This is a genomic window from Levilactobacillus suantsaii (assembly GCF_004115745.1).
Taxonomy (GTDB): domain Bacteria; phylum Bacillota; class Bacilli; order Lactobacillales; family Lactobacillaceae; genus Levilactobacillus; species Levilactobacillus suantsaii.
Map to the genome: position 1 here is coordinate 1 of NZ_QXIL01000016.1, position 47,572 is coordinate 47,572.

At 50.5% G+C, this 47,572-nt stretch carries 36 protein-coding genes and 2 pseudogenes; 10 read left to right on the top strand and 28 right to left on the bottom strand.

Annotated features, from left to right (window positions below; translation table 11 throughout):
- Positions 1 to 84 precede the first annotated feature (84 nt).
- A complete protein-coding gene (locus tag DXH47_RS08065; protein WP_129032843.1) occupies positions 85 to 3,657 on the bottom strand; it encodes a KxYKxGKxW signal peptide domain-containing protein in 3,573 nt (1,190 codons plus the stop codon).
- A gap of 266 nt (positions 3,658 to 3,923) precedes the next feature.
- Positions 3,924 to 4,781 (bottom strand): NAD(P)H-binding protein, encoded by an 858-nt coding sequence (locus DXH47_RS08070; RefSeq protein WP_129032844.1) that lies wholly within the window; start codon positions 4,779 to 4,781, stop codon positions 3,924 to 3,926.
- Positions 4,782 to 5,019: 238 nt separating this feature from the next.
- On the opposite strand from DXH47_RS08070, the gene DXH47_RS08075 reads away from it, so the two are divergent.
- Positions 5,020 to 5,763 (top strand): SDR family NAD(P)-dependent oxidoreductase, encoded by a 744-nt coding sequence (locus DXH47_RS08075; RefSeq protein WP_129032845.1) that lies wholly within the window; start codon positions 5,020 to 5,022, stop codon positions 5,761 to 5,763.
- Positions 5,764 to 5,830: 67 nt separating this feature from the next.
- Here the strand turns inward: DXH47_RS08075 and DXH47_RS08080 are convergent, their stop codons facing one another.
- The 3 genes from DXH47_RS08080 to DXH47_RS08090 all read right to left on the bottom strand — a co-directional run bounded on the left by DXH47_RS08080 (position 5,831) and on the right by DXH47_RS08090 (position 11,215).
- Positions 5,831 to 6,547 carry an SDR family oxidoreductase gene (locus tag DXH47_RS08080; protein ID WP_129032846.1) on the bottom strand — a complete coding sequence of 239 codons (717 nt, stop codon included), beginning with the start codon at positions 6,545 to 6,547 and terminating at the stop codon, positions 5,831 to 5,833.
- Between the two features lie 158 nt (positions 6,548 to 6,705).
- Complete coding sequence (locus tag DXH47_RS08085) at positions 6,706 to 8,841, bottom strand: collagen-binding domain-containing protein (RefSeq protein ID WP_129032847.1); 2,136 nt, start codon at positions 8,839 to 8,841, stop codon at positions 6,706 to 6,708.
- A 229-nt stretch (positions 8,842 to 9,070) separates the two neighbouring features.
- On the bottom strand, positions 9,071 to 11,215 hold the full coding sequence (locus DXH47_RS08090) for a MucBP domain-containing protein (protein ID WP_129032872.1): 2,145 nt from the start codon (positions 11,213 to 11,215) through the stop codon (positions 9,071 to 9,073).
- Positions 11,216 to 11,710: 495 nt separating this feature from the next.
- Between DXH47_RS08090 and DXH47_RS08095 the strand changes: the two genes are divergently transcribed.
- The gene (locus tag DXH47_RS08095; RefSeq protein ID WP_129032848.1) at positions 11,711 to 12,442 is read left to right on the top strand and encodes a C40 family peptidase; all 732 of its coding nucleotides are present in this window, start codon (positions 11,711 to 11,713) and stop codon (positions 12,440 to 12,442) included.
- 76 nt (positions 12,443 to 12,518) lie between these two features.
- Here the strand turns inward: DXH47_RS08095 and DXH47_RS08100 are convergent, their stop codons facing one another.
- The 5 genes from DXH47_RS08100 to DXH47_RS08120 form a co-directional block, all read right to left on the bottom strand.
- Positions 12,519 to 12,947, bottom strand: a complete 429-nt coding sequence (locus DXH47_RS08100) for a Spx/MgsR family RNA polymerase-binding regulatory protein (protein ID WP_129032849.1) — start codon at positions 12,945 to 12,947, stop codon at positions 12,519 to 12,521.
- A 372-nt stretch (positions 12,948 to 13,319) separates the two neighbouring features.
- Positions 13,320 to 14,864, bottom strand: a complete 1,545-nt coding sequence (locus DXH47_RS08105; protein ID WP_129032873.1) for a MucBP domain-containing protein — start codon at positions 14,862 to 14,864, stop codon at positions 13,320 to 13,322.
- 92 nt (positions 14,865 to 14,956) lie between these two features.
- The gene (locus DXH47_RS08110; protein WP_129032850.1) at positions 14,957 to 15,322 is read right to left on the bottom strand and encodes a hypothetical protein; all 366 of its coding nucleotides are present in this window, start codon (positions 15,320 to 15,322) and stop codon (positions 14,957 to 14,959) included.
- Between the two features lie 436 nt (positions 15,323 to 15,758).
- On the bottom strand, positions 15,759 to 17,561 hold the full coding sequence (locus tag DXH47_RS08115) for a glycoside hydrolase family protein (protein ID WP_225423535.1): 1,803 nt from the start codon (positions 17,559 to 17,561) through the stop codon (positions 15,759 to 15,761).
- Between the two features lie 188 nt (positions 17,562 to 17,749).
- Complete coding sequence (locus tag DXH47_RS08120; protein ID WP_129032852.1) at positions 17,750 to 18,133, bottom strand: MarR family winged helix-turn-helix transcriptional regulator; 384 nt, start codon at positions 18,131 to 18,133, stop codon at positions 17,750 to 17,752.
- A gap of 256 nt (positions 18,134 to 18,389) precedes the next feature.
- Between DXH47_RS08120 and DXH47_RS08125 the strand changes: the two genes are divergently transcribed.
- Positions 18,390 to 19,208, top strand: a complete 819-nt coding sequence (locus DXH47_RS08125) for a Cof-type HAD-IIB family hydrolase (RefSeq protein ID WP_129032853.1) — start codon at positions 18,390 to 18,392, stop codon at positions 19,206 to 19,208.
- A 32-nt stretch (positions 19,209 to 19,240) separates the two neighbouring features.
- Here DXH47_RS08125 and DXH47_RS08130 read toward each other — a convergent pair whose 3' ends face one another.
- Positions 19,241 to 20,059, bottom strand: coding sequence for an alpha/beta hydrolase (locus tag DXH47_RS08130; protein ID WP_225423536.1), 819 nt, complete (start codon positions 20,057 to 20,059; stop codon positions 19,241 to 19,243).
- 288 nt (positions 20,060 to 20,347) lie between these two features.
- On the opposite strand from DXH47_RS08130, the gene DXH47_RS08135 reads away from it, so the two are divergent.
- The 3 genes from DXH47_RS08135 (at position 20,348) to DXH47_RS08145 (ending at position 22,502) form a co-directional block, all read left to right on the top strand.
- Entirely contained in the window at positions 20,348 to 21,379 is a 1,032-nt protein-coding gene (locus DXH47_RS08135; protein ID WP_129032854.1) for an aldose epimerase family protein, read from the top strand.
- A gap of 133 nt (positions 21,380 to 21,512) precedes the next feature.
- On the top strand, positions 21,513 to 21,782 hold the full coding sequence (gene rpsN / locus DXH47_RS08140; protein WP_129032855.1) for a 30S ribosomal protein S14: 270 nt from the start codon (positions 21,513 to 21,515) through the stop codon (positions 21,780 to 21,782).
- Between the two features lie 204 nt (positions 21,783 to 21,986).
- Complete coding sequence (locus tag DXH47_RS08145; protein WP_129032856.1) at positions 21,987 to 22,502, top strand: hypothetical protein; 516 nt, start codon at positions 21,987 to 21,989, stop codon at positions 22,500 to 22,502.
- A 95-nt stretch (positions 22,503 to 22,597) separates the two neighbouring features.
- On the opposite strand, the gene DXH47_RS08150 is transcribed toward DXH47_RS08145, so the two are convergent.
- From DXH47_RS08150 to DXH47_RS08175, 6 genes are all read right to left on the bottom strand, one after another.
- On the bottom strand, positions 22,598 to 24,874 hold the full coding sequence (locus tag DXH47_RS08150) for a glycoside hydrolase family 65 protein (protein WP_129032857.1): 2,277 nt from the start codon (positions 24,872 to 24,874) through the stop codon (positions 22,598 to 22,600).
- Between the two features lie 103 nt (positions 24,875 to 24,977).
- Positions 24,978 to 26,345 (bottom strand): SLC45 family MFS transporter, encoded by a 1,368-nt coding sequence (locus tag DXH47_RS08155; protein ID WP_129032858.1) that lies wholly within the window; start codon positions 26,343 to 26,345, stop codon positions 24,978 to 24,980.
- 300 nt (positions 26,346 to 26,645) lie between these two features.
- Complete coding sequence (locus DXH47_RS08160; RefSeq protein ID WP_129032859.1) at positions 26,646 to 27,611, bottom strand: LacI family DNA-binding transcriptional regulator; 966 nt, start codon at positions 27,609 to 27,611, stop codon at positions 26,646 to 26,648.
- Between the two features lie 814 nt (positions 27,612 to 28,425).
- Complete coding sequence (locus DXH47_RS08165; RefSeq protein WP_129032860.1) at positions 28,426 to 29,580, bottom strand: RNA-guided endonuclease TnpB family protein; 1,155 nt, start codon at positions 29,578 to 29,580, stop codon at positions 28,426 to 28,428.
- A gap of 654 nt (positions 29,581 to 30,234) precedes the next feature.
- A complete protein-coding gene (locus DXH47_RS08170) occupies positions 30,235 to 31,581 on the bottom strand; it encodes a sensor histidine kinase (protein WP_129032861.1) in 1,347 nt (448 codons plus the stop codon).
- Entirely contained in the window at positions 31,571 to 32,263 is a 693-nt protein-coding gene (locus tag DXH47_RS08175) for a response regulator transcription factor (protein ID WP_129032862.1), read from the bottom strand. Before DXH47_RS08175 ends, DXH47_RS08170 begins: the two co-directional genes overlap by 11 nt.
- A gap of 378 nt (positions 32,264 to 32,641) precedes the next feature.
- Between DXH47_RS08175 and DXH47_RS08180 the strand changes: the two genes are divergently transcribed.
- Positions 32,642 to 35,362, top strand: coding sequence for a YfhO family protein (locus DXH47_RS08180; RefSeq protein WP_129032863.1), 2,721 nt, complete (start codon positions 32,642 to 32,644; stop codon positions 35,360 to 35,362).
- Between the two features lie 58 nt (positions 35,363 to 35,420).
- On the opposite strand, the gene DXH47_RS08185 is transcribed toward DXH47_RS08180, so the two are convergent.
- The gene (locus DXH47_RS08185) at positions 35,421 to 35,600 is read right to left on the bottom strand and encodes a hypothetical protein (protein WP_129032864.1); all 180 of its coding nucleotides are present in this window, start codon (positions 35,598 to 35,600) and stop codon (positions 35,421 to 35,423) included.
- A gap of 180 nt (positions 35,601 to 35,780) precedes the next feature.
- Positions 35,781 to 36,969, bottom strand: a pseudogene (locus tag DXH47_RS08190) (cation:proton antiporter).
- 246 nt (positions 36,970 to 37,215) lie between these two features.
- Here DXH47_RS08190 and DXH47_RS08195 point away from each other — a divergent pair.
- Positions 37,216 to 37,416, top strand: coding sequence for a YjzD family protein (locus tag DXH47_RS08195; RefSeq protein ID WP_129032865.1), 201 nt, complete (start codon positions 37,216 to 37,218; stop codon positions 37,414 to 37,416).
- Between the two features lie 115 nt (positions 37,417 to 37,531).
- A complete protein-coding gene (locus tag DXH47_RS08200) occupies positions 37,532 to 38,443 on the top strand; it encodes an AEC family transporter (protein ID WP_129032866.1) in 912 nt (303 codons plus the stop codon).
- A 57-nt stretch (positions 38,444 to 38,500) separates the two neighbouring features.
- On the opposite strand, the gene DXH47_RS08205 is transcribed toward DXH47_RS08200, so the two are convergent.
- The gene (locus DXH47_RS08205; protein WP_129032867.1) at positions 38,501 to 39,196 is read right to left on the bottom strand and encodes a GTP pyrophosphokinase; all 696 of its coding nucleotides are present in this window, start codon (positions 39,194 to 39,196) and stop codon (positions 38,501 to 38,503) included.
- 458 nt (positions 39,197 to 39,654) lie between these two features.
- On the opposite strand from DXH47_RS08205, the gene DXH47_RS08210 reads away from it, so the two are divergent.
- Positions 39,655 to 42,249 carry an HAD-IC family P-type ATPase gene (locus DXH47_RS08210; RefSeq protein WP_225423541.1) on the top strand — a complete coding sequence of 865 codons (2,595 nt, stop codon included), beginning with the start codon at positions 39,655 to 39,657 and terminating at the stop codon, positions 42,247 to 42,249.
- A gap of 69 nt (positions 42,250 to 42,318) precedes the next feature.
- Here the strand turns inward: DXH47_RS08210 and DXH47_RS08215 are convergent, their stop codons facing one another.
- From DXH47_RS08215 to DXH47_RS11685, 8 genes and pseudogenes are all read right to left on the bottom strand, one after another.
- Complete coding sequence (locus DXH47_RS08215; protein WP_129032869.1) at positions 42,319 to 42,696, bottom strand: DUF1634 domain-containing protein; 378 nt, start codon at positions 42,694 to 42,696, stop codon at positions 42,319 to 42,321.
- Positions 42,696 to 43,541, bottom strand: a complete 846-nt coding sequence (locus DXH47_RS08220) for a sulfite exporter TauE/SafE family protein (protein WP_129032870.1) — start codon at positions 43,539 to 43,541, stop codon at positions 42,696 to 42,698. Before DXH47_RS08220 ends, DXH47_RS08215 begins: the two co-directional genes overlap by 1 nt.
- A gap of 361 nt (positions 43,542 to 43,902) precedes the next feature.
- On the bottom strand, positions 43,903 to 44,508 hold the full coding sequence (locus DXH47_RS08225) for a LysR family transcriptional regulator substrate-binding protein (protein ID WP_225423537.1): 606 nt from the start codon (positions 44,506 to 44,508) through the stop codon (positions 43,903 to 43,905).
- Positions 44,509 to 44,529: 21 nt separating this feature from the next.
- The gene (locus tag DXH47_RS11890; protein ID WP_225423538.1) at positions 44,530 to 44,760 is read right to left on the bottom strand and encodes a LysR family transcriptional regulator; all 231 of its coding nucleotides are present in this window, start codon (positions 44,758 to 44,760) and stop codon (positions 44,530 to 44,532) included.
- Between the two features lie 47 nt (positions 44,761 to 44,807).
- On the bottom strand, positions 44,808 to 45,713 hold the full coding sequence (locus tag DXH47_RS08230; RefSeq protein WP_129032871.1) for an alpha/beta hydrolase: 906 nt from the start codon (positions 45,711 to 45,713) through the stop codon (positions 44,808 to 44,810).
- Positions 45,703 to 46,509 carry a PTS transporter subunit EIIC gene (locus DXH47_RS11895; protein WP_225423539.1) on the bottom strand — a complete coding sequence of 269 codons (807 nt, stop codon included), beginning with the start codon at positions 46,507 to 46,509 and terminating at the stop codon, positions 45,703 to 45,705. Before DXH47_RS11895 ends, DXH47_RS08230 begins: the two co-directional genes overlap by 11 nt.
- Positions 46,431 to 46,976, bottom strand: coding sequence for a PTS transporter subunit EIIC (locus DXH47_RS11900; RefSeq protein ID WP_225423540.1), 546 nt, complete (start codon positions 46,974 to 46,976; stop codon positions 46,431 to 46,433). Before DXH47_RS11900 ends, DXH47_RS11895 begins: the two co-directional genes overlap by 79 nt.
- Positions 46,977 to 47,141: 165 nt before the next feature.
- A pseudogene (locus DXH47_RS11685) lies at positions 47,142 to 47,572 on the bottom strand (hypothetical protein); the annotation flags it as partial.

Consider the following 47,572-nt stretch of genomic DNA (forward strand, 5'->3'; position numbering starts at 1 on the left):
TCTTTGTTAAACTGATTCATAGGGGAAGACCTCCGTTGATTTGGTTTAGACGCTTATAATCATACGGGGAAGGTCTTCCCTTTTTCAATACTCATTTACACAAAATATTTTACACTCTCCTTCTGGTGATGTCACTTGACTACCGCCGGCCACATTTGTCGACGGTTGTTCATTTGGCTGACTCGGCGCGCCACCCGCTTCTGGTGATGTTGACTGGCCGCTGGCCACATTCGTCGCTAATTGATGCCCTGGCTGACTCGGTGCCGGTCCATTTGTTGCCGGTGATAACGGTTGACCGCTGCCCTCGGTTGACAACTGTTGATTACCTATCGTAATCGTCGTCCCCGAATTGTGATTCTGGTTGCTTATTGTTGGCGTCGTGTGAGTGGCTTCCTGATTCTTGTGTTTCATTATCGCTTGGCTAATTGTTAGTTGACCAGTACATTGTTGTAACTGATTAGCCCACTGCTGCAATTGTTCTTTCAAGGGGTGCGCAACATTTTTATCAGCTTCAAGTTGATCTAATACTTTATTCACTCCCGCTACCGATAAATGATATCGATAATTACCGATGTGCGTCCCGTCATCATCAACAGTCAAGTCGCTCGCTATAATTTTAATATCGGCCCCTTTTTTTCCATTTGACCAACTTGGCGTAAATTCAATATCTTGGAGTTGCTTGCTGACCGGCTGACCATCATAAACACCAGTTTGATTAATCCACGTTGGACGATTTAAAGTTACAGCTTGACGACAAGTAAACGTCACTGAAGCAGGATTTTTCGGATCAGAGCTTCCAATTACGTTTAGTTGCGGTTCAACGACCACCCAGCCTGGAGCAATTTCAGGAGTAGTAATAGTGGCTTCCTGTCCTTTTAAGGTATAACGAATTTCGGGTTGCTTGGCCATTGATGTTTTATCAAAAGCTCTTTGGCGTGCAGTATTAGCTGCTCGAATTTTTAAATTATCTCCATCCACTTTTAATATTTCAGATAATTTATTAGAAGTACGTTTTTTTAGATTGTCTGTTGCCGATTTAAACTTCAATATAATTTTGTCCAAAGCTAAATTATATCCCGCTACAAAAGGCCGCTCTACCTTAGAAGGGGCATCAGAAGAATCATCAAAATTTTGAAATTTTACCCCTGTCCCATCATCCATTGCGGACTGTCCAGCGTAACTTCCGGCTTCTTCAGGGCTTGGAATCAAACCAGGATTTATTGTTTTTGACAATGACTTTTGGTATCTATCATGTGCACAATCATACCCATTTTGATAAGCTCGCTGTGCTAAATCAATTTCTTGGTCAGCAGCTTCATCAAAGACTTCCGTCGCAATGGAGTTTAAATCCAAAGCCTTTATATATGCGTTGTTACCAAGAAGAAATTTCATATCCGATTCTGCCACTGCTAATCCGGCACTCTTTTTATTTTCATAATCATCTATGATAAATTTCCCATTTTCATTCTTGAAAGCACTACCACTATCTGCCCAAACCATTCCCGCATAAGCTGTATTCAGTGACATTAATTCAGAATACGTTCTTTGATAATCTCCTACCATGTACTTTTTCTCAGTTTTCAGATAATAATGATTTTGCTGTCTTTCTTGAATCCGATCCTGAATATCCTTGATATTTTTCGAACCTGAAAACATACCGTTCTTAAAGTCATTCAGATAATCAGTAGCTGCATCAAAAACGGCCTCATATTCAGCGTTATAAATTCCCAGAATGACTTTACGGGCACCAGAACTATCCCTTGTATATGGCATAATACCTTTGCCAAATTCATGTGGGACCGGTTTCTTATCTGGTTGTACCAATTGCTCTTCTTCCGTTGGAGATAACTCATATTCTTGAGTGCTATTACCAGCTGCCGTATCATTATTTTTCTCAGTAATGCTTGCAATAATTTTTTCAAACGATGGTTCTGCTTGTGAGTTCATAACTGCATGCAATGCATCTTTACTTGCTACAGACAAAATGTTCGCAATGACTTTGCGATACCATGAGTAACCGGCATCATGTGCAATTTTAGATAGTTTTTCTTTGCTTGGCTTGGAACCGTTCAATATACTTTCGGGGTGTATTACGTCATACTCGGTCGATTTTTGAATTTGATCTCCATGAAACATGCGGGTTAGCGCTTCATCAGCACCTTTTTCCCAATTAGTCTCAATAGCGTACTGTGCATTAGTACGAATCGCTGCGTAAACCTTTTGGATAATTAGTTTAGACACTACATCCGCCAAGCCCCATCTTTGAAGCGCTTTACCAAGATTTCCATTCAATTTAACGGCATCCGACAAGTTCTGAGGAGCATAATCATTTTTACCATCATCGGTAATACTACCGCCAATCGAACGAATATCGGACAATGCCTGGTGGGCAATCCCGTTAATAATTACCGGGGCCACTTCTGAAATATAAAAATTAATCGCATTGACTGTTTGCTGGACATCAGCGCGAACCGTACCATCCTTAGTCACTGGGGTATACCCTAAACCGGCATGCTCGGTATACTTCTGACCGATGCCAAATTCATTCTTTATCCATTTTTTAGTAAAATCACCATTCATATAAAATCCACCCGGGACACTAGCTCCTGCTAACTGTGTTGGATCATAACTAGCTGCATCGATTAACTGATTCGTGTTTTTTACAGTCTTCGACTTGTCCGTAATTCCATTGACCCATCCTGCTAGTTCTTTAGTGAATTCTTCCAGATAATGGGCGTAACCATTATTATAATCAAGATTCTTTACACGATTAAACTTTGAACCGTTCCAACTTGGTGTCTTGTAGGCGTCGTTTTGTTGGAAGGACCCGTTATTATAGTAAATATCCATTAGCTCAGACATACTCTTGATATTATCCGAAATACTGGAATCCAGTTGATTAATCGTAACGTTGACAGCACCAACTAATCCTGTGGCATCAAATCTTCCAACAATCCTACTAATATCAGTCTTAGCCGCACCCTCGCCTTTTGCAAATTGTTCACTCTCTGCTGGTTTTTGAGCCGCTATCGACGTCTTGATGGGTAACGTCCGTAACTGCTTACCCACCGTTTTTCTAGTAGTCGCTTTGACCGTCACTGTTGATTGTGACACCACCCGCAATGGCTGACTAGCCGCTACTGGTAGCGCTGTTGCCATTGGGCTTTCCGTTTTAGCCGCTGAACTCAAAGTTGTCGCACTCTGACTAGCCACGGGGGCTGTAGGTGATTGAACCGCTTGATTCTCCTGCTCTACCGCTTGGCTCTGGGGTGCTTTCGTCTGGTCATTTTCCTGACTGTTCGTCTGGCTCTCACTAGTGACGTCCGTTTGACTAGTCACCTGACTCTCGTCGCTAACGCTAGTTTCACTGGTCGATTGCTCACTTGTCGATGTCTCGGTAGCACTTTGCGACGACACCGGAATGGTGGCACTTTGCTGCGTCGCGGTCACCTCATCGGGCGCGACCGTTTTGCTGGCCCCTTTGGTGATGGTCTGGGCCTTGGCCACCGTCGTCATGGCGGTGCCGCCACCTAACAACCCACTAACGATTGAGATCCCCGCCACTAGCCAACGTCTACCTGCTTTATACAGTTTAAAATGCGTCTTCGTTTGTCCCTGCAACAACTCAGTTTGCTTCTTTTGGCTTAATCCTTTCATGGTGTGTGCCCCTTTTCCTCACCTATTTCCCCCTGATAATACCACGTTTTAAACGAAATGGTTAATACTATTAATTATAATTATTTTTATAAGCCGCACTATAAAATAATTAATGATTCCAGGGCTGTTGTTGATGGAGAACACACGTGATAATTAGTGATGCCACAATCAGTTCGTCAATAATCGACCAAATTCCGGGACCCTGTGTCCCTAAAAATAAGTCCCGCTGACTACCACGTTCTAGCAGTCAACGGGACTTATTTTCGTTATTTCGCTAAGGCCGCCGTCAAAAAGTCCGGCAAACTCCGGGCAGGATGACCCATGATTTGGCGGTAATCATCGGTCACCGTCGCCAGTAAGCCCTGCGCCCCACCGGCGTACATCGAGGCCAACATGGCGCCCTCGTTGCCCTGGTTGTACATCTCAGCAAATTCGCTTAGCGTGACCGGGGCGTAACCAATCGCATGCCCACTGACTTGGCTCAAGACTTGGGCCAACGCCGGCATGGTGTACGACCGCGTTTGTGTCAAGGTGTAAGTCGCTTGGGTCCACAGGCTCGGTGTGACCGCTACTTTGGCGAAGGCCGCGGCACTATCTTCCAGGCTGATGAAGCTCAATGACGCGTCCCCCATGGGATAGATGACGTTTTGCCGGTCAATCAATTCTGGTAAGTACGGTACCAGCGGATCGGCGTACAGGGCGTTGCGAATCAGCGTAAACGGAATCTGCGTCTGCGCCAACCGTCGCGGCACGTAGCCGTAAAAAGCCGACAACGTGAAGGGGTTGGTCGCCTGGTCGGCAATGAAGCCCATCACGATCAACTGCTTTAAATTGGCCTGCTCAGCGGCAGTCACCACGCGTTCAAACTCTTCGACCCGGCTCAAACTGGTGTGGCTCTTGCTGGGGATATAGATGACCACGTCAGCAGCGTTGAATGCCGTCGTCAAGGTCTGTGGGTCCTGGTATTCCAGTGGGTAGTTCACCATCCCCGCCGCGACCAAATCAGCCGCCTTGGCCGGTGTGTGCACGCCCACCGCGATGTCCTTCGGGGCCACCAGTTGGGCCAATTGGTGCGCCACTGCTCGGCCTAAGTGGCCCGTGGCGCCCGTAATCAGATATTGCATCCACAAAACTTCCTTTCGATTTATGTCCTTCCTTATAGTGTCCCATTTTTTCTCACCACTGCCAATTCTTTAGTCCCCTGTCTAGGCCAATTAGTGGGCTAACCATTCCCCCGCTGGACTAGTCAGCCGCTTCCTGGCGCTTTCTCATGGCTCTCTTAGGACGGTTTAACGGTTTGCTTAGACCTTTCTTACATCACCGTGTTTAAATAAAGATGAATTCAATAAGGGAGTGATTTATATGGGTCAACAATTAGCGAACCAAGTTATGTTAGTCACGGGTGCTGGGTCCAAAATAGGCCGCCAATCCGCCACGTTACTGGCGCAATCCGGCGCTAAAATCGTTGCCGCCGACCTCAAAAGTGACGCGCTCACCCGCACGGTGACGACACTCAAAGCGGCGGGCTACGATGCCATCGCGGTGCCTACCAACACGCTCGTGGCCAATGACGTCAACTATCTGGTCACCACGGCCAAGCAACACTTTGGTCGGTTGGACGGGCTGATCACTCATGCTGGGTTACCCGACCACCTAATTGCCCCAGAGACCTTCGGCGACAAGCTGTGGGATCAAGTCACCGCCATCAACACGGCGAGTGTTCGCTTGATCACCCAAGCCGTCACCCCCCTCTTTTCCGACCAACAGCACGGCATCATCGTCAACGTGGCCACGGTCGGTCCCGTGACCGATGACCAAGCCCAAACGGCCTACACCGCTACGAAACGAGCCGTCACGACCCTCACCAAGCGCTTGGCTCACCAAACGGCCAAGCAAGGCCTACGGGTCAACGCCATCACGCCGGGCGATATCCAAGCCGATATCGTGGAACCATTACGGGTGCATGAAGCTCAAGTAGCCGGCGACCTCAAAGTCGTCACTAAGACCAGTGACGCGGTCGCCCAAGCAGTCCTGTTTTTGGCCTCAGAACGGTCTCACGACGTCAACGGCATGGTCATGGCCGTTGACCGTGGCTGGACCCACTAATCTCAAAACTTTAATCAATCACATAAGGCCCCGACAACGTTCTTGTCGGGGCCTTTTCACTGTCATTTTACAAGTCTATCCCGCCATCGACCGCCAAGACCTGGCCGGTCACGAAGCCGTTTTGTAATAAGTAGAGGTAGGCCGCGGCCACTTCTTCGACCGTACCGGTGCGCTTCAACGGAATCGACGCACTCATAGCCTGTTGTTGGGCCTTGATTTGTTCGGGCGTCAGTTTTCGCCACAAGCCCGTGGGCGTCCAGGTCGGGGCCACCGCGTTGACCCGGTAATTGGGCGCCAGTTCGACGGCCAACCCCGCTACCAAAGTATTGATGGCCTGGTTACCAATAATCGCCCCGGAGGCGTCGTAAGGGTGACCACCAGCCCCCGAGGTCAGCGTCAGGCTCCCGTGGTCGTTCAGGTGTTTGACCGCAATCTGGGCCAGCTGGAGGTTGGCGAAGAACTTATCCTCGATGGCTTGACGAATTGCGGCGACCGAGTTGTCCAAAAAACCGCCACCCATCGCACCACCGAGAAACGAGATGATGTGGTCAAAGGCCGGTGCCGTGGCAAAAAAGTCACGCAACGCCTGCGGGTCCTGCGCATCCAACGCCGCCGTGGTCACGGCCGAACCAGCCGCTAAGCGGTCTTGAGCGTGCTGCAAGCGTTCGGCGTTGTGGCCAATCAAATAAACGTCCGCTCCCGCGGCCACCACGCGCTGAGCCACCGCGTAACCGAAACCGGAACTCCCGCCCACGATAAGAATGGTTTGCTGATCTAGTGTCATCCAATGACCTCCTTTAGTCTTAAGCTCATTGTAGTCCAATTGCCGTTAAATCACCTGGTTAAAAGTTTTCTGAAATTCAAGCGCGTCGGGTTTCTCCCCAATATACGGGTAAACAAAACGGTCGCCGCCTCTTAGCGTCGACCGTTTTTCGTTCGAGTTTAATCTTGTTGGTGCTTCTTACGCCGGAACCAACCGCCAGCTAACCCACTGGCTAAAGCTAAGCCCAGTAGTTGCGCCCAGTTGTTCGGAGCTTCGCCCGTTTGTGGCAAACCGGTACCAACGCCAGTGCCATTGCCGGTTCCCGTACCGCGACCTAACGCAGCCAAGAACTTCTGTTCAAGCGCCTCTAGCTTGGCAGCCAGTGCGGTATCACCTTCGGCTTTTGCCTTAGCAATAGCTGTTTGCAAGTCATTCAACGTCTCTTTTTCTTGTGCCACAGACTCATCGGCGGCCCACTCTTCTTCGAAGTCCTCAACGATATCGTCATCGTCTTCGTGCTGGTGCTCGTAAGTTAACTCCTCTTCTTCATCGGGTGCTTCAGTCCCGGGTTCTTCAGTACTTGGCATCTCCACGTCAATTCCTGGTAACGGCACGGCAATTTGCGGATCATCCTCATCTTCGTCCGTGTCGTCCTCACCTTCGTTATTATCTTCGTCCCCGGTATTGTCTTCGTCGTTGTCATCTTCATCGTTGTCGTCTTCGTCATCGGTCTCCGAAGTTTGGTTATCTTGGAGGTCCCACCGATGCGTTTCGGCGTTGACGATGACTTTATCGGCGATGATATTACCGTCAATATTCTGGTTAGTTTCAATCGTTGCGGACGGTGCTAACATGCTACCTTGGAACGGCCGGTCCACGTGAATCGTGCCGGTGTATTGTAAGTCATCGGCTGTCCGGTCGACAAAGTTCCACAAGAGGTGGTTGTCCCCAAAGTCTTCGGTTTCCTTGTTGTCCCGTTCGGTGCCGTCACTGTAAATAACTTTGATTTGCGAGGTGATGGTGTAATCGTCTTCACCACCGGTATCGACGTTGATGATGATGGTATCCCCATCGGCATCGGGTGACACGCCTTTGATGGTTAGCGGCGTGCCACTTTGTAAGACTTCCGGCGATAGATTGATGACGATGCGACCATTCTCGTCGGGCGTCATATCGCTTACGTCAATGACCCGGTTGTTTTGATCCGAGAAATCTGCTGAGGTGTAATCCTTCACGCTTGGTAGTTCCGCAAAGGCCTTATTCTTTTCGCGTAATTTAGCGAATTCCGCGTCGAAATCTATGTAGGTTTGTCCGTTTTGATCTTGGAAAATTTCCGATGCGAGCAGATGGTCAATTGAAACCCCGTTGACCGTAGGCCGGTTGGGGTCACTGATATCAATCGTGACGTTTTGACCAAAAATAACCTTGTTATACCGTGTATCCCCACTCGATACAAAGGAACTATTGGCGATATTATTGATATTTTGAATGTAAGAAATGTCTTTGTCCAGGAGTTCTTCGATGATGTTGGTGCCGAAGTTGACGTTCCCCGTCAAGTATTGCACGGCCAAATTGCCGTTCGTGTGGGCGTTTAATTCCGCTTCTCGGGCAAAGATGTGAAAGACCGAGGAAATCCCCAGTAAGTTGTCATCATCGATGTTGGGAAAATCGTCATAAACGCTGCCACCGGATTGGATGTCACTATCAGCTTCCGGTTCCACTGCCGCGGTAGTTGCAGCAGTTGCCGCCGTTGATGCAGCTGTCGCTTCCGTTGATGAATCCGTCGACGAATCTGTCGCGCTATCGTCACTGGTCGAATCCTCATCAGTCACGTCCAATGAAGCCTTCGCAATTCCGGCATGGTCATCAGTGGTGGTTGTCGTCGCGTCACTATCAGACGTTGTCGTCGCTTGGTTAGTGGTAGTGTCAGCGCTATCATCGGTGTCCGTCGTGTTCGCTGTTGACGTCTCGGTCGTTTGCGCTGCCGAAGTACTCTTGGTCGCATTCGACTCGTTAGTCGCATCGGTTTTGCTTGAGCTTTCAGTAGAACTCTGTTGGTCGGTGCTAGAGCTGTTACGACTACTGTCACTGCTGCTGTCAGCGCTACTACTATTACTATCAGAGCTACTGCTACTACTACTGCTGTTCTCACTACTACTCGATGACGAAATGACTGCCGATTGAGTCGCCGTACTCGATGAACTATCCGCATGCACAACGGTCGCGGGTACACCTACGGCCAACATCACCGCGCAGGCAAAGACCCACCGACGACCACTTTTATACATCTTAAAATGCGTTCGTTTAGTTTCCATACTAAGTACTCCCTACCTTTCTCAAACGATTACATCTCTATTTTGGGCCTAGTTTGGTCAACATTCAACATGATATCGAAAAATATTTTATTTTTAAATAGATAATCTAGTTATCCATTTTTAGATATTACGGTTTACTGGACTAGCGACACGCAAAAACGGGAGCCATAAGACCAGCCGCACAATTTTCATCGCATGGCTGATACGGTGGTTCCCGTCTGTTTAAAATTTAGTCGTTGTCCGTATAACGCTGGTTAACCCAAATCAGGCCACCCGCCAAAAGACCAGCGGCGCCCAACCAGGCCATTAACTGTCCTGAAGTTGCATTAGTCTGTGGCAACTTTCCGGTCGCAGGCCCCTGAGACGTGAAGATAATTGAGGTCGGCACTAACGTGGGGATCGGCATCTCGGTTGCTGTCGTCCCGGCTGGCTGAAACGGTGTCGGTTGCTGGTGCAAAAGCGGCAGCAAAGGCGGTTGTTGGTTATCCCAGATGCCTAGCGGGGGCGTCTCTGATTCCTGAATGGTACTCGAGCCATTCGTCATACTACTTGTGCTGCTGGAACTACTGGTACTGGAATTGCTGGTACTCAAGTTACTAGTTGCATTTGGATTACTAGCGCCAGAGCTACCAGGCAAATTAATCGTCTCTTGCGAATTATCGGGATTGGGGTCATCAGTCACATTGACTGTATTAGTCGCATTTGAATCATCGGTATCAGAACCATCTGGCGTATTAGTCGTGTTACCCGTAGTCGAATCATCGGGATTGGAGTCATCTGGCGTATCACCTGTGTTATCCGTAGTCGAATCATCAGGATTAGAACCATCTGGCGTATTGGTCGTATTATCCGTGTTCGAATCATCGGGATCAGAACCATCCGGCGCATTAATCGTGTTATCCGTGTTCGAATCATCGGGGTCGGAACCATCCGGTGTATTGCCCGTGTTATCCGTAGTCGAACCATCAGGATCAGAACCATCCGGCGCATTAATCGTGTTATCCGTGTTCGAATCATCGGGGTCGGAACCATCCGGTGTATTGCCCGTGTTATCCGTAGTCGAACCATCAGGATTAGAGCCATCTGGCGTATTGGTCGTATTATCTGTAGTCGAATTATCGGGGTCGGAACTATCCGGCACATTACCGTCCGTATCCCCACTAGGGGCGTCCGGCTGGGGAACAATCACCGGTGCATCCCTGGCATAGACGTAGGTAACAGTCTGCGGCTTATCGGTGAAGGTTCCTGTTGTTTGCCCGGAAATTTTCTTTAAATAGTACCCCGTAAATTTTTTCGATTTCGTGGCGTAGGTTTTTCCCACCAATCCTTGAATCACTTCTGGCTCTTCCAAGTCCTGTCCCACCATATCTTGATAGTGCACCGTGACTGGTCCGGCGGCTAATGCATAGGGTTGAATAACCGTAAAAATCTGATCCTTACTCTGACCCATCAGATAATAATAATCTGGTAACGGCCGTAAATTGGGTCCAGTAATTCCGGGTTTTTGATCCAAAATAATATTAATATCAAGCCCACCGTGGCCATCCGGTACTGCGTGGCCGCCAAAAAAATAGGATGACTTAATTACCCCTTCCGTCCCAGTTGCAACTGGCGCGTGGTAATAATGGATTTGCGTCAAGGGGTCAAGTTGGTCCCCCGGTAAGTGAAAATTGCCTTCCATGTGGGCAGTCCGAGCTTTTTGATTAATTGTTGTACGCGGTCTGAAAATTAACTGGTTGGTCATCTCCAACGTTGCGTATTGTCCCTGTGACAATTTAGAAAAATCTTCAATCTGGTTGTCCCTTAAATCCAGACTTGTCACGTTTTTTAATTCTTTCAGCGGCGTCACGTCCTTGATCCGGTTGTTTTTTAAGTCGATGCGCCATAAGAATTGTAAATTCTTTAACGGCGATACATCGACCACGTCGCCGAACCAGTGCTCTGTCGGACCTTGAAACCCCATCCCAATGTTGATTGTCTTTAAATTGGTCGCGTATTGCAGACCTTCCAATGAGTACTCGCTGGTCCCGTCAATGTAGGCGGTTTGGCGATCCACAACGTCATTCAACTTCTCAAGGCTCTCCTTCGTAAGGCCCGAAACATCATCTTCCGGAGCTTTCCCCACCTTTTGAAGACCTGCTAAAACGGCTTTTTGCAAGCGCTTGTTTGGCATCCAACTGTCCACCGATTCCGGCTCAGACGTTGGTTGTGTGCGCGCAGTGACCTGTGACGTCATCATCGTTGCGGTCTTAATCGCCGCATCAGCCGTTACGCCCGTTAGGCTACTCCAACACCCAACGGTCAGGCTCAGGGCAATCACATAGCGTGACCACCGGTAACGGCATAATTGGCTTAATGTGGCGGTAATGTTCATAGTCGGCTCCCCCTCCGAGTCTTTAGCTGTAAAATTAAGCAATTAAATTGCAAAATACAGCTAATAACTTACCAGCTCCCCTCAATTGCGTCTATCGTTTTCGTAGATTCGCATTCAGGTATTCCCATTTAAGCCATGATCTTTACTACGAAAAACGTGGGCTAAACACTGATATATCGGCTATTTGCCTTCTTAATTCAACTCCATTTCACCCACACATGACATCCCAAAATAACGGCATTTATGACCGAATTGCTTTTTAAAATTGCTTATCTCCCTACCTCATAAACTACTAACCCGCTTAACTCAGCCCGTCCCGTAACCTTAACGTTAACTTAAAATGTGACAACAATGCCACTAAGTATGACAAGTCAAACTCAAAGCGTCATCACATTGATATTTATCTGCAATTCTCCTGTAAAACCAATGGTCTATCTTAGATAGTATACACAAGCGAGGATTATCAGACTTACATAATTAAGGGATGGCTTATTAATGAAGATCAAACAACTTAGTTTAACAATCGCGGCAGCCGCAGCCTTTTTACCCATCTGGGGATTAACGACCACGGCTTCTGCCAATAGCACCAACGTGATTAACAGTACCAGTAAGATGACTGATACTAAATACGTGCGGAAGAGCGCTACGGGTTGGACTTACAACCTAAGCGGCACTAAGAAGAACATGAAGTTCGGTAAAAAGACTCACTACTTAAAGAATTACCCGCACACCACTTGGCATGCCACCAAGAAGCGCTACATCACCAAGAAGAACGGTGTGAAGTACTTGTACTACTACGTCACCAATGGTCGTAAGACCGCTTCTGGTTGGATCTGGCACGGTTACTTGAAGAAGTCTAAGACTTACGCCTCCATCAAGAAGGTCGCTACGGCGCAATTGGGTAAACCCTACGTTTACGGTGCCAACGGCCCAAGTTCCTTTGACTGCTCTGGGTTCACCAAGTACGTCTTCAAAAAGGCGATTGGGAAAACAATTCCCCGGACGGCACAATCCCAATACAATTCTTACAAACACGTGAGCGCCAAGAACGCTAAAGCCGGCGACCTAATCTTCTTCGGAACCAGCAAGAAAAACATCACCCACGTGGGGATTTACAAGGGAAGCCACAAGATGATCGATGCGCAATTGCGTGGGGTCGTCAACGAAGCCACCAACGTTTCCTGGTGGAACACGGTCGGCTACTCTCGCCCAGCTTCCTTAGACTAAGACAAGTTTCATCATAATAAGCCAAAAAAGCGTGCGACTCGACAATTCGTCAAGTCACACGCTTTTTTCATCTATTCTATGCTGGTGTCACGTTCAAGGACTTCTTGGTCCCGTTTAAAATCTTAAAGAAGCTCGCCAGTTCCTTCTTCCGGTAAGAGGCCGGCACGAATTCCCGAATGGTTTCGAGGTCGAACCCAGTGGCCAATTTATTGCGATCGACCACAATGGGGTTCTTTAGAATTCCTGGATTGGTCTGGAGTAACTCGACCAGGTCATTCATCCCCATATCCTGAACGGATGTCGGGAGTGCCTTGTAGGCTTTGGACCGCGTGGAAATTAAATCGTCGGTCCCGTCGACCGTCAAGGATAACATGTATAGGATTTCGTCTCGAGTCAACGGCTGTTTTTTAATATCGCGTGCCGTGAAGATTGCGTCGTGATTTGCTAGCCACTTCATTGCTTTCGTGACAGCGGTTGTTTTAGCATGAAAATACATTTTAATCATAGAATCGCCCTCCAATGATGTGCTTGTCGATGAGGTACCTGAGATTTTAGCACTCTTTTGTTTGAGTGCTAATTTATGTTAATAATTGTACACCACAATCGGCGATGATGAAACCCATTAGGCTTAACTAAGTAAGGTTTAACCTTTTCGCAAAAAAATTTGGCGCCAATTTTGGCTTTCTCAGTAGTCTAACTCAACTTTAGCAGGCAAATCGGAGAACTTCGTGCTGGAAACATGAAGATTTCTTGAAGATGTGGTGGGAAACGTTTTGGGATGCGTGGAATTGGCTTGAGATCAGCCACTAATCTACACCTCACGACTAAAAATGAGTCAGTAGAAAATGCACTACTGGCTCACTAAAATCTAAACTTTTTAATTGCGATGCCGCCAGAACACCCAGCTAACACTACTAAGTAATGCGGCTCCTAGAATCTGTAGCCAACTCGTCTCTTGCCCATTAGTCTGTGGCAACTTCGGTTGAAGTGTCGCTACTGATAGCTTTACCACTTGTCCATTTCGCTGGTGAGAGGTCAAGCGATAGAGAGTCCTATGTGTCGGTGTGATACCAGATCGATGTGCCGGCGTTGCTGGCCCGGTCGTTTGTGGTCGCGGTTTTGGCTGTTTGGGCTTTTGCGGTCGCTGGCCACTATCACCGTTTCCCTTGGGGATTTTCTTAGTAGACGTAGTAGGCTCAATAGGCTGATACGTATAGATGACCGTTTGTGGCATTGGCGTAAAATACCCTTGTTCATTTTGTGGTTCACGTAGTAGTTGATACCGACTTAAAGTCAATTCAGGAGCTAAATAGGTATCACCAACTAGCCCCGTCAAGACTTTATCCGGGGCGATAATTTGGCCCATATTATCTAGATACTGAACTGTCACTTGGCCAGATTCTTCTGATATTGTATTTTCTTGTACCGTAGAAGTCGATATCGGTACAGTATGGCCTATAATTTGGGGGATAAACGTTGGATTTTCTATGGGGAATGGTACAACAGTGTATGGAATATAAAAATAAAAATCGTCTTCATTTTTAGCTCTAAGCCACACCCTAAAATAACTTTTTATTCCTGGTTTTTTATCATGGTTAGTAATGTTAAGCTTCATTTCACCTCCATCCCTTTCAATTGTCACGTCATTATCATCGATATTAGGACGTTCATCATCACTCATAACAGAACTATTCACATATGTATTAGTATTACTATCAATTTCATTTTTATCATCTACATTCACTATTTTCGGAAGTGCAATGCTTACTTTTTCTCCTACATGAATAACTATAGGATTCATTTCAACATATGATGACCCTTCTACGTTAAACAAACTCACAGAATTATTCCGAATGCATTTAAATTCAGAAAAATCTAAGATACTGTTTCTCTGAAAAAATAAATTTACTGTGTTTTTGGCGTCTTCCCAAGCCCACTTGATTGGTAAAAGACTGGTAATACTTTGTCCTTGAAGACTAATTGTTCCTTCACCTAAATTCTTCAAATTTGCTAATGGTTTAACACTAGTAATTAATCCATATTGTGCATAATAATTACGCTTTAATCTCATAATTTCAGTCTGTATCCACGGATTAGTAGACTGTGCATTACGATTACACCAATCTTTAAGTAGCGTATTACTAATATTTATATCCAACCGCTCCAAACTAGTAGCTTTTTCAAGCCCTTCTAAGCTTTTAATTTGTAAAATGTTGGTGATATAATCTGGATTTTTATCAAGAGTATCATATTCTTCCAAAACTACTAACCTACTTAAAACAGCCGGTGTAATATCACTCACTTTAGTGATACCGGGAAATTCACCTGCATTGTTTTTACTATCTTGAACGCTAGTATATCCTCCTTTGTTTTCCGCCATAATTGCACTCAACACAAACTTCTGTAAATGTTTATCCGGCATCCATTGATCTATTGAAGGCTGCTTGGAATCAACCTTCCCCCCTGGTGAGGTTACCGGTGGTTGCGGCTGATTCCCTATTTTTTTAATGACCTCTAACGACCGTACCTTAGGTTCTGGAGTTGGCTCTTTGGGGTTTTCAATGTCTTCTTTTTTGCTGGCATCGCTGGCATATCAGTCAGTGGTTGTTTCGTTGATTGGTCGGGTACCGTTGTTTCTGATGACGTAGCCACAGTGGTGGAATCCACTCCCACTAGGTCCTTATCATCTGTCGTTACCGGTTTATCTGGCACCGTTGCTGGTGTCTTCGCTGGTTCGACTTTCTCCGTTGTGGTCGGTGCCGTTTCCGTAGTGACGTCAGTTGCCGACTGCTGTTCCAGCGGCGCATCGGTTGCTTTAGCGGGGGTTGGTGCTGGCGTCACAACTGCCGCTTCTTGTGGTACCGTTGCGGCGTGTCCCACTACGCTACTCCCCCCTGCTAAGACTAACCCAATTGTCACTAAACTAGCCGATGCCCACATCCTTGGATCACTATTTGTTCGCTGTGTCTCCCGCCTAACTCCCATTCCTGATTGCCTCCGTCTCTCGTTGAAACAGCTCTGCTTAAGTTACTTCAACTATAGCGAGTTTATGCAAACTAACAAGTGACAACATTTTAGAAAACTAATTCCATTTCAGCTAAGAAAAAGCCGATACAACAGCATTTATAATCGATGCACACGAGAGTGGCTGTGACCTTCTCACCCGAAATACCAATTATTTTATACAATTGTCGTATACTTCAAATCGTAACTATCCCCCTGCTATCTACGAAAACAAGTCTCACCCCACCCCCGAAAAAGCCGAAAAAAATAGCATCCCGCTATCCGCGAGATGCTATTTTCAGTTCAGTCTAGGTTACGAATCCAAATCAAACGCTCCGGCCCGGGTCCACAACCCGTTCTTCATTTGGTAATAAACGGTCTGGTGACCATTGGAGTCCGTCCGGTAAGCCCGGTGGGTAATCGTAACCCGCCGTTCTGAGATGTTAGCCGTGGTGCCCTTTTGCTTGGCTAAAAGAGAATCATCGAAGACCCGGTTGTAGACGGGGTAAATCTTCATCAGGTTTAATTCCCGGTCGTACTCTTCAGTTTCAATCTTGTCGAACTGTAAAGCCCCTTTCCGGATCCAGTACTTCGTGGTCGAGTTCTTAGAGAAACGAATTCGGTACCATTTGCCCGTATCGGCGTTGGCCCGCATATCCAAGTAGACCCGCTTGTTCTTGAGCTTCTTCCAGTTGAAGGTCACGATGTTCCAGTTCTTGTGCCCCCGGACATGATTGTACAGCGAGTATTTCTTGAAGTTGCTCTTCAACTGAGCGTGTTGCGTGTTCAGCCCACCATAGTACTTTTCTTCCTTGTTGGTCTGCTTACGCTTCTTTAACTTCTGGGTCGGCTTCTTTTTATCTGGTTTCATGGTCGTTTCGGTGATTGGCTTTTGGGCCGTGACCGTCGTCGTGATAGGGTCCACGACCTTGACGTCGTTATCCGTGATCTTGATGCCCGCACTCGTCAACGGGAAGTTCCCTTGAACGAACGGAATCCCCTTCGTCTGCGTGTTGATGTCGTTATGGCTGATGTTCACGTTCGTCATCGGATTAGTCGTATCCTTGCTGTCCAAGTAAACGTACTGCTTGGTCGGGTTGACGTTGGTGAACGTGTTGTCGGTAATGTTCAAGTTCGTCATGTCATAATCCGCCTGTGAATTGTACAAGTAGATGTAGTTTCCGGATCCCAAAACGTGCTGGTTGATAAACTTGTTGCCCGTGATGTACAGGTCCGAGACACACTTGAAGTGAATCGTAGCGACCCCGTCACCGAGAAACGGCTTCGGATCGACCACCGTGTTGTTGGTAAAGTACACGTTATGGATGATGCCGGCTTGGCCTTTCTTATAGACCGCGTGCTCCCCAATCGGGTTCGGCGCATAAGATTGGACCTGGCCGGACTCCCGGGAGACCGGTAAGAACTGGTTATTGTCGACCGTGACATCGTACGACGGTAAATTATCGTACTTGTCACCGGCCAGCTTGTGCGACATGGCTTTCTTGTTCGAGTAATCGACCTGGATGGCTTCCTTGAAGTCCATCGAACCGTTGAATCCAGTAAAAACAGAATTCTTGACGGTCACGTTATGGCTCCCGTCAATATCAATGTAGTGTCCGGTCGGCGACTCGGCATTGTCAAAGACACAATTGTTGAATTTGACGTTTTGCGCATGGTGAATGCTTTGGACAAAGACACTCTGACCCGCGGCGGTGTTGTCCCCCTGGAAAGTCGCCCCGTTCCAGGTAATGTCGTTGATTCCACCGTTATAACCGGCTTTCGGACTCGGGTACGCGATGTTTAGGCGTTGGCCATCGGTGATCCGGAACACGGCGCCCTTATCAAACTTAAATTTTAAATTCGAATGCAGCTTGATGGTCCCCGAATTGAACACGTAAGTCCCCTTTGGCACGTGGACCGTCACTCCATCGCTGTTGGTCCACTTATTGATCATAGCCTGAAATGCCGCGTTGTTAATGGTCTTCGCATTTCCGCTCATCCCCTGGTGAACTGCATTAACTGTTGTCGATGCGTGAGCAGTCATGGGTGCGGCGAAACCGCTCCCAAAAATGGCCAGACTAAGTGCCGTCATCCCCATGGTAACGGCGGTTAGCAAATATTTTTTGCCCCTCATGATATCAAAAACCCCTCCATTCATAAAAATCTTTCCACGCTTTCATTATAGCGAAGACACGAAACCGTTGGGTCCTCGTAACCCAATTGTCACATGATTGAAAGATTTTAGCGATGAAGAGGTTCTCAGCTAACTCTGGTCTATTATTAAGTGAACTATTTAGTTTAAAATTACATCATTTGGGCGATATCGCCATGCAGTTGGTTCAATTGGTCGACGACTTGGCCACGAACTTGCGTGTAAACCTTGACTCCGTCTGGCGTCAGCTTCAGGTTGTGTTGGCGCCGGTCGACCTTAGAGGCGATACTTTCGATCAGCCCTGCCCGCAATAACCGGGAAATCTGCCCGGAAATCATGGATTTGGAAACGCCAATCTGGTTGGCAAATTTAGTGGATGTAAAGTCGTCCCGTTGATCAGTGATGGCGTGTAACAAGTTAAATTGTTCCAAAGAAATCGTAATGTCCTCGGTTTTGATAGTCGTTACCGGCCGCATGATCTTCTGTAATTGGGAAAACCACTCTAAAGATTGACTCAGCTCGTTCGTTTGCGTCATAGATTACTACTCTTCCTTTCAATTATGCGATTGTGGTTCTTGGAGATGTTACTATTATGACCCACTAACCTTTTATTATAACCGTTATTTTCAGCATTTATGTTACTGTTTGATTAACAGTTTATAGCATTGCGAATGAAAACACTAGCCATCTGTCTCAATTTAACCTGGATTTAACGTATTTTGCATCGTTGCAATCTTTTTGTAAACTTTGTATGATGACCCTAAGTATTTACCCTGAATCGAGGAGGACCCTATGCCAACTATCAAACTGATTGCAACTGATGTCGACGGCACCTTTTTGACCACCAAGCGAACTTACGATCACGCACGTTTTGCGCGGCAACTGCAACGCCTGCAAGCCGCTAACATTCGTTTTGTGGTGGCTAGTGGCAACCACTTAGGCCACTTACAACACGTGTTTGCTCCCACGCCGGCCGTGCAGACTTTCATCGCCGAAAACGGCGCCCTAATCGTCGACCACGACCAAACGTTGTTCGCCGATCCGATTCCGTTGCCCATCGTGCGCGACGTGGTGCGAGCCATCTTAACAGACCCCACCCTTCGCCCGCAAATCTTCCGGCTGTCCGGGGCACACGGGACCTACATTGCCAAAAACGACCACACTGACGCCCAAGCGTCACAGGACTATTACGTCAACAATCCCGTCTTGGTCGATGACCTTCTGACCGTTGATGATACGATTTATAAGCTCAACGGTGAATGGCCCGACCAGGACAGTAAGGCCCAAGCAGCGACCCTCAACGCTCGCTTTCCCCACCAGATTCACGCCGTGGCCAGTGGCTTTGGCAGCATCGATATCATCGCCCCGCACATCAACAAGGCCGTGGGACTCACCAAGTTGGCACAGGCCTGGGGCATCGCGCCCAGTGAAATCGCTGCTTTTGGGGACAACGATAACGACCTCGAAATGGTCCGTCACGTAGGCTTAGGCGTCGCCATGCGCAACGGTACGGCGACCATCAAAGAAGCCGCCAACCTCATCACCCCGACGGATAACGACCATGACGGCGTGCTCAATGTGATTGACGCTATTCTAAATCAACAAGTTTAACCAAACCTAAACGGCGGCTAGGACTAAAAGTCCTAGTCGTTTTGTTTGGGTGCCCATAATAAACGGGCAATCAGTTGTCGGGCAATCCGAGCGGAGTGCAGGCGGCTGTGGCCCAACCCAGCCAGGGGGTACTCGGCGTAGCGCAACGGGCTCCCCGCCACGACTGGACGTAAGGCCCGCGCCTGGCGCACCGGAACTTCCCCGTCAGTTTTCCGCCCGGCTAGGAAGCCGTAGACGTTATGGATCTCGGCGCCGGCATTGGCCCAGAGGTTTCCCCGCCACCGCCAGAGTCGCCGGTAAGCCGGGTCCGGGACGTGCAGGTCCCCACTCTCATCGACCGGCGTCCCTAATAGGACCAGCCGGTTCAACCGGAGCAACTGCGGGTCCGCCCCGTCGCGTAATAGGCTTTGGACCATCGCACTGCCGCCCCACGAGTGGGCCACCGCGTTATAGGTCGTGATGCCGTAATGCTGGCGCAGCGCCCGCAAGATCTGTGTGATCCAGCGAATCTGGTGCTGATAACCTTGCGTAAGATTGCGGTCGAACAAGACCTGAATCGTCGGGTTCTCCGCGGCTCCCGTCCAGGTGCCGGTAAAGTGCAAGCGACCGCGATAATCCACGCGCACCGTCAGAACCTTGCTGGCATACCCGTGCCGGGCGAACCACCGGAGCATCCCGTTATAGGTCCACGCGTTGCCGCCCCATCCCGGAATAAACAGGGTCGGAACGGCCGACGCCACCTGAAGACCGCGTGATGACCGGTGTAACGGCCGAATCGCGCGGCGACTGAACCAATGATAACTGAACCAGCCGCCCAAAAGTACGGGTAGCCAACGTCTTATCCTTATCATCCGGCACCCTCCTAAACTCATCCATTATGCCAGTTTTTTAAATTGTACACAAGCTAAGCTTTTCGGCTTGGTGGCCATTTTCCCGCTTAAACGTCATTTATAAAATTCATCTGGATAAATTTATTTTCGGTCAAATGGCTAAAATCACTGAAATAAGGGCCCCTTCAAGACCGGTTCACCCCCGGCAGCCGCCCGAAAAGCGTTTGACAATTATACGGACAAAAAATAGAATAGATATAATTATGAAACCGCTTTAACAATTTAAACTTACAGAATCGAGGAACGTTTATGCAAACAACTACCAGTCAATGGGATACGTATCAGGGCCAAGCCGTCACGCAATACGAAATTGAAAACGCTAACGGCGTTAAGTTAGCCGTCCTCAGTTGGGGCGCGACCCTGCACAAGTTATTGGTCCCCAGTGCCAAGGGGGAGCATAATTTGGTGTTATCCTACCATAAAATGGCCCACTACCTAGATAATCCCTTTTACGTTTGCATGGGGATTGGCCGAACCGGTGGCCGAATCACCCGCGGGACGGCCAAGATTGGCGATCAGACCTACCATCTCGACCCTAACGAAGGCCAAAACACCCTCCATGGAGGCCCCCACGGCTTCAACACAGTCAATTGGGACGGCACCATCGATGACAGTGACCCGGACCTGGCCAAGATCAGCCTGACCCACACTTTCAAGAGCACCGACGATTCCTACCCCGGTGATTTGACTGCTAAGATTGTTTGGACACTGGACCAGCACGACCAGATTACGTTGACCTTTAGTGGGACCGCCACGGCAACGACCCTGTTCAACCCAACGGCCCACTTGTACTTCAATCTCAGTGACGACCCGTTGGTCACCGGTCAGACGCTGCAAGTCAACAGTCACGAACACCTAGAGCTCAACAGCGAGAAGTTGCCGACCGGGAAGTTCTTGCCTGTGGCCGATACGCCGTACGATTTCAGCGATGGCCAAAACTTAGGCCAGGCGATCCGCGGTCTCCAGGACATCCCCGAAAAGGGCTTTGACGATGTTTACCACGTGGTTCCGAGTTCCAACGATACCATCGCCAAGTTGACGGACCCGACCAGCAAGCGCACCGTCACCATCAAGTCGCCGCGCAACGGGCTCGTGGTCTTCACTGCTAACTCGTTTGATGCCAACTTGAAACTGGCCACTGGTTCCGGCCAGCCTTACATGGGGGTCGCCCTAGAACCCCAGACGTTACCGGATACCATGAACCACCCCGACTTTGGCGACGTGACGCTGCCTGCCGGTCAGACCCAAAGCTATCAAATCACTTATGATTTAACTTACTAAACCACGCGAAAACGCCCTCCCCAATCCTCAGTTGCGGGGGCGTTTTTGGCTGGGGACCCGGGTTGACACTAAATACCCCCTATGGTACATTGTAAAACGTAACGATTACTATTTTGAGGAAAGGAGCCTTACTATGGCAAAGAAGTCTAAGATTGCAAAGGAAAAGAAGATTGAAGCGACCGTCGAAAAGTACGCGACTAAGCGCGCCGAACTCAAGGCAGCGGGCGATTACGCCGGCTTAGCCAAGCTTCCCCGCAACGCCTCGCCGGTCCGCATTCATCATCGTGACCACCTCGACGGGCGGCCACACGCCTACATGCGTAAGTTCGGGTTATCCCGGTTGAACTTCCGCGAATTGGCCCACAAGGGTCAGATCCCAGGCGTCAGAAAGGCGAGCTGGTAGACCAGCCGTTCCCGTGACCGACGGGGGGATTGCCCCGTCGGTGTTGTGACCTTACCCAACGGTGTTGCTGAGGTCACACTTAACCCCAAATAACCTTTAAGGCAGAGACCGCGGTCCCTGCCTTTTTTCTGGGCATTTGACAGCCCCCTATCCCTTTTATAGACTAAGATTAAATCTGATTTTTTAAAGGAGTTCTCTAAACTCATGCAAGTTGAATCCATTGGTTGGGCCTTCGACGTCTTACAGGCCGACGCCTTAGACGACAGCTACCCGCGCATCGAGGCCCTCTTCGTGGGGCGAACGCCGGCGGTGGCCTACGACGCCCAGAACCAACCCAAGTTTAACCGGACCATCGAACGCCGGCTCAAGGCCTTAGAACGCGATTTACGACACAAGCATCAAGCCGATTTATCCACCCTGGGCAGTGCCGACTTGGCCCAAAATGCGCTGATCATCCAGCGCTTAGTCACCGATTACAGCAACCAGCTCAGAGCCCAGATCCTGGTCCCGGCTCAGCTCGACCTCGAAAGTTTGACGCTGGCCGGCGAGTGGCCGCTGTTCTGGAACGAACGGGCTCCGTTGGTGCGGCAAAAGGCCCAGAGCCAAACACCGATGCCGCTGAACCCGACGCCCCAAACTAGCCAACCGACTACGCCCCAACCGGCTGACCATCACCATCCGGATACCCCCAATGGGGGTGCCACCTATACGCCGGTCTAATGACTGGACACTAAAATGGACTGCTTGCGGCATCAATTGTCGTAAGCAGTCCATTTTTAGTAACTCATTTTTTAGCGCACTCCTCCAAGGTCGCCTTACCCTTCGGCCACCACGTCCGTGGTGAGGGTCACGTTCTTCCCCGCGACATCAATAGTCAAGGGGTCCCCACTCAAGAGCTTGAAGTGGTTGCCAGATTTGTCGACCGTGACTTCGACCAAGCGACCGCGGAAGACCTGCCGGAACGAGAAACTCTGCCAAGTTTTTGGCAAGAACGGCGCGTAGTGCAGTTGACCGTTACGGACCCGCATGCCCGCAAAGCCTTGAACCACCGCAATCCAGCCCCCGGTCATGGCCGTGATGTGCAGGCCATCCGTGGTGTCATTGTTGTAGTTGTCCAGATCCAACCGCGCCGTGCGTTCGTAAAGTTCCACGGCCTTGTCTTCGTAGTGTAAGTCGGACGCCAAGACGGAGTGGATAGCCGGCGATAGACTCGATTCATGGACCGTCAAAGGTTCGTAGAAGTCGAAGTTGGCCTTCTTCTGTTCTGGGGTGTAGTCGTCGATGAAGTCCCAGATACCTTGCAGAACGTCGCCTTGCTTGATGTACGGCGACCGCAGGATCTTATCCCAAGACCAGTGCTGGTTGATAGGCCGTTGGTCTTCGGGAATCGAACTGGCTGGTTCGATGTCCTTGTCCAAGAAGCCATCGTGTTGGACGAAGATGTTCAAATCCTTGTCATATGGCAGATACATTCGGTTGACGATGTCTTGCCACTGGGCCTTTTCGTCTGCTGAAACGGCCAGGTCTTTGGCCACATCGGCGTCGACTTGGTCCAAGATTTCCAGCGTGTACTTCAACGTCCACTGGGCCAACATGTTGGTGTACCAGTTGTTGTCGACGTTGTTTTCGTACTCGTCGGGTCCCGTGACCCCGTGGATCATGTACTGGTTATGGCGCTTGCTGAAGTGGACCCGGTCCTCCCAGAAGCGTGACATCTCGGTCAAGACCTTGGCACCTTGGTGTAAGACGTAGGAGGTGTCGCCAGTGTAACGGGTGTAGTTGTAAATCGCAAAGGCAATGTCGCCGTTACGGTGGATTTCTTCAAACGTGATTTCCCATTCGTTGTGGCATTCGATACCATCGAAGGTGACCATCGGGAACAAGGCCCCCTTCAGTCCCTGTTCCTTGGCGTTGACGTAGGCCCCTGGCAGTTGATTGTACCGGTACATCAACAGGTTGCGAGTGACTTTCGGGTCGGTGATGCCCAGGTAGACGGGGAAGGCAAAGGCTTCGGTGTCCCAATAAGTCGCACCGCCGTATTTCTCACCGGTAAAACCCTTGGGCCCGATGTTCAGCCGCGAATCTTCGCCGTAGTAGGTCGAGAACAATTGGAAAAGGTTGAAGCGAATCCCCTGTTGTGATTCATCGTCACCGGTGATTTCCACGTCGGACTTTTCCCAACGTTGCGCCCAGATCTTGGTGTGGGCACTCAATAAATCGGCATAACTGATTTTAGCGACCTGGTCACTCAATTGATCCATCGCCTGGGTCAACTCAGCTTGACTGCCGTAATCCCGCGACGTAACCACGATGACTCGCTTTTCAAGACTGGTGCTGGTCTCAGGCGCCAAAGTGCCTTGATAGGCCATGGCGACTTCTTTGTCGTTCGGTTGGTCCACGGCCACGTTGGCCAAATCGGTCACGACCCGCATCTCCATGCCGGAAGTGAACTGAGGCGTGCCAAACGGGTTCGGCGTGGTCTTAGCCACGACGCTGCCCCGGTCGGCCTGCTGGTCAGTGGCCAGCACGTCCCAGAAGCGTTCGTCGTAGTTGGCCTCTTCGTTCTTGACGTCGGCATCGATGGCCGGTAAGAGCTTAACCGTGATGTCCTGAGCACCTAGGTTTTTAATCGTAACCTTTTGGACGGACAGCTCCTTTTGGGCGACACTCAAGAAGCGCTCGAAGGTCAAAGCGACCTTGGTGGCCCCACGGTCAAGGGTGAACGACCGGGTCAAGACGGCCCGGTGCATGTCCAGGTCTAAGTTGAAATCACTGATCTTGTCTTGCGCCAAATCGACCCGTTGCCCATCGATTTCAATGGGTAACTTGATGAAGTTGACCGCGTTGACGACCTTGCCGAAGTACTTGGGGTAGCCGTTCTTCCACCAGCCAACCCGCGTCTTGTCCGGATACCAGACACCGCCCAAATAGATACCTTGGAGTGAATCGCCGCTGTACTCTTCTTCGAAGTCGCCACGCATGCCCATGTAGCCGTTCCCCAGACTAGTCATCGACTCTTGCAGTCGTTTGTCTTGAGGGTCGAAGGTGTGCGTGCTGACGTTCCAGGGTTGCACCTCAAAAATCCGTTTCATGGTAAAAAACTCCCTTTCGTAAAATCATGTTAGCGTCAAAAGTCAAATTGAACACAGAATCCACAACGTTGAAGGACCTCGCGTTGTGGATTGTGGTCGGCGTTTAGGCCTTGTAAGTTTCTTTAATGGAGAAGACGGAGAGTGCCCCGATCACCATCACGATGCCCCCGAGCAGGAACATGTTAGATTGTGAGCTCCCTAACAGTGGGAACAGTGCGAAGCTGGCAACAGACGCGATGATTTGTGGCAAGCAAATCGAGCCGTTGAACAAGCCTAAGTAAGTCCCCATGTGGGCCCCAGACAAGGCGTTGGTAACCATAGTCAGTGGGTAAGTGTTCATCGCGGCCCAAGCAATCCCGACCAGAACGAACGACCCAATCAGGGTGTACTGGTTGTGAATGAAGAACACGGAGATGAATCCGATGGCCCCTAAGCACAGACTACCCGCGTAGCCTAACTTGTGGACCCGGTTCGGTAACTTGGCCAAAACGTAAGACCAAACCACAGCGGCGATGGACTGAACGGCGGCCAAGACCCCGTACCAGTTCCCAGCGGCTTGATAGCCCGCGGACGTTGCGTTAGTGGTGTGCCAAACGTTGTCGGCAATGGCCCCAGCGGAGTAAGTCCAGAGATACTGGAAAGCAAACCAGCAGAAGAACTGAACTAAGGTGACGGTCCAGAAGACCTTTGGCGCGGACTTCAGTAACGTCCACCAGTTCCCACCAGTGGAATTGGCTTCCTTAGTGATGCCGTGGTACATGGCGTAAGTATCTGGATCGTATTCATGGACCCGGAAAATGGTAAACAAGCTGGTAACCACCAGCAAGATGGCCCCGATGTAAAAGGCAGCCTTGACCGTATCAGGAACGACCCCTTTAGCGGCCACGTTCTTCAACCCAAAGTAGGCAAGCAGAAATGGGAGAACGGCGGCCAAAACGGCCCCGGTGTTGGACAGAAAACTTTGAATCCCGTAAGCATAACTCTTCTGATCATCGTTGACCATGTCCCCAACCATCATCTTGAATGGTTGCATCGCCACGTTAGAGGACAAGTCCAGAAACGCCACGGTGATGGCCCCGAATAATAGCGCCGCAAACGACGCGTAGCCGAAGCCCAAGCTCCCGGAGTTCGGGAGCAGACACATGACGATGACCGCGACGATCGCCCCTAATAACAGGTACGGTAACCGCCGTCCCCCGAGCTTAGGCGCCCAGGTCCGGTCGGAATAGTACCCCACGATCGGTTGAACAATGATGCCGGCTAGTGGTGGTAAAATGAAAAACCACCCCAAGTTGTTCGGGTCGGCCCCAATGGTCTGGAAGATCCGACTCATCTGTGAACTTTGCAGGGTAAACGCTGTTTGGACCCCGAGAAAGCCAAAGTTGATCATCCAAATCGTGCTGGCCGACAACTTCGGTAGTCCCGTCTTGGGATTATCGACTGTCGTGGTATCTTTTGTGACATCTGCCATGATGTAAAACCTCCTTAAACCAACTCATGAAAAAATAATAGCTAAGACGTTGCGTTAAATACTGCGCAACCGATTACATAAGTCATTATGACACCGCTTTCATTATAACGCAACCGTTTGCACAAAACTTTTTCCTCGTTTCGGTGGCCCGGTCCAATTCTCGATTGGGCCGCCTGACAATTAAAAACACCACTCTGCCGGGCGATAACCCGTGACAAAATGGTGTCAAAACCGAATTTAACGGTCAAAACTAATTTATTTTTTTCGCGAAGACCGTGCAACAATGGCCCACACCAATCGTTAACCGATGGCGTACGGAATCCGAATCTGCCCCGGTGTTGGGGTGGCTAAGGGCTCGCGGTCGCTAAATAGCAACACGGTCGCCGCATTCCCCATCTTTTCGGGAAACAGGTCCACCGAATGCAGGTCCGCATCGGTCAACCCCGCTGGTAAGGAGCGGTTGAAGCTCACAATGGGAAAGTGGTTCACAGCAACCGTCTCACGCAGTAAGCGGTAAAACTCGATACCGTTAAAGTCATCCGTTGCCATGATACCGTCGATTTCGGGATGGCGCTTGATAAACGCTCGCACCCGGTTCAACTCCCCTAGCTTACAGGTTAGCGGGTTGACGTTGAAGCGTGCGGCAACGCGGGCGTACCCTTCGCGGCGCTGGTGTTCGTAGGCCCAATCGTGGTCGGACTCGACGAAGACTGGGTGCTTCACGTGGAGCTGATCCAACAAAAAGGTCGCCCCGCCGATACCAGCCTGGAGGTTGTCGTTATCCACGAACAGGTCGTTGTGTTGTTGGTCCGGTTGACCAATCGTGACGAACCGGAGATGTTGCTGGCGTAAGTAATCAGCGATGGGATCGTCTTCATGGGCGTAAAACAAGATGAAGCGCTTAATCTTACCTTGAGCGACCATCGATTGCACGTTCTTGAGTAGCTCGTCGGCGGTCGCACTGATGGCGACTGACAAGACGTAGTGGCGCTGGACCAATTGAGCGTTGATTCCCCGTAAGAGGTCGATATAAAACGGATTTTCGGGAACGGTGTGGGCCGTCGTCGGGAACACGACCCCGACGGCATTGGCCTCCCCCGCCGTTAAATTTTTGGCGTTATAGTTGGGCAAATAGCCCTCCGCGGCGGCTAATTTCTGGATACGTTCGCGCGTCGCTTGACTGATACGTGGATTATTATTAAGCGCGCGTGAAGCGGTGGAAACGGAGACCCCAGCTTTAGCGGCGATATCACGGATAGTTAACATAAGAAAGCTCCTTAGACCTGTACCAATTTCGATTTAACTTGATCAACAAAGCTTACCATATTAAAAAAATTCTGCAAACCGTTGCACAAGGGCTAAGGCGCAGAATTATGTAGATTTAAAGGCGCATTTTAGGCAGTACAGCGGATTATCCCACATACGTGGGGAATACATTAAACAAATCACGCCAGACCGGCATTCTAAAAATCGGAAATCATTGTTTTTGATTAACTTGTCATTTTCAAATCCTGTTCCAAATGTAAAAAACAGTATACTCCTACTTCAATTCTTCAATCGGAACCCTCATCCATCAAAAAAAGGTCAACCCTGGCGTCCTAGTTTGTCACCAGCATGCCATATTGATCAACCTGACAGTTACTTAGTCTTAATTGTACTATTCTTTTTACATGTTTCACTTATGGCTTCATCAACCTTTAGCCACGGTCAGGTATCCTGAACTTAGGTTCCTTATAGGTGTCATTTGATGACTTCATCAACCCGGCAACGTGATCGGTTTTTGCGTGAAGGTGTTCCTTATAAGTGTCATTTGATGACTTCATCAACCACGGATGCAGAATTCGACCGCGCCTAACGGGTTCCTTATAGGTGTCATTTGATGACTTCATCAACCTGACAGGCCGTTTTCATCTGCGTATTGCAGGTTCCTTATAGGTGTCATTTGATGACTTCATCAACCTATTAAACATCTACACTTCCTGCCAGCAACAACGCTTGTAAACCGCTCACCAGCAGTATATAGAGGCGTCAGTTTCATAAACAGGCTATCCCCGCCAGGACAGACGGTTAAAATGTATAATTAGATTTTTTCTAATCCCTTTTTTAGAATATTTTTAGCTGCATTTATATCTCGATCATGAATTGTGCCACATTTAGGACACTGCCATTCACGAACGGCTAAGTTCTTCGTCTCTTTATTTTGATAGCCACACACACAACAGATTTGAGAAGAGGGATAGAAACGATCAATTTCAATTACTTTCCGTCCATAGAATTCTGATTTATAAACAAGCTCTCGCTTAAACTCATTAAATCCCTCTTCTTCGATACTTTTTGCGAGTTTATGGTTAGAAACCATTCCCTTTACATTCAGGTTTTCAATAGCAATAACATAATTATTTTTTATTAAGTCGGTCGAAGTTTGCTGTACAAAAGCGCGTCGTTGCCTTGCAATTCTTGCGTGTAATTTTCGTAATTTCATATTGGCCTTACGATAATTATTACTTCCTCTCTGCATACGATCACGCTTCCGCTGTAGCTTAATTAGTTTCTGCTCCTGATTTTTTAAAAAATGCTTATTTTTTATTTTTATTCCGTTACTCAACGTAGCAAAATACTTAATTCCAACGTCTACCCCGACACGGTTAGCCGACCTCTCCTTTAAATTAAGAAAATAACCATCCGGCAGTTCTACTGATATAGATATATAATATCTATCAATGCGATCAGCACTAATAATTCCAGATTTTATCTTCCCACTTTTTGGAATTGGCCTATGATTAATAACTTTTACCCACCCAATTTTTGGTAATTTCACTAACCCTTTTTTCTCATTTAAAGCCAAATTTCCTTCTTCTATTGGCGAGTTCTTGTAACTAGAAGCTCTATAAGTCGTATACGTTAGGGCACTATGCGCTAAGCTTTTAAATTTAGGGTAACCTATCTTTCGATGTTTTTTCAATCCCCTAAAGAAATTTTTGAAAGCCTGATCTAAATGCCTTTTACTATAAGCAAGAGCATTTGCATCGCACCCTTTTAAAAAAGCATACTTAGGATCATCCTTAATTTGTTTTACTGTCAACGTCGATGATTTTTTGTACTCTTTATAAATCCTATTATTGTCCTCGAGTAAGAGATTATATACTAACCTAGCACCATTAATATTTTGCCAAATTAGTTTTTCTTGCTCCTTATTTGGTTTTAATCTGAATTTAAACGCTACTATAAAGGCCACGTTATGCCTCCTTTAAGTAATCATCAAGCATATTACCATGTGCTTTATCACAGTTAACTTCAATTTTTATTCTCAATAATTACAACATCTTTCGTTTCCCTCTTTAATTTAAGGTATAGTTCCTTTTGATTCATTTATCAAAAAAAACGTCTTTAATTCCACTACTTTATGGTTGAAGCCACTATTCACAACTTCTAGTACCGCCACACCAGATCACTTTTAACAAAGCAATTACAAGTGTTTGTTAAGTTGATTTTATGTACCAGTCCCTTGTGCATCAAACTTACATACACGGGAAGAATACCCCACACCTGTGGGGACTACCTTGATGAGCATTTCAGTTGCCCGGTCCATCAAGAATCACCCTCACATACGTGGGGACTACTTGCTGGAACTATTGAGGCTGCGCAGCCTGCGAGAATCACCCTCACATACGTGGGGACTACACTAAACAAATCCCGTCAGACCGGCATTCTAAAAATCGGAAATCGCCGTTTTTGATTAACTCGTTATTTTTAAACGGTGATTTCAAATGTTAAAAACAGTATACTCCTAACAACTTCTATTCTTCAATCAGAACCCTTACCCCATCAAAAAAGGCCAACCCCGGCATCCTAGTCTGTTCCTAGAATCCCGTACTGATCAGCCTGAGTCTTATTTAGTTTTAGTGGTCTTCGACTTTCCGTGATGACCACCACTAGGCGGTGTTAACGGAAGCGTGGTAATAAATCGAGTTCCTTTAGGGTGGTTATCCCGCACCGCAATCGAGCCGTGGTGCAAATCGACGATCCAGTGGGCAATCGACAACCCTAAGCCGTTGCCCCCAGTTTGGCGGGCCCGGGAGGTGTCAATTCGGTAAAAGCGGTCAAAGATACGCTGACGGTCCTTACCCTGAATACCGATACCTTGGTCAGCCACCACCAGTTGCCACCGCCGCGGCGTGATTTTATGTGCCGAAATCGTGATGGTACTGCCCTTAGGCGAGTACTTCAAGGCGTTATCAATCATAATATTCATCAATTGATGAATCAGGGCCTGGTCCAAAACTGCCTTGAACGGCATCACGGTCGCCAAGCGCAAGGTCTTCCCCTGGCTAGCCGCAATTTCCGTGTAGGGTTCCACCGTTGCGGCCAAGAACGCGGCGACCTTGGTGGGTTCAAAGTTCGTTTGGATACTATTGGAGTCCGAGCGGGCCAACGCCAGCAAGTCGTGGGTCAATTTTTGCAGGCGCTGACTTTCACTGTTGGCAATCGCGATGTTAGCTGCCTGGTCGATAATTTTATCGTTGGGCCGCGTCAACAGAAACTCCAACTTGTTTTGAATAATAGTCAACGGCGTTCGCAACTCGTGGGCGGCGTTGCCCACGAACTCAGTCTGCCGGCCCCAGGACCGCAGAATCGGTCGCATGGTCAGTCGTGACATCCAGACACTCATCGCGATTGACAGGACCCAGAAGACCCCCATGGTGATTAACATGACCTGGGTGAAGTTGCTCATCGCGGCCTTTTGGGGGTCGATATTTTCCATGATCAAGAGATACTTGCCGGCCACGGTCTTATCGGCGACCTTCTTCGGCGCCTTGACCAGTAGCGTACGGAAGTTATATTTCCCCGCTACCTGAATGGTCCGCAACTCGTTGACTTGTGAAGGATGGAGGGTAATATTTTTTAACGTGTCATAGCGCGAGCCCAGTTGCCCCTTGTTCGCCACTTTCCCGTTTTGATTATAGACCAGCGTGGTGGTCATAAAGGGGTGCTGCTGGGCGTTATGCTTGTACTGCGTTTTTTGGTTTACTTGATTTTTTTTGACCGGCATTTGGCGGGGTGGTCCCTGGAGTTGAGCCGTTTTTTCAACTTGTAGTGCCTGGCCGGTACTGGTCAGCATGGCGCGGCTGAACAGGATGAACACTATCACACCCAATAAGATGAAAATGATCGAAAACCCAATCAGACTGCTCCAAAACAGCTGCCACTGTTGGGAACGATTGACTTTATTGCTCATCGGGGGCCTCCACGATATACCCGGCGTTGCGAATCGTGCGAACGGACAAATCACTGCCCGCGCGTTTCAATTCCTTGCGCAGGTTACTCATGTAGACTTCCACCACGGACAGGCTGGTCTCAGAATCAAAGCCCCACAGCCGGTTGAAAATCTGTTCTTTGGTGATGATGGTCCCCGGATTGGCCGCAAGATACGCCAATAAGTCGAACTCGCGCCCCTTTAAAGTCAGGGGGTCACCATTATAGGTTGCGAGGTGCTTACTAGTGTTGATAGCCAGTTGCCCCAATTGGATCACGTCACTGTTATTCAAGTGACCCGTGCGTTTCAACAAGGCTTTCATCCGGGCAAGCAATTCTTCTCTGTGGAAGGGCTTGGTCACGTAATCGTCGGCCCCGTCATTGAAGCCGCGCAGCTTATCGGCAATCGTGTCCTTAGCTGTCAAAATCAACACCGGGGTGGCAATCCCCTGGTTGCGAATATGCAACAACAGGTCCAACCCACTTTCGCCGGGAAGCATTAGGTCCAAAATGATGGCGTCAAAGACGTCCTGATTGGCTAAAAATTCCCCCTGTTCCCCATCGTAAGCCGTCGTCGGTTCACAAATCGGTTTGATCAATTCCACGATGTCCGCGGCTAATTCACGTTCATCTTCCACAACTAATACTTTGGCAGTTGCACTCAACGGGCATTCCTCCTTATGATTACTGGCCCCGTGTTCTCATCGTTTCGAGGCCTTTTTGATTGATGGTTGGGACTGTTTTGTCCAGCCAACTTCCCCTGACCGGCTCTAATCCGTTAGTTTACCGGTTAAAGGATAACGGCACCTTAAGCCACTTTTTACTGCCCCGTGGTTTGCGGCTAATGCCGATTGATACGACTTGTTTAAAATTTGACCGAATCAGCCAGGGGCGCTTTGTCCCGGCTAGCCAGCGTGTTATGCTAAATAGTATCGAAGACTAGCTACCGCCCGTTGCCCCCGACTGCTTGCCTACTTCGCAGTACCGTCAAGAGCTTGCCGCAACGGGCCCGCTTTTTGAAAAATTATACGGAGGAGTTTGTCATGAAACAACATCGGGATACCCTCGCGGCTCTGAGAGTCAGTCGCTGGGTATATGGGGGCGCTTTTTTAGTCCCGTTCATTATTTTAGTGGTCACTTTCTGGGCCCTAAAAATCACCCCATTTGGGAACCAGAACTTTCTATTCAGCGATATGGGCGCACAGTACATCCCCATTTTGGAATACCTGCGCACCACCATCCTGCACGGTCAGTTCCACCTCTTTTCCCTTTCATTGGGCACCGGTAGTGGGCTACTACCACTGTTAGCCTACTACGTGATCAGCCCGTTCAATTTATTGATTTTCCTGTTTCCGGCGACCAATATGACCACGGCTTTAACTTGGATCATCATCTTAAAGATTAGCACGATTGGCCTGACGATGGCGATTTTTTTGCGCCACGCTTTTTTAAAAACTGGCTGGTCATTACTGCTGTTCTCCACCGCCTTTAGTCTCTGTGGCTTCGTTACCATGTACTTTTACGACATGATGTGGCTGGACGCCTTGATCCTCTTGCCGCTGGTCGCGTTAGGGCTCCACCGGTTGGTTAAGCACCACCACTTTGGGCTCTACACCATTAGTTTAGCCCTAACCATCTTTTCTAACTACTATATGGGCTACATGACTTGCCTGTTCTCGGTATTGTACTTTAGTTACCTGCTGGAGGAACATCAGGCTTCGGTCACCTCACTGACGACGGTCTGGCGCTTGCACCGGCCGGTCATTCGGCAGTTTTTGATTGGCTCCCTCTTAGCCGGGGGCATGACCATGATTGTCTTGATTCCCACGGGGTTAGGGATGCTGTTGACCGGTAAAAGCAACTTCTTTATCAAGAACTACTTGCCAACGCCCCAGTTCGGTCCCGAGATCTTAGCCCAGTTCGGCCCGGCCGGCAGTAACTACGCCAGTCACCTTTACCACACGCCGTCACTGTTCATGGGCACCTTGATGTTCCTGTTGCTCATCGTTTACTTCGTGTCGCCCCGGATTCTAGCCGTGGAAAAGAAGCGGACCATGTGGTTGCTGATTCTCATGGGACTGGGACTCTTTATCACTCTATTCAATACCATCTGGCACATGTTCCAGCAACCGGCCGGCTTTCCCTTTAGAAACGTCTACTTCTTCACGTTCTTCGCCATCGTGACGGCCTACCGCGCCTGGCAGACTCACCCGGCGCAGACCATGAACGACCCACAAAAGGTCCTGGCGTTGGTCTGGGGTGCGGGACTGCTGACCATCGGCTTCATCGCCGCGCGCACCTTACCGCAACTCTACTACCAGTTCGACCCATCGTTGAACAACCACCTCTACTTACAGAGTCAACCGGCTTTCAAGTTGTTATGGTTAGCGTTGGGCCTCCTGTTGCTCAATACCATGCTTCTGTTCATCAGTGAGTGGCGCCCGGTCCGCATCGGCCTCATGGGCGTCATCATCGCTTGTGAGCTCGGTGGGAGCTTCTTGGTCGGAACCCACGGCATCGATTTCGGGTCCCAGACCCAATTTGCCAAGGACTACCGCGCGAACCGTGCTCTGCTCAAACAGGTCGGTGCTAAAACCAACAGCTTACACCGCATCGACTATTTGCACTCGACCATTGGTAAGGCTTATCTGGGTGCCTACAACCACTACAACGACCCCCTGCTCCTGAACTATGCTGGCATTAGCGCGTATTCCTCCACGCTCAACGAGCAGTCACGGGTCTTCCAACACGACCTGGGTTACTTCAGCCCCAACGTCCGGCGTATCAGTGCCCAAGGCTACACCCACGTTACCGATACTTTGCTGGGGGTCAAGTACCGTTTGAACGCCTTTAAGACACCGCCAATCAACACCTTATCGACTTACGCCGGGATTGGCTTTGCCGTGCCCGCACAGGTCGCAGACCTCCAACTCGATGACCAAAACGCGTTAAACAACCAGCAACACGTCCTGGCCGCCATGGGGGCCCAGCCCAACACGCTGTCCCCCGCGGGCGTCATCAGTATGACGCAACACCGCGCCACGGCCAAGGACCTGGCACCGATTCCGGATAAAACCATGACCCACTCCCACCATGCAGGCCCAATGTACTATCAGACCGTCACGCTGCGCGTCACCGCAACGGGCCTCCTGCACGGATACTCGCCAGAAAACGGTGTCATCTACTCCAGTCTGCGAGTCAACGGACGAAAGGTCAAGCCGATGATCAACGCCGATGGTTTCCGTTACGTCTTCAGTCTGGGCCAACACCGCAAGGGCAGTACCGTCAAGGTCAGTTACGTGACCCGCAAGCCGGACGCCGGTTACCATAACCAGTTTGTCTCCTTGAACCAGAAGGCCTACCACCGTTTCACCAAACACCTGGCCAAACACCGCTTGAAGTTATCTGCTAAGAGTGGCGTGTCCTGGATCTCAGGGACCGTGACCGGTACAGCACAGCGTAACCTGCTGTACGTCGCCATTCCGAAGACGCCGGGATGGTCCGCAACGGTCAACGGTAAACCCGTGGCCATCAAATCGGCGATGCACGCCCAATCGGTCATCCCCGTGGTCAAAAACTATCCGGGCATGATCGGAGTGCCCATCAAGCCCGGCACCAACCACGTCACTTTGGTCTACAAGACCCCAGGACTCAAGTTAGGCGCCGTCATCAGTCTCGTGTCCCTATTGCTCTTTGGTGCGCTGTGGTTTTTAGCGGAGGGGCAACGTCCATTAAAAGCCCACCACGCAGCAAAGCGTCATTAATTGAATCTAGGCCTAAGCAAAAAGACAGCTAACGTCAAAATACGTTAGCTGTCTTTTTTCAATCTGACCCTATCGGCAATAACACCCCAATAACCAGCCAGACAATCCCAATCATGACCCCAAGTGGGTCGCTGGTGAAAATTCCTGCGATTCGCAATCCCCAATCGCCTAGCAGGAAAATCACGCCCACCCAAAAGGGCCAGTTTCGGTAAAACTTCGGGTTAAAACTCAGTCGCATCGCAATTCCCCCTGCTCCTCTGAGCCAAAACGCCCCACCGTTTTGTTCATGACCTAATTTCCCCTGAATCTGTTAACAGACTTATTTTACCACGTTAATCAATTTTACCAACACTTAAACTCGACGTTCATCCGCAAAAAAGGCGCACCGCTAGGCCCGCCTTGATTTGCTATAATTTATTTAATCGTGACTCATGGGCCGGACCTTCGAGCGATCCTTTTGGTTGCGGGTCACGTGATTCATGGTCCAGCGTAACAGGAATGGTGCGACCAACGTGGCCAGGATAATCGCCGCCACGACCGCCGAGTACTGCACCGGCGACATCAACTTAGCCGAGTAGACGATTTGGGCGATAATCATCACCCCGGGAGACCATCCCGGCCCCCACGGCGGCGGAACTGCCCCACGAGAAGCCGGCGAGTTTAGCCCCGCCGCCGGCCCCGACCAGCTTACTAGCAATGGCCACGACCGTTAAGAGCACGATGAAGCCCAGTTGCTTACTCAAGCCGTCGAAGTCCATGTTGAGCCCGATACTGACGAAGAAGACCGGGATAAAGACCGCGTAACCCACGGGCTCGATATGCCGGTCGACCGTCAACTTCGCCGGCGTCTGGGAAACGGCGATTCCGGCAAAGAAAGCCCCCACCACGTCGCTCAAGCCAACCAATTCGGCCACGTAAGCCATCCCGAAGCACAGGATCATGGCCATCAACGCCTGCCCCATCGGGATCAACAAGCGGTCCCCAATTTTAGCCATGTACGGCGCAATCCAACGGACCACGAAGTAGATGGCCGCAAAGTAGATAACTTGTAAGATGGTCGTCACGAGCCGATTGCCCGACACCCCGCTAGAGACCGAGGTCCCCGTCGTCGAGATAACGACACTCAAGATGATCACCGCTAACACGTCGTCGACCACCGCGGCACCTAAAACGGTCGTCCCTTCACGACTGCTTAAAGCGTTCATTTCCTTTAAGACTTCCACGGAGATGGAGACCGACGTGGCCGCGAAGATGATACTTAAGAACAAACTTTCATTGAACGGCAAGTGGTACAGTTCGCCGATGGCAAAGGTCCCCAAGACCGGTACGATGACCCCTAAGACGGCGACCAGGATGCTGGGCTTTAAATAGCGTTTCAATAATTGCAGGTCACTTTCCAGCCCGGCGATAAACATCAAGACGATGACCCCGATCTCGGCAAAGCTGTCCAAATTATGCGTCAGGTGCAACCACCCCAGCATGGCTGGCCCCAAGACAATCCCCACAATCAGTTGGCCAATCACCGCGGGAATCCCGATGCGGGTACTATAGTGCCCCACAATCGTGGTGGCTAATAAGATTAGTGTTAAGTTCCCTAATAATTCCATAAATCCTCCTTCAAGCGCAAAAAAAGCGCCTACTTCCCCGTACCATCCACCCAACCCAAGGCAGACCGAATTCTTGAAAAGCAGTCGCTTCAACCAATTTCTTAATTTTTCCTTAGTATATCGACTTTTCACAAACAGCGCAACCTTTGCGACTTTTCTAACTGGTCGCTCGCGAAATCTTAACTACCCGTGGCCGGCCAATCGTGTTAAACTAATAACGATTAATGAGATTGTGAGGTGACGCGGATGAAGTGGGTCGAAGCAAACATCGTCGTAATTTTCTGGTCAGTTATCTTTGGGGAAATCATCGGATACGTTGGAAAGTCCCTGGAACAGATGCCTTACCAACCCCTCCAATTGGGGATTACGATGGCTGTCGTGGCCGTCATTGCGGTTAATGGAATCGCGTTATTAGGTCGTAGCGACAAGAAGTCTGCAAAGAACTAACTCGTTCGCCGCTGCTCAACGGCAACGTTGAACAACTCCGGATTTTAAAAACGGGCCTGGATTCGTTCCAGGTCCTTTTTAGTGCGCGGACCACCTCGTGAAAGGAAGTCCTCACTTGCAAATCGGTCAACTGACCACCCAAATCATTTTGATGTTCGGTCTAATGTTGATTGGGGTCCTGATCAATAAGTGTCATCTGATGCACGCCCAAACGGCTAACGACCTGACTAACATCTTGCTCTACGTGGTGTCGCCCTGTCTGATCATCGGGGCCTTCGAGCAACCCTTCTCGGGGTCGCGGATGCACCAATTCCTCCTGGCCGCGTTAGGGACCTTCGTCTGGTACCTCATCGTGACTTTGCTTGCGCGCCTGATTTTCGGGCACTTGCATGACCCGAACCTGCGGCGCATCACCCAGTACGGCAGTATCTATTCTAACGCTGGTTTCATGGGTATCCCGCTAATCAGCGCGTTGTTCGGGAGCACTGGCGTCTTCTACGCGGTCGTGGCCTTAGCCGGCTTCAACCTGTTCAGTTGGACCTTAGGCGTGCGGCTCTTTCACACCCCCGCGACCCATCAGGCCCGTCAAGTCCTGCTCAACCCCAACATTATCGCTATCGTTGTGGGCCTTTTGCTCTTCTTGAGCGGCTGGCACTTACCGGGGACGCTCAACCACATCGTCACGGCGGTCGGTTCCGTCAACACGCCATTATCGATGATTGTCATCGGCAACAGCCTGGCCCAAATCACCTTCAGTAAACAAATGTTGAACCCTTGGCTGGGGTTGACGCTTCTTTTCCGGAACCTAGTCTTTCCCCTCTTGGGGGCAGGGCTATTGACCCTGTTAGGCGTGAGCGGCATCGCCTACACCACCACGCTGATCATGATTGCCTGTCCCGTCGCTGGCGTCGTGGTCCTGTTCACCTTACAGATTCACGCGGATGCGGCGCCAGCCATTGCGGTGATGAGTCTATCGACGTTGCTCAGTTTACTAACCATTCCGTTGGTGGTCGCGTTAGCCACTTAGAAAACTTTAGACGTTAAAATGGTGCTCCCCGTAATCTGGGGGGCACCATTTTAATGTCTAATCCGGCGCATTCGGATCGACCGGTCGTCCGGCCGCCCGAATTTGATTTTTCAGGGCGTTCATGTCGTGGTCCAACTCGTGGACCAACTGCGCTTTCTCCAAGAGCTGGCGTTTTAACGCTGCCTGGTTACGTAACTGCTTCTTATAGTTCAATTCATGTTCCAGCGAGGCCCAGAAGTTCATCGCAATCGTGCGGATTTGGACTTCCACCTTCACCTGAACCGTCCCCGCCGCTAAAAAGACCGGCACCGCCAAAATTAGGTGTAAACTTCGATACCCATTGGGCTTGGGGTGGGTAATGTAGTCCTTGCGCCGGATGATTTTTAGGTCCGGTTGTTGGGCCAACCGCTGTTCCATCGCCTGAATATCATCTTCGAAGCGGACGATGACCCGAATCCCCGCGATATCGTGCATGTCGTGCGGTAACGTCGCTAAGTTGAAGTCAAAGTGCTTGCGTTGGGCCTTTTCCAAGATACTTTCTGGCGACTTGATCCGCGATTGCAGACTATCCACCAGGCTATGCCCATTTTGAATCTGGTACTCCTGATCCAGGTAACGAATCTTAGTCCGCATGACCTGAATCGCACTGCGGTAATTCAACATTAATTGCCGAAATTGATCGATGGCCTGCAGTGACGTGGGGTCGTTCACGAACGTCGCTGGCAGGTTCCGGTCAGGGGTTTCCTTAGTCATGAAAAAATCTCCCGTGCTCGTTGCGGCTCCGCTTCACGCGGTCGCACAACGAAAAAGTTCAATCGTGACGTCACGTTGCTAGACGTCGTTTCCTCCTCTATCATACGGGGAAACCGCCGCAATTGTAACTAATTTGACAGCTGAGGCTAGTAAAGATGATGAGATTACTAGGAAAGTCACTAAATCGCCCGGCGATTCGCTAACCTGCTATCCTAAAACCGTCAGCTAAAACTGACCACATTGGGTCTCCGCACGATGATTTACATTAGTTAATAACGGCACTTAAAACTGGTACCAACGACCAGTCCCCTTTTACTAGTGAGTTCCATGGATACACTTCCCGAGCCAATTACGGAGGCCCTGTGCGATTTTTATGTTGGGGGGTCATTTTTGTGATACAAAATCAAGTTCCCACTTCGCCAAAATCTACCGCACCGCCAACGGTCGCTTCGCCCCAGTTGATCTCACAACCTTGGCAACCATCTGCCAAGACTCTGGCGGCCCACTACCACACGAATCCCCAGACTGGACTGACTACCCAACTGGCTCGTGACCGGTTAAAACAGTTGGGACGCAATGAATTAACCACTAAAAAACAGTCGCGGTTCATTCAATTCATCAAACAGTTCAACAACAGCATCATCTATATTCTGACCGCCGCGGCCGTTTTAACCTTTCTGATGCACCGCTACTCGGACTTCATCGTTATCGGCCTGGTCATTATCGCCAACGCCATCATCGGCTACGTCCAGGAACGCCAAGCGGGCAATGCCCTTGAACGGATTCGTGAGCTATTGATTTCCAAAAACATCGTCATCCGGGACGGGGTCAAACGCGAGATTGACGCCCGTGATTTGGTCGTGGGCGACTTAGTGGTCCTCGAAGCCGGTGACGCGGTCCCTGCCGACCTGCGTTTAGTCGCCGCCGATAACCTAAGCATCCAGGAATCTATCTTGACCGGAGAAACCAACCCGGTCGCTAAACAGGCCAAACCACTACCGGCCAACAACTTACCACTAGCCGAGCAGCGTAACTTGGCTTTCGCCTCGACCGCCGTCACCAACGGCTCCGGCCGTGGCATCGTGCTGGCGGTGGCGGATGCGACCCAAATCGGTCAGATTCAGGGGGCCGTCGAAACCGTCCAGCCCAAGCCCACCCCGTTGATGCAAAACCTGAACAGTTTGGGTGTCAGCCTATCTGTGGCCATCGCGGTCATCACCATGGTCGTGGGCTCGATGCCCGAAGGTCTGCCCGCCAGCACCTCGGTGGTCCTCGCTATGGGGACCCGCAAGATGACCAGGCAAAACGTTATCGTGAAAACTTTACCGGCCGTCGAAACGCTGGGCGCCGTCGACATCGTCAACACCGACAAGACCGGCACGTTGACCAAAAATGAAATGACGGTCACCAAGGTCGTGACCCCGGAACACGCCTTTACGGTCACCGGGGTCGGCTACGACGACAACGGCCACATTTCGTTTGACGGCGATTTGGAACTGGCCCACCAAAAGTATTCCTGGCAGCACGACCACGCGATGCGCCGCTTACTACGTATCGCCGGACAGACTACCGACGCGCAGTTGCACTTCGACCACCAGAATTGGCAGTTGACCGGTGAACCGACTGACGGCGCACTGACCACGCTGTACCGTAAATTGACGGGCCACGACCCCGTGGTCCACGCACTCGACGCGTTGCCGTTTGATTCGGCCAACCGCTTTTCGGCCCGCCTGGTTGAACAGGACGACCAGCACGTTTTGATGGTCAAGGGCGCCCCGACTAGTCTCTTACAATTGACCACGGCGGACACCGCCACCGATTATTGGCGCGCCCAGCTCCACCGATTGACCACCAGTGGCTTACGGGGCGTGGCCTTAGCCGAACGGCGCGTTGACCCCAGCGTGACCCGTATCACACCGGACTTGATTCGCCAGCTGACTCTGGTGGGGTTGGTCGGCATCATCGATTCACCGCGCGAGGAAGCCACCACGGCCATCGCCGATTTGCGACGTGCCGGCGTCCAGGTCAAAATGATCACCGGTGACCACCCCGATACGGCCGTCGCCATTGCCCAAAAACTGCGTTTGGCCGACCACGTCCGGGCATTGACCGGCCCCGAGATGGACGCGTTAAGTGACGCCCAATTGGCTGCCGTTATCGATAACTATAACGTCTTCGCCCGCACTACCCCGGCCAACAAGCTCCGCATCGTGCAGGCCCAACAGGCCAATCACCACGTCGTTTCCATGACCGGAGATGGCGTGAACGATGCGCCGGCTTTAAAGCAGGCCGACATCGGGGTCGCTATGGGCATCAAGGGGACCGAAGTCGCCAAGGAGGCCGCCGACATGGTCTTAGTCGACGATGACTTTACCGACATCGTCGCCGCCGTTTTCGAGGGCCGGCACGTCTTCGATAATATCCGTAAGACTATCCGGTTCCTATTGCCGACCAGTTTTGCCGAAGGACTAGTGGTCATCTTAAGCATCTTGCTGGGCCAGCAACTGCCCCTCTATCCGGCCCAGTTGCTGTGGATCAACATGGTCTCGGCACTGACCATCCAGTTCGCTTTCATCTTTGAACCCGCCGCCGACACCATCATGACCCGCGGCCCCCGAGACGTTCGTCGCGGTTTACTATCCAAACTCGATACCTTCGAAATCACCTACGTGGCACTTTTGATTTCTGGGCTAGGCATTGGGGTTTTCGACTACCTGACCCGCCTGGGCTTGCCCGTCGTCATTGGCAGTACCATGACCTTGAACGTCATCATCTTCGGCAAGATTTTCTACCTGTTCAACTTGAGAAACGACCATCCGGTCATCTCCAGATACTTTTTCCAAAATCAGATGGCCTTTTATATCGTCGGCTTATTAATTCTCTTACAGTTAGGCATCATTTATCTGCCCGCCATGCAACTGATCTTCAACACCACCAGCATCGCCTTTTGGGACGGCTGGGGGATTCCACTACTAGCGGGGACCGTGGTGCTTGTGGTCACCGAAATCGGTAAGGCTATCCGGTTCCACGTGTTACCCAAGTTCAAACGTTAGGACACAAAAAGGACGCGAAATCTAGCGCGTCCTTTTTGTGTGTTATCACAATCCTAATAATCATTGTGCTTATTTGTCGTAAATCCCAATCACTAACGCAATCATCAAAATAATCAAAACGGTCGTCGTGATGGCCACGTAAAGGTGATCCTTTTCCCGATAGAAAGCATAAATGGAGACGACCACCCGTAAAACGGGGGTCAGAATCAAACAATAAATGCCTAACATCATAATCGCAAAGGACTTCAGGTGCCAAGTCCCCACTAGAATCGCCCCAAACTGTAGTGGCAGGGTATCGCCGGGATACCCCGACTGACCAGTAGCGAGGAAGAGGATGAGGCCAATCGCCATCACGATGGCGGAAAAGATGACCCCGATTTGTAAAATGCGCCCGATGACGGTCTCGACTTGCGCCATTTCTTTGGCGGTTGCTGGTTTATCTGCCATTAGAAGTGAACCCCCAATCCCTTAAAGAGCATCTGACCACCGATGTACAGAAGCACCGGAATGAAGACGATGCGAATCCAGCGTGACGGCAGGATCTGCATAATACGCGACCCTAGCGCCGCACCAATCAGGATGCCCAACGCCATCGGGACGGCGATCGTGGGTAAAATCGAACCGTTGAAGAAGTACACCGTTGCACTAGCCGCGGCGGTGACCCCCATCATCAAGTTCGACGTCGAGCTGGACGGTTTCAAGGGCATCTTCATGAAAGTATCCATCGCCATCACTTTGAAGGCCCCTGACCCGATACCCAATAACCCACTCGCCACGCCGGCCCCAAACATTACGGAAAAGCCGGCCGGCACGTTTTCGACCTGGTAGTCCACGTCCTTCATCTCTACTTTATCGTAATAACTGCCGTTGAGCTTGAGCTTCGCGGCAATCTTATCGGGTTCTACCCGTTGTAAGACTTCCTGGCCACGGCGCAACTTGCGGTACATGTTCCAACTGGAAAAGACCAGCAAGCACCCAAACAACAGGTACAGATACTTCGGATCTAAGACCCCGGTCAATAAGGCCCCAGCGATAGCGCCAATCGTGGTCGCAATCTCCAAAAACATGGCGACCCGCAGGTTCAACACGTTATCGCGCAAGTACGCGATTGTCGACCCCGAACTGGTCGCGATGACCGCAATGATGCTGGCCCCAATCGCATATTTAATATTTAAGCCCATCCCCAGGGTCAAGATTGGCGTGATGATCATCCCACCACCGATGCCCAAGATGGCGCCGGCAATGCCGGCAAACACGCCCACGCCAAGCATGAGCAATGCAGTTTCTCCCATGAGTTAACCCCTCCATCATTTCGTCTGATTATAACTTTGATTATCGGCTTTTCCGTCCGCAGGGGCAAGTCTCGGCCCCCAACTTACTTGTGATGACCGCACAAACCCCAACTAGCCGTAATGAGCCGGTAGTCTGGCGCCAAAATGGAATCTTATCGGTCCATGACTTACGCTTACCGCTAGTTTGTGCGTGGCCATTCAATCTTTCCCGCCACCGGATTGGTAATTTACCGGTATCCCCGAACCCGTAAAAATCCTGCCACTATGCCCCATCCCGGTCACTCCAACACAACGGGGGTGCCATACTTTTATCGTATGGCACCCCCGTTAAATTGGTCTGTCTTTTTAAGTCACCGTGGCGTCAATAACTGTCGATGAACCGCTGAAGGAGCGGACTGATCGGAACTGCCTCCGGCCACACCAACTTAAGCGTAGTCTGCCAGGCATGATAGCGAATCACCCGGACCGCGGTCTTTTCCGTAGGCTCCTGTTCGGCCACGGACTGTGGCACCAACGCCACTCCGAGTTGCGCGTTGGCCCACTGGACCGCAGTGCGGGCATCATCACAGGTACAGGCGATAAATGGTGTAAGGTCGTGCTTGGCAAAGGTGGCCTGAAACTGCCGAGCAAAGCGGCGGTAAATAATCAGGGGTAAGGGTTGCAACGCCTCGAGTCGCAACGTGTTCCCCGCAACGTAGTCGTATTTTGGTGGCACGACCGCCACCATTGGTTCGGTCGCGAGTGGCTTGACGGTCAGCTGAGCCGCGTTAAACGGCGTCCGCACGATGGCCACGTCCAGTTGGTGGTGCGCTAATTGGTCCAGTAAGACATAGGTGTTAGCTTCGACCAACTTGAGTTGGACTTGCGGGTAATGGCGGGTCAACGTCCGTAACTTAGCGTTAGGGGTGGCGCCAATCGACGAAGAGGTCACCCCGATCGTCAAGACACCGGCAATCCCCTGCCCCAAACCCCGGACTTCGGTGGTCGCTTAGTCCCGTAAATCGATCAACTGCTGAGCATAGTCGCGCAACCGTTCACCGGCCGGAGTTAGGCTCACGCCGCTGGCCGCGCGACGCAGGAGTTGCACCCCCAGTTCCGATTCAAGTTGCTTCAATTGATAACTCAGAGGTGGTTGCGCCATATGGAGTTGTTTGGCGGCCGCGGTGATTTGCCCCACGTTAGCCACCATCAAAAAATAATCAAGTTGGCGAAATGTCATGCTGACCGCCTTTCCGTCCGGAAAATGCCGGACTCGTGTGCCACAGTTTAGGGGGTCTCGCCCCCGCCATCGATCTCACGGGTCGCCACGGTCGGCGTGATGGTCCGCCGCTTCTTGGTCGGTGCCCGACTTGGGACGTTTTCTTTCAGCAAGTATTGCCGAATCAGCAGCACGATTTGCTTATTTTGCGGCAAATCCGAGTGCGTGGTATCATCGCCCGTCACGGTGATCTGGGTGTAGTGCGCGACGTGGTTTTGAAAGAGATACTTCCCCTGGTTGACGCTGTTGGCGGGTACCGTCCCGTCACTGGAATAGTTTTCCGTGCCGGCGACCGAATAAACGACCAACTTTTTCGGCAACCGGGTCCGCCCGGCGATGAGTTCTTTGAGCATCGCCGTGCGTTCGGTCGTACTGTTTGATTCCATGTTATACGGTGTTGCAATCGTCATCAAGCGGTCGATGGTCACGGATTTGAGTTGTTGTTCGTTTTGTTCCAAAAAGAGGCTCAAAATCAGGCCGCCGTTGGAGTGGCCCAACGCCGAAAAGTGATTGAAATGGTACGGCTTGACCAGGTCCTTAAAGGCGATGGCTAACCACTTAGCCTGTTTATTGATATTAACGTAGCCGTCCCGGTTATTGTCAAAGGCAATCACGATAAAGGGGTGGTTATCGCCCCGTTTAATGGCACCCGTATAGGATAAGTGCCCGTTGGTCGCCACCTTGACCTTCAACACGCTGTGGGCCGTTTTGGTCTCTTCTCGCAACTGGGTGATCAAGGTGTCAAAGCGGTCCTGACTGGCGCTGGAGCCCGGAACCATGATGGTCGGATCCAGTGGGGTCCGGTAAGCCGACTTGTAGTGGGTGATTTTTTGGCGCATCCACGCGGTGCTCGGAAAAAAGATGGCCGCCACCACGACCACCACGATGGCGGCCAGGATTACCTTACGTTTCATCAGCGTCATCTCCTTCGACCCGGTTCAAGAGCTTGATGAACGGCCAATAAATCGCCACGGAGACCGCTAGGCAAACCAGACTAAGTAGCAAAGCGCGCCAGTCGCCGCCGGTCCCCAAGTACGCCATAAGGGGTCCCGGCGTGGTCCGCGGCATCGGGTAGGCGATGGGGGGCACCAATTTCCAGGTGATGGCACACCAGGCCAAGACGATGTTGACGGCCGGCGCAACTAAGAACGGGACCAGCAATAACGGGTTGAACAGAACTGGTAGCCCCAACAACGTGGCGTTGTTCAGGTTGACCAGATTGGGCAAAAAGGTCTGCGTCGCCATCTGCCGGTCCCGCGGCCGACGCGACCCCAACCAGATGGCGATGATGAGGGCCAACGTCATGCCGGCCCCGCCAAAGTTGGCGTAAGCGTCACCCAGCGTGTGCAGGGTGATGGCATTCGGGGCGTGCCACACCGACCCATGTTGGACCGCGACGGCCAAGTTTTGCAATGACTTGACCGAGTTATTGCCAGACAACTCGACCGGCCCAATCAGGCCGAGCCACCACATCAGATTATTGAACGTGGTGACGGCAAGAATGCGGATCCCATAGTGGCCAGGGTTCATGATCAACGCCGTCGCCCCCGCGTAGACCAAGCCATTCAGACCACCGGGGTTCAGCGCACTCAATCCGTAGCCCACCGCAATGGTCACCACTAAGACCAGACTCAACCCCGCCCGGTCAGCGTCAACCGACTCACCCAAGCCCAGCGTCTGGTTCGCGTCACGAATTGGTGGGCCAACCACGCGACGCCCAGTCTCACGACGATAGCCAAAAAGATACCTTGAGGGCCCAAGTTGTTTTCGACGAACTGCCCCCCTGCTTCGGTCGCCGACTGCTGATTGAGCACCGTGTAGTTGAAGTTTAAAGTTAAAAAAGCGATAGTACTGACTAGGCCGACCGCTAACGCGTTGCATTTATAGGTCAACGCTAAAAAGTACCCGGTCGCAAAGGCCACGATGACGGCCACGATATTATTAATGGCCAGCCCCATGATTTGAAAAGCCTGTCGCCACAAAGCCACCTCCGGCAACCAGGTCCCGACATGGTAAATCTGAAAGAAAAAGCCGTTGGCTGCTAGCACACTGCTGCCCACCGCATCGATCAACGTCATCACTAAAATAAACGGGTACGTGATAATCAAGGCGCGGCGAATCACTTGCATCGCGCGCCAATCACTCACCACCTGATTCCACCGCCAAAGTGTGTGCATCCAAATTCCCCCAATTTGCTGACTACCTAGCCCCCATTATACGTGCTTCCAGCACGAGGCGGGCGTAGACGTCTTACAAATTTGTTTATACTAAAAATGACCGGTTCAAGCTAGTGCTCGTTTGAACCGGCCATTATGGGTCACCTACTGGTCTGGGCGGTCAGTTTACCAATCAAAATTGTTCCCCGTCAAGATCTCCGGCTGGTGATTACTCAATAGGTACGGCAGCCCCTGTTCGCTAAAGTCTAAGCCCTCAAATTCCCGGTGAGACGCAAAGCGAGTCCAGCGCACATCTGCGCTGGTCAACCGCCCGCGTCCCGCCAGCTTACTGATTGGTAAGCTGGCCACCGAATCGTCGGCCACCAAGTACAAGCGATTGTTATGCGGGTTATACCCCATACTTTGAATCCGGGTCCCCGGTCCATGGCGCAAAATTTGCTTGGTCAACCGAAACTTGACTTGTTGGTCGGTGATGGTGCCCTGATAAAGGTACGCCAACTCCCCGGCCGGACAAGACCAGAAATACGCCCGGCCTTGGCGGTCAAAGGCTAGCACATGCCCACCAGGGACCGCGTAACTGCCCTCTTTTAGCCGGA

Bases quoted from the DNA above. Each gene is read 5' to 3' on its own strand.
- rpsN (WP_129032855.1), top strand. From the start codon at position 21,513: ATGGCAAAGAAGTCTAAGATTGCAAAGGAAAAGAAGATTGAAGCGACC.
- DXH47_RS08230 (WP_129032871.1), bottom strand. From the start codon at position 45,713: ATGAAACGTAAGGTAATCCTGGCCGCCATCGTGGTGGTCGTGGTGGCG.
- DXH47_RS08145 (WP_129032856.1), top strand. From the start codon at position 21,987: ATGCAAGTTGAATCCATTGGTTGGGCCTTCGACGTCTTACAGGCCGAC.
- DXH47_RS11900 (WP_225423540.1), bottom strand. From the start codon at position 46,976: ATGCACACACTTTGGCGGTGGAATCAGGTGGTGAGTGATTGGCGCGCG.
- DXH47_RS08125 (WP_129032853.1), top strand. From the start codon at position 18,390: ATGCCAACTATCAAACTGATTGCAACTGATGTCGACGGCACCTTTTTG.
- DXH47_RS08155 (WP_129032858.1), bottom strand. From the start codon at position 26,345: ATGGCAGATGTCACAAAAGATACCACGACAGTCGATAATCCCAAGACG.
- DXH47_RS08170 (WP_129032861.1), bottom strand. From the start codon at position 31,581: ATGAGCAATAAAGTCAATCGTTCCCAACAGTGGCAGCTGTTTTGGAGC.
- DXH47_RS08195 (WP_129032865.1), top strand. From the start codon at position 37,216: ATGAAGTGGGTCGAAGCAAACATCGTCGTAATTTTCTGGTCAGTTATC.
- DXH47_RS08180 (WP_129032863.1), top strand. From the start codon at position 32,642: ATGAAACAACATCGGGATACCCTCGCGGCTCTGAGAGTCAGTCGCTGG.
- DXH47_RS08065 (WP_129032843.1), bottom strand. From the start codon at position 3,657: ATGAAAGGATTAAGCCAAAAGAAGCAAACTGAGTTGTTGCAGGGACAA.
- DXH47_RS08095 (WP_129032848.1), top strand. From the start codon at position 11,711: ATGAAGATCAAACAACTTAGTTTAACAATCGCGGCAGCCGCAGCCTTT.
- DXH47_RS08100 (WP_129032849.1), bottom strand. From the start codon at position 12,947: ATGATTAAAATGTATTTTCATGCTAAAACAACCGCTGTCACGAAAGCA.
- DXH47_RS08150 (WP_129032857.1), bottom strand. From the start codon at position 24,874: ATGAAACGGATTTTTGAGGTGCAACCCTGGAACGTCAGCACGCACACC.
- DXH47_RS08075 (WP_129032845.1), top strand. From the start codon at position 5,020: ATGGGTCAACAATTAGCGAACCAAGTTATGTTAGTCACGGGTGCTGGG.
- DXH47_RS08105 (WP_129032873.1), bottom strand. From the start codon at position 14,864: ATGCCGGATAAACATTTACAGAAGTTTGTGTTGAGTGCAATTATGGCG.
- DXH47_RS11890 (WP_225423538.1), bottom strand. From the start codon at position 44,760: ATGACATTTCGCCAACTTGATTATTTTTTGATGGTGGCTAACGTGGGG.
- DXH47_RS08160 (WP_129032859.1), bottom strand. From the start codon at position 27,611: ATGTTAACTATCCGTGATATCGCCGCTAAAGCTGGGGTCTCCGTTTCC.
- DXH47_RS08205 (WP_129032867.1), bottom strand. From the start codon at position 39,196: ATGACTAAGGAAACCCCTGACCGGAACCTGCCAGCGACGTTCGTGAAC.
- DXH47_RS08215 (WP_129032869.1), bottom strand. From the start codon at position 42,696: ATGGCAGATAAACCAGCAACCGCCAAAGAAATGGCGCAAGTCGAGACC.
- DXH47_RS08090 (WP_129032872.1), bottom strand. From the start codon at position 11,215: ATGAACATTACCGCCACATTAAGCCAATTATGCCGTTACCGGTGGTCA.
- DXH47_RS08085 (WP_129032847.1), bottom strand. From the start codon at position 8,841: ATGGAAACTAAACGAACGCATTTTAAGATGTATAAAAGTGGTCGTCGG.
- DXH47_RS08080 (WP_129032846.1), bottom strand. From the start codon at position 6,547: ATGACACTAGATCAGCAAACCATTCTTATCGTGGGCGGGAGTTCCGGT.
- DXH47_RS08130 (WP_225423536.1), bottom strand. From the start codon at position 20,059: ATGATAAGGATAAGACGTTGGCTACCCGTACTTTTGGGCGGCTGGTTC.
- DXH47_RS08185 (WP_129032864.1), bottom strand. From the start codon at position 35,600: ATGCGACTGAGTTTTAACCCGAAGTTTTACCGAAACTGGCCCTTTTGG.
- DXH47_RS08070 (WP_129032844.1), bottom strand. From the start codon at position 4,781: ATGCAATATCTGATTACGGGCGCCACGGGCCACTTAGGCCGAGCAGTG.
- DXH47_RS08135 (WP_129032854.1), top strand. From the start codon at position 20,348: ATGCAAACAACTACCAGTCAATGGGATACGTATCAGGGCCAAGCCGTC.
- DXH47_RS08220 (WP_129032870.1), bottom strand. From the start codon at position 43,541: ATGGGAGAAACTGCATTGCTCATGCTTGGCGTGGGCGTGTTTGCCGGC.
- DXH47_RS08120 (WP_129032852.1), bottom strand. From the start codon at position 18,133: ATGACGCAAACGAACGAGCTGAGTCAATCTTTAGAGTGGTTTTCCCAA.